We start from the raw sequence: 57671 nt of genomic DNA, 5'->3' as shown, positions 1-57671 counted from the left end.
CTCACCTCGCATGCACCAATCATCTCTTCGCTAGAGGATGGAACTGTTATGTATCAATTATCTGATGGAACAAAACAAGAGTTTGTTGTCCATGGGGGCTTTGTAGAGGTACAAAAGAATATGGTAAGTCTTTGTGTGGAGCTGTAAGTAGCTTATATATAAGAAAATATAGATGATGAATGTAGGAAAACTTTGCCACCGATATATACGACAGAGTACCTTCTTTATAATAGGATTATCATTACTAGGATTGCTTGTCATGCAGTTGTCCATGCTGGATGAGATATTATATCCTATACTTTACAGTGTGATATTCTCTTTTGTTGTAGAGGTGGTTGATGCTCTGATCTGGCGCCGTGTAGCTCTTCGTGTTCCCGAAAGTTTACCTACATTTTTCATAGGTGTTTCCGGTTTTAGGATGCTAGCAGCTTTAGCGTTCATGTTTATTTACTATTTGGCGACAGATAGTGATAACATGCTAGTCTTCCTATTGGTATTCATGATATATTATTTTGTACTGATGACGCATCATACTATCTTTTTTAGAAAGGTCATGCGTGGGTAAGTATTAAGAGAAATGAGATTAAGAAACAAGAAATGAGACAAATAAAGAATATCCTTTTGTTGTTGGCTATCATGCTAATACCATTGAATGTTCTTGCCAATGAGCAAAAAGGCGAGAAATTGGACATACCAACCATCGTGTTGGAGCACTTGTCTGATTCGTATGAATGGCATATAGTAACATATAAAGGTAAGCATATTGGATTCCAATTGCCGATTATTGTAAGGAGTGCGGCTACTGGTGAGTGGACTTTCTGTACTGCCAAGAGTCTGCCGAGTCCATTTTATTTTGATGAGACACATCATGGAAAGATTTATGAAAAGTTGCCTAATGGGGAGACGGTACGTCCGCTTGATTTGAGTATAACAAAGGTTGTAGCTCAGATTTGGATCGTTGTCTTTATTTTATTGGGCGTTTTCATCGCTTGTATGCAGTATTACAAGAAAGTCGATGTGAAGTCGGATGCTCCGAAAGGATTTATTGGTTTCATAGAAATGTTAGTGATGTATATCCATGACGATGTTATAAAACCAGCGGTAGGTGAAGCACATTGTAAACAATATGCACCTTATTTGTTGACCATATTCTTCTTTATATTTCTGTGTAATATTATAGGGTTGTTGCCAATTTTCCCCGGTGGAACCAATATTACTGGTAATATTAACATTACATTGTTCTTGGCTCTTTGCACAATGATAGCTATCAATGTGTTTGGAAGCAGGGAATATTGGAAAGATATATTTTGGCCTAATGTGCCAATCTTCCTCAAAGCACCGGTGCCATTGATGCCGGTTATTGAGTTATTTGGTGTCTTCACTAAACCATTTGCTTTGATGATTCGTCTCTTTGCCAATATGATGGCAGGGCATGCTGTGATATTAAGCTTCACTTGTGTTATCTTCTTAGGATGGTCTATGGGGGTGGGCTATGGTATAGGTCTGAATATTTTCAGTATTATCATGTTACTCTTTATGAACCTTTTGGAGGTTTTGGTAGCATTTATTCAGGCATATGTCTTTACCATGTTGAGTGCAGTATTCATCGGGTTGGCTCATCCTGAACATCATCCTGCAGAATAGAAGAGCAGAATTTAGAAGAAAAGAACATATTAACATTAAATTAAAACATAAAATTATGATGATTACAACATTATTAGCAGCAGAAGGTTTGGCACAGATGGGTTGTGCAGTAGGTGCAGGACTCGCTACAATTGGTGCCGGTTTAGGTATTGGTAAGATTGGTGGTAGTGCTATGGATGCTATCGCTCGCCAGCCTGAAGCTAACGGAAAGATTACTTCTGGCATGATTTTGACAGCTGCATTTGTTGAGGGTTGTGCTCTGTTTGCCATTGCAGCTTGCTCATTCCTTATCAAGTAATAATTAAAGAATGGATAATTTACCATCAATATTAACTCCTGATTTAGGACTCCTGTTTTGGATGTTCTTGGCCTTTTTGGTTGTCTTTGTTGTGCTTGCACTTGTCGCATTCCCCCTTATTATTAAGATGGTGAATGGTCGTAAGAATTATATTGACGAGAGTTTACGCAAAGCACATGAGGCTTCTGAGCGCTTATTGAATATCAAACAGGAGGGTGAATCCATTCTGCAAGAAGCGCGAGAGAAACAAGCAATTATCTTAAAGGAAGCTGGTAACACACGTGATACAATCGTTGAAAAAGCTCAAGAAAAGGCTAGAGAAGAGAGTACACGGCTGCTGAATGATGCAAAAGTGCAGATAGAGGCAGAAAAACAGAATGCAATCCGTGAGATACGTTCACAAGTTGCAGAGCTTTCTGTGAAGATTGCGGAGAAGATTTTGCGCGAAAAATTGTCTACAGGTGATCAGCAGATGGAATTGATTGATAAGTTGATGGGTGATATTTCTGTGAATAAAGGGAAAGAATAGTATTTATGGAACTAGGTGTAATATCGGTAAGATATGCTCGTGCTTTCCTGAAATATGCCACGAATATATCTGTTGAAACTCTCGTTTACCAAGAGATGCAGTTGCTGTATGACTGTTATCTTCAGGTGTCAGAGTTGCGTTCGACGATAGATAATCCTATGCTCTCAAAGGATAAGAAGGAACAATTGCTTGTCACAGCTTGTGGAACGAATGTTACAGAAGCTACTCAATCGTTTATTCGACTCATTTTAAAAGAGGGCAGGGAGAAGGCCTTGCAATTCATGGCTGCTTCATATATTACTTTATATAGGAAACAAAAGAATATCACTTGTGGAAAGTTGTCTACTGCTACAGTCGTAGCTCCTGCCGTAGAGCAGAAGATGAGACTGTTGGTAGAGAGTAGAACTCTCGGAACTGTGGAATTCAATACAGAGGTGAATCCCGAAATTATCGGTGGATTCATTCTTGAATATGACACTTATCGTATGGATGCCAGTGTCAAGACACGGCTCAGTTCGATATTGTCGCAGTTGAAACAATAGGATTCAAGTGTTTATATTTTAATACACTTAATCTTAGATTATAATTAAGGAGATTAATAATGTCAGATAAAATAAAACCAAGCGAAGTGTCGGCTGTTCTTTTACAACAGCTTCAAGACATCAATAGCAATGGTCAATTTGATGAAGTTGGTACTGTTCTTACCGTTAGTGATGGTGTTGCACGCATCTATGGATTGCGCAACGCAGAAGCTAATGAGCTCCTAGAGTTTGAGAATGGAACAATGGCTATTGTGATGAACTTGGAGGAAGATAACGTTGGTTGTATTCTCTTAGGTCCTACATCAGGCATCAAGGAAGGCCAAGTTGTCAAGCGCACACACCGTATTGCATCCATTCGCGTGAATGATAACATGTTAGGTCGCGTCATTAATCCATTGGGAGAAGCTATTGATGGCAATGGCGACATTGACTTAACAGATGCTTTTGAGATGCCTCTTGACCGCAAAGCTCCCGGTGTGATATATCGTCAACCGGTAAAAGAACCATTGCAGACAGGATTGAAGGCGGTTGATTCCATGATTCCTATAGGCCGTGGACAGCGTGAGTTGATTATTGGAGACCGCCAAACCGGTAAGACTGCTATTGCTGTTGATACGATTATCAATCAGAAGAGTTTCTATGATGCAGGCAAACCTGTATATTGTATCTATGTAGCTATTGGGCAAAAAGCGTCTACTGTAGCTAACTTAGTGCAGACCTTAAAAGAGCATGGTGCCTTGCCTTATTCTATTATAGTGAGTGCTACGGCTGCCGATCCCGCCGCTATGCAATATTATGCACCGTTTGCTGGTGCTGCTATAGGAGAATATTTCCGCGATAGGGGACATTCTGCATTGGTGGTATATGATGATTTGTCAAAACAGGCAGTGGCTTATCGTGAGGTCTCATTGATTCTCCGTCGTCCTTCTGGTCGTGAAGCATACCCCGGTGATGTATTCTACTTGCACTCACGTTTATTGGAGCGTGCCGCACGTATCAATGATCAGCAAGAAATCGCAGAGCAGATGAACGACCTTCCTGAAAGTATGAAAGGGCATGTCAAAGGAGGTGGCTCGTTGACAGCTTTGCCAATCATTGAGACACAGGCGGGTGACGTGTCGGCTTATATCCCTACCAATGTGATTTCTATTACCGATGGTCAGATATATTTGGAGTCCAACCTTTTCAACCAAGGTTTCCGTCCTGCTATCAACGTTGGTATCTCGGTATCTCGTGTAGGTGGTAGTGCTCAAATCAAGAGTATGAAGAAAGTGGCTGGAACTTTGAAAATAGATCAGGCTCAATATCGTGAGTTGGAAAGTTTCTCTAAATTTTCTTCCGATATGGATGCAGTGACAGCCATGACGCTAGATAGAGGACGTAAGAATAACCAACTTCTTATCCAGCCTCAATATAGTCCAATGCCTGTAGGCGAACAAATTGCGATTTTGTATTGCGGTGTACATGGATTGATGCACGATGTTCCTGTAGAAAAGGTGCGTGAATGCCAAGATGCTTTCTTGGATAAGCTGCGTGCTCAGCATGGTACGACTATAGAATCACTAGCCAAAGGTCTATTGACCGATGAGGATACCTCGGTTATAGAAAGTGTAATGGCTGATATCTCCGGACAATATAAAGCATAATAGTCTATGCCTTCATTAAAAGAGATAAAAACCAGAATTGCTTCTGTCAATAGCACTCGTAAGATTACGAGTGCTATGAAGATGGTTGCGTCTAGCAAACTTCATCATGCGCAGGTTGCTATTCAGAATATGCTGCCCTACGAGACGATGTTAGAGCACATTCTGAAGACTTTTTTGGTTTCCTTACCCGATGCTCAAAGCGAATATGACAGAGTACATGCTGATATGAAGCGTGTTGCTTTGGTGGTATTTAGTTCCAATACATCGTTGTGTGGTGGATTTAATGCTAATGTCATCAAGATGATGCAGCAGGTGGTAAGCGATTATAAGGCTCAGGGAATTACGGATATTACAGTTTATCCTATTGGGCGTAAGGTGGCTGAGAAGGCTCAAAAGTTAGGTCTTCAAGTTGCCGGTGATTTTACAGAACTTGCTGATAAACCCTCAGCAAATGGCTGTGCTAATATAGCTACAACGCTTGCCCGGTTGTACCAAGCTGGTGAAATAGACAAGGTAGATATGATTTATCATCACTTTAAGAGTGCCGGTTCTCAGATTCTTACGCATAAAGTTTTTTTACCAATAGACTTGTCTACAGAGACAATTGGCGCAGAAAACGATAGAGATTTAAGTAGTAACATGGTTACAGCTAAAGCTCAAGAGTATCTACGTAAGAAGAAAGAGTCTGAAAAGAAAAGCCAAGAGCATGTTGCAAAGTTGAATGATGATTATATTGTAGAACCGGATTTAGCAACAGTATTGGGTGTCTTGATTCCGAAGCAGCTGAATTTGATGATGTATACAGCATTGTTGGATAGTCAAGCTAGTGAACATGCAGCTCGTATGGTTGCTATGCAGACGGCAACGGACAATGCAGACGAATTGCTCAAGACATTGAATCTACAGTATAATAAGAGCCGTCAACAAGCTATCACCAATGAGTTGCTTGATATTGTAGGAGGTTCAGTAAACAACTAATATCTCCGTAACAATCATATTAATAAGGGAATATGCCGTATAGGCGTGTTCCCTTTTTTGATTTTAGTCAGTAATTATTCAGTCAAAAATCGTATCTTTGCAGAAAAATATATAGTATGGGAATCTTTGGTCTATTCAATAAGAAAAAGAAAGATACGCTGGAACAGGGTCTAGAGAAAACCAAACAGAGCGTTTTCTCCAAGCTTACGCGTGCCGTGGCAGGAAAATCTAAGGTCGATGACGACGTTTTAGATAATCTGGAAGAAGTATTAATCACTTCCGATGTTGGTGTTGATACTACTTTGAAGATAATCGAACGTATCGAAGAGCGAGTGGCACGTGATAAATACGTGTCTACTTCCGAGTTGAATGGTATCCTAAAGAGTGAGATAGCTTCATTGTTGGCTGAAAATAATACAGCTGATGGGGATGACTGGGATTTACCGGTTACGCACAAGCCTTATGTCATATTGGTTGTTGGGGTCAATGGAGTAGGAAAGACAACGACTATTGGCAAGTTGGCTCATCAGTTCAAACAAGCCGGTAAGAAGGTGTATCTCGGAGCTGCCGATACGTTCAGGGCTGCAGCCGTAGAGCAAATCCAAATATGGGGAGATAGGGTTGGTGTACCTGTCGTTAAGCAGCAAATGGGTGCCGACCCCGCATCTGTAGCCTTTGATACCCTTCAGAGTGCAAAGGCTAATAATGCCGATGTGGTATTGATAGATACGGCCGGGCGTCTGCATAATAAGGTGGGTCTTATGAACGAGTTGAAGAAAATCAAGGACGTGATGAAGAAGGTTCTTCCCGAAGCACCCGATGAAGTGCTGTTGGTATTGGACGGTAGTACGGGGCAGAATGCCTTTGAACAAGCCAAGCAATTCTCTTCTGTTACCCAGATTACAAGCCTCGCCATCACTAAGTTAGATGGAACGGCAAAGGGAGGAGTCGTTATTGGCATCTCAGACCAGTTGAAAGTTCCTGTTAAGTATATCGGTTTGGGAGAGAAGATTGAAGACCTCCAGCTCTTTAATCGTACAGAATTTGTTGAATCTCTGTTTGGAGAAGAACAGTAAATTCTAATACTCCAAGTGTAATGAAGAAGAATCAGATAGATATAGTTACAATGGGTTGCTCTAAGAATCTCGTTGATAGCGAGCTTCTGATGAAGCAATTTGAAGCCAATGGCTATCATTGTGTTCACGATAGTCAACATCCACAAGGTGAAATAGCAGTCATCAATACTTGCGGTTTTATCGAGTCGGCCAAAGAGGAGAGCATCAATACCATCTTAGGATTTATAGAAGCAAAGAAAGAAGGACGCTTGAATAAACTCTTTGTGATGGGCTGTTTGAGTCAGCGCTATAAGGATGAACTGGAGAAAGAACTCCCTGAAGTAGACAAATTCTATGGGAAGTTCAACTATAAAACTTTACTTCAGGATTTGGGTAAGGCCGATATACCGTCTTGCGATGGTCATCGCCATCTCACGACACCGCATCATTATGCGTATGTGAAAATATCAGAAGGATGTGATAGGCATTGTGCTTACTGTGCCATTCCACTCATAACAGGAAAGCATGTAAGCCGTCCGCAAGAAGAAATTATCCAAGAAGTAAAAGAACTTGTTGCTTCCGGTGTAAAAGAATTCCAAATCATAGCCCAAGAACTTACCTATTATGGAGTCGATGTTGATGGCAAGCGTCATATTGCGGAGCTTATTTCTGCAATAGCAGAGATACCGGGGGTGAAATGGATACGCTTGCACTATGCATATCCCAATCAGTTCCCCTTAGAACTATTGGATGTCATTCGTGAACACGATAACGTTTGTAATTATCTTGATATAGCCTTACAACATATCTCTAATCACGTGCTTGATGCTATGCATCGCCATGTCTCGAAAGAAGAAACAATAAACTTGGTAAGGCAAATCAGAGAGAAAGTTCCCGGTATATGTCTGCGAACAACCTTATTGGTGGGATTTCCCGGTGAGACGGAAGAAGATTTCGAAGAACTATTAGAGTTTGTAAAACAAGCGCGTTTTGAACGTCTAGGTGCATTCATGTATTCAGAAGAGGAAGGCACTTATGGTACCAAACATTATGCCGATGATGTTCCTACAGATGTAAAGCAGGAACGTTTGGATCGCTTGATGAAGTTACAAGAAGAAATCAGTACCGACTTAACCGCTCAACAAGTAGGCAAGACGCTTCGTGTTATCATTGACCGAAAGGAAGGCGAATATTATATTGGCCGGTCGGAGTTTAGTTCTCCTGAGGTAGACCCGGAAGTGTTAATCCCTGTTGCCAACCGAAAGTTGCGAGTAGGAAATTTCTATTATGTTCGAATTGTAGATAGTGATGAGTTTGATCTTTACGGAGAAGTAGATGAATAATAAGGAATACATTGCAGAATTAGCACAAAAGACCGGCTATACACAGGCCGATACGCAAAAGATGGTTAAAGCTGTTGTTGATAAGATGTTAGATGTTCTTATTGAAGAAGAGGCGGTCTCTGTAGCAGGATTTGGTACGTTTGAGGTAAAGAAACGGCTAGAAAGAGTCGTTATTAATCCTTCTACCGGGCAAAAAATGCTTGTTCCTCCAAAGTTGGTTTTAAACTTTAAGCCTAATGCGCAGATCAAAGAAATACTAAAAGAAGGAGGGAATGACAATGAATAGTAATGTATTTCTTTCAGAACTATATAGTTCTTTGGAGCAGAAGTTCAACCTTGATAAAGAGGCGGCACAGGCATTTGTAGAGCAAATGTTTGCGGTTTTGGGCGATGGTATACGTCATGATAAGCAAGTCAAGGTTAAAGGACTTGGTACTTTTAAGACTGTTTATGTGAGTGCTCGTGAGAGTGTGGATGTTAATACCGGTGAGCGCATTCTCATAGAAGGACGGGATAAACTTTCTTTCTCGCCAGAGTCTGGTGTCAAGGAATTGGTCAATAGACCATTCGCTCAGTTTGAAACTGTCGTAGTAAACGATGGAGTAGATGCAGATATGTTATCTTATGTAGAGTCGGAGGAAGTTAAAGACGAGCCAGAGAAAGTTTCGGAACCAGTCGTGTTACAAAAAGAACAATCTCAGACTGTTGTAGAAGAACCTATTATACAATCTGTTGTTGAATCCCCGAATCCTGTAGAGGAAACTGAGAGAAGTGCGCCTCAAGAAGAACCTCTACCTGAGATAGAAAAAGTGTTAGAGGATTCCGGTGAAAGACTTGTAGAGCAAACGAAAATAGAAGAGGAACAGGAAGAACGTTCTGAGCAGCGAAATTCTAAACTCCCTATTATTCTCTTGTCGGCATTGAGTGGATTATTCTTCTTACTATGTTGTTTTGGTGGTTATTTCTTGATGCGTGAATTAAATCGACGCGATGCTCTCATTAAGCAGTTGGTAACAGAACTTCGGGCAGAAAAGAAGACTGCAATGGAAATAAAACATCAGCCATCTTCAAAGATGGTGGAACCCATTAAAGTCGTTCCCCCTATTCAGGAAAAACCACAAGTGAAAGAGGTTGTTGCCCCAGAAAAGCCTGTGGTTCCATCTAATGGATATGCTTCGTTAGCTCAAAAAGATGCTAGAGTGCGCACAGGTGCCTATCAAATTGTTGGGATTAAAGAGGTTGTAACCGTCAAGAATGGACAAAATCTAAAGTCGATTAGTCGTACTTATCTAGGCCCGGATATGGAGTGCTACGTAGAAGTACTTAATGGAGTGAAGGAAGTTAAACCGGGAGATAAGGTAAAAATCCCTGAATTGAAATTAAAGAAGCGCAAGTAGGCCTTCTTCATAAATAATATGTACATCATTGCAAAGCCTTTTCAGTGTTGCTGAAAAGGCTTTGCTGTAATATTGAACGGACTATGCAAGATTGCTGTATAGCCATTGCAGTAATTGAATACTTGTTTTGTTGGAAATCTTATGAACCTTTATTGCATTGCGAAATATGGATGTTTGCAATCTAAGATGATTTCTAAAATACAACTAATTGGAAATAAAGAAGTTAGCTTGTTTGTTAAACTGAATAGGTAACAATTTGGAAACGAGCGAACTACTTGGTGTCGCTGTTTTCTGCCTAACAAAGAACGCTTGTTATTCTGTTTGCAAAGATAATACTTTGTTACCGAATAACAAGCGTTTTCAAAGAAATATTCACTCAGACCACATTCCAAACAAGAGGAACACGACTTAGCCAACAAGCTCGTCAACACCATCTGCTTTCACTAAAAGTAGTTATGCCCGTAAAAAGAAGCAACAAGAAAATACCTATTTTTGGGTATGTACATTCTTTTTCTGTATCGAGAAGTTGAAATACCTTTGCAACTCGAAAGTTTTTTAGTATAATAACAATTATTAAGATAGTAAAATGTCGAAAAAAGAACAACGAACGCAAAAGATTCTATCGGCTCGAGACTCCCTTTTCAAGGGATGCTTGCTAATGCTGACGATGCTGTTTCTAAGCATCTCTGCCACAAAGGCACACAACGGCACGAACGCAAGCACAGATAAAGCCGAGGAAGGTAGCGTGACGCTTCAAGTTACAGATACGCTAACGGGCGAACCCATATTAGGAGCCGTTGTAAAAGATAGCAACGGTAAGACATACGTCACCAACGAGTCGGGTACCTGCGCTATAAAGTTAGGCAACAGCGGCAAGAAGGTGAAAATCACTGTCACATTCGTAGGTTACAAGAGTTACACTTCCTATGTGTCAGCACAAACACGCACACTGAACATCAAACTAAAGGAAGATGCTCAGCTGTTAAGTGGAGTAACGGTGACATCTAAAAAGAGACACACCGACATCATGCAGCAAGCCAAGACTTTGGATCAAAGTATACTCGAAAAAGGTGGTGCCACCTCGTTGGCAAAAATGTTAGAGACCATTCCTGGCGTGAGCTCTATCAGTGCCGGTAGTACGGTGGCTAAACCTGTTATTCAAGGTATGCACAGCAGCCGTATTCTATTGATGAACAATGGAGTGAAATTGGAGAGCCAGAGTTGGGGTAACGACCATGCGCCAGAAATTGACTATACAGGTGCCAGCATGGTAGAGGTAGTAAAGGGTGCCGAATGTATTCGTTACGGTTTTGGTGCCATGGGTGGTGTGGTATTGCTCAACGATGCGCCCCTATCCTATGGGCATAACAAGCCTATCGTGAAAGGAGTTACCAACATCGGCTATGATACCAATGCCCGAGGAATAAGCGGTTCGGGAAGCATTGAAGCAGGTTGGAAGAATTTCGGTATGCGCCTGCACGGCAACTATACTCGTGGTGGTGATTACCATACGCCCGAATACATCATGAACAACACGGGCTACAATAACATCAGCATGTCTGCCATGGGTGGTTTTGAGAACAAGCGCATCACGGCAACCGTGCTTACGAGTTTGTTCTACCAACGCTCTGGTATCTATTTTGGCAGCCAAATATCCGACTTGGTACAACTACAAGAACGATTCCGCATTGGTCGTCCAACAGAGTCGTCATTGCAACCATTCAGTTATGAAATTGGCATACCCTTCCAGCAATCACAACACTTCACGCTGAAAGGTGAGGTGAAATATCATATCAACCCAAAGCAATCGCTGGATTTGACTTTGTCGTTCCAAGAAAATTTGCGACAGGAGTATGAGAACCGTATGAAAAAGGAATGGAGCGTCATCCCGATGCAAGACCTTATATTGAAAACATACAAAGGCGACTTGTCATATCGTGCTTCATGGAAGCCTTACAAAATGTCCACCTTTGCAGGTGTATCAAACACATACCAAATAAACTACAACTTCCCAGGCACCAAGAATCCTGCCTTTGTACCAAACTTTGCCGCTCTCACCATGGGTGGTTTCCTGTTGCAAAAGGCTACTTTCTTTGAAAAATTGCAATGCGAATTGGGCTTGCGTTACGACTTTAGAGTAATGAGCGTGAGCGGTTACACCACGCTGAACAAGTACGACTATTACGATGACTTCAAGGTTTACAGCAACTTCACCTCGAGCTTTGCTACTCACTATCAGTTTAACGACAACTGGGACATGCGTGCAAACATCGGTTGGTCGTGGCGTCCACCAGACATCAACGAGCTTTACGCCGTCGGACTTCAAGAAGGGTCTTACTGGGTAGTGGGCAATAGAAACCTAAAGAGTGAGCGTGGTTGGAAGTCTATCTTAGGCGCAAGGTATCGCAACACATGGGTATCTGTAGAGCCAAGCATGTTCTACCAACACATTAACAGTTATATATACGACCATATCGGCTATGGTGCTAATCGTTTTCATAACAGCCCAAGCGGAAAATATGCCAAGTTTATGTATGATCAGGACGATGTGAGACTGTATGGTGGCGATATAGAAGCCACGGTGAACCCCATCAAAGGACTCAGTATCGTAGCAAAGGGCGAATGGATATTTGCACGCAACATAACACGAGACGACTGGTTGCCTTTCATGCCATCAGACAAGTATGGACTGTCAGCCAACTACGAACATGTCTTCGGTGCAGAGAAAAAGATAAAGGCATCGTTCTCTCTTTCTGGCAACTATGTCACAAAACAGGAACGTTTCGACCCCAACAAGGATTTAGTGGCAGTATCGCCCGATCCTTACTTCCTGCTTGGCACCACAGCAGACGTTGCTTTCAAGCTGCCCAGCAACAGGGAAATAAAGGTAATGTTGGTAGGCGATAACATTCTCAACACATTATATAAGGAATATACAGACCGATTTAGATATTATGCGCACGAACGTGGCATGAACTACTCTTTGCGCACAATCATTAGATTTTAAGAAAATGAAGTTACAATATAAGACAATAATGCGTTCAACTATTTTAGCTGTAGGATGTTGCTGCATGCTTGCCGCATGTTCTACCAATGATGTTGATGATTTCTTGAAAACAGTAGTAAAAGCTCCTCCTGCTTCTATCGAGTACAATGGCAAGGGACACTCACAGATATATGCAGTGAGTGCCGTACTTAGAATGGGGTTCAAAGGTGGTAACATAAAAGTTGGAAACTTTGGTGCCGACAACAGTATAGACAACACATACGAACAAGACTCGTACAACATGATAAGCGTGAACACGGATAAACCGACAGACTATCCGCTCATGCAACAAATTGAGATAAGTAAGGGCGACAATGGACAAATGCAAATTACCAGTCAGCGCGACCATTTTGATGTAGTTGCGTCAGATGACGTTTATTACGGACTTGAGCTTACATATTATGGAGCCAACCACCAACAAATAAACGGTGAGTTCATACAGTTCTATTACAAGAAAAACGGAGACCCAGACCTCGACAATTCTACATTGGTACAACACCAACACTTCTTTACCATTGGCAACGAAGTATTGGAACACAGCTACACTGTAGATGGTAAAACCATATCCAAGAACAGTAAGCAAGGTTTTTATCCACACACGCTGGACAAGAAACCAACATACTACCCAGAGCTTACCTTTGAGATGGAGGGCGACAAACTAAAGACTTGTGACATCACCACGACCGGCGCACTGCTTGCACCTGAAAGTGGGAACAAATCAGATATCATGCCGTTTGACAGCACGCTGATAGACAAAGCGATAAATATATTCCCTACGCTGAAAAGAAATCAAGCCACATGGACAGAAAATGGCTTTAAATTCTTTCAAACACTCACCATGCCACATGCGGCAGAACTTGCTAAAAATTTGTTTAAATACAAATACCGAGATACCGACCCATTTGAAAAACAATTGGGATATGAATATCAAGAAGGTAGCGGTGACGGTGGCGTTGTAACAGATGGTACAAACGCACTGAGACAAAGACAAGGCGATTTCGTAGAATTGCTGCACCAATGCAGGAAAATAGGTAAAGGTCCAGAAAAGGATGGAACAAACAATTTGGATAGAATGGGATTCAAGGGAGTTCTACAGTTTAGCCAAGCCAACACCGAATTTGCTATGCAAATAAGCCTATGCAACATCGTATCGCAAATGGATGAATCAAAGAAAGCCATTTGGCCCAAATATGGAAATGATAACCAAAAAGATGCTGACTCAAAGACTTGTTCTGAAATTCCAACATTAGGAAATGGAGAAGGTAGAGGACTTTATAATTTTAATGAAATAAAATCAGAATGGAGCAATCACGACATTGACATTCCTTTAACATTCCGTGTCATTGCAAATATGAATGATAGAGAAGAGAAGTTCGTGGAAGATTTCAAAAAGTTCTATCCTCACATGGATCCGAATGAAATCAAGAATTATTTCTTCAATCCTCAATATTTGCTGTCAAGGAATCGTAAGAATATATTCGTTATGTAGACTTCAGCTAAAAGGAAGGCATTTGCGCATCATCATTCCTCACATGGCTGACACGTTCTCCTAACTAAGGAAAATTTACATACACGGCTAAAAGGAGTAAGAGTATTTAGCAAAATGCCAATTATACTGGACTATCTAATCAAGATATTTACATAAAATAATAAAATGAAAAAATATAGTTTTTGTTTCATTCTTATATTGATGCTATGTACATCATGTGATGATTTCATCTTTGGTAACATGAACATCAATTACAACGAAAACCCACTTGAACACAAAGAAGTACCACACAGCGGTGCGGATGCCATGGTTGACAGCTTGAAGAAAAAAGCTCCCTTTGGTGATGCCATGAATAATCCCGACCAAGATGGCGCATTCAACAACTGGGCTCGCTGCTTAGTCATGTTCAAAGAGGGACACTCACACGGAGATGAAAAATTTCATGGCAATTATGTTTACCCAGCAGCGCCATGGAGACAAGAAGAATTTGTCATAGTAGAAAACAACTCACAAAAGTTTCCTACTGTAAAGGTGGAATGGGAAAAGAGTATTCAAACTGTTTTTGAAAAGAAGTTAGGCACGCCTACTCCCCAGCAGCCTTACATTCGCCTTATAGGTGGAGATAAAAACCTTTGGGGTATATGCTTGTACTTCTTGGATAAAGACGGGAAGTTGCTTAACGATGAGATATACAAGCACTCTGATGAGTATCAAATATTCTTTACCATCAGTGACGTGGACGATAAGGGCAACCCCTATAAGGTAATGGATTGTAGAGGTATATGGGAATCTGGCAAGAATGGAAAGGATGGTAAAGTAAGCGAACAGCCTGTCGTATCTCCTTATTTTAAAGAAATGGATAATAAAGACAGCTTAGGACATGACACCTTCACTCGCAGGCAAAACGTTACCAAGAATTTGTTTGAATATGCCTATCGTGACACATGGCATCAGAATGCCATGGCTGACGGTATGCGCGAGTTTTACAACATTCGTCTGTTACCTCCACTCGATGCTACAGATGCTAATACCTGTGCCACATACGATAAGGACTGTGTTGGTCTGAAGGGGCATATCAACTTCTATTATGAAGCAAACGAACCAACATCAAATAAGCGTAATGAAATAGACGGACGATACGGGGCTGGAGTAAATAATGATACATGGCCATTTATGGTAAGAGGTTTTTCTGGTGACCCTGTACCATACAGCCGTCCTTCATACATATTGCCCTACTTCTATCTTTCCGTAAGAGTTATGAAATGTCAAAAGGGAAAGAAAGCATATATTCCTAAGGCTACCATTGCCAAAGACAAGGAGCTGGACTATGCTGGATATTGGGATTGGATGAAGAGCGAAAAAGCCTGCGCACCATTCTATAATCCTTTTTGGCAATCGAAGAATACGACCCTTGAGGTTCCTGAATGGAAAGAGCTTATACGCTTTAATATACCTATCAAGGTGTATTGCAATAGGTTCGATTCCGATCCGACAAACGTATCACCAGCAGAACCATATTATTTCTACTTAGGCAGAGAGATTGGATTAACAGGAAAACAGGCATACGAAGCGAGCCAAAATGTTAAGACGCATGGCTTTGGCGCTTTTGGCAACTGGTTCCTCTAATTCATACAACAATTATAAATAACTATCATTAATATTATAAAGAAGACAAACAAATGAAGAAGATGATTCTATGCGCATTGGCAACAATTGCGCTTTTCGCAAACTGTACACGTGACGGACAACCAGAAGGAAAGAAACATACCGCTGAGACAGAAAGTACGGACCTGATTATAAAAGACATTTACTATGCTGGAGACTTCGTGGAGACACCTTACAGCAATAAATCTGAATACACGGATGACAAGTTTATTTCCGTCTATAACCCTACCGACCATGACATAAGTCTTGAGAACATGGCTTTGGCACTATGTCAGTACAACGCCGTAGACAAAGTCAACTTTGAAAAGCCTAATAGCGATTATAGACAGAAAGCATTTGGCGTTTCCAACATGATTGGTTTCCCAAAAGATAAAAGTGGCATGCCATACATCGTAAAAGCAGGCAAAACTATTGTTATTGCCATGAGAGCCATCAATCATGCGGAAGGATACAAGAAGTATTTGAAAGAGTATGGAGAAGTTCCAGATAAATACAAAGGTATCGAAAAACTGATCGACCTTTCCAAAGCCGACTTTGAATGGGGACAGAATGGTAACGAAAACGTTCCACACATGACGTTCCTCTATTGTAAGGAAAACGACAAAGAACAGGAAAAACGAATGAAAGAGGACAAATCGAAAGTCGGAGTATGGGATGAAGACGACGATGAGTATGTATCTTTCGGATTTCAGCGAGACTTCACCATAGCGCTGATACGTTTGGCAGAACCTATCGAGAAGATAAAAGAAAATATGAACAATGCCAAAGTAAATGAAGCGTTGCTAAGAGAAATCGAAGAGCCGATGGCAAAATATGGACGCTATGTTATGTGGAGCGAGAGTGGACATCACTCACATTCACAAATTCTCATGTTCTTACCGAACCAATGGGTTGTTGACGCCGTAAATGTAAGGTTTAACGGAGCTTCTACTGAAAAAGAATTCCCGATATCGGGTACTCTGGACAAAGGTTGGAATGGCGTTTACAAAAATGCTGATGATAAGATAGACGTTGGTGCAGGCAAGATGATTACTCGACGTTTTAATGGAAAAAGATTTTCCGATACAAACGACTCATCGGTTGACTTTGAGGTCAAGAAAGTAGTTGTACCTACGAAATAAGAAGGCATGAGCATTATAAATGCCTGCCTTCTCTTACTAAACTTCATAAAATAACCTGAGTTCGGTATAAGAAATTCTTCAAAAAAGTTGTAGGAGTGGAATGTTTTTCGTATCTTTATAGTTGATAATCAAAGTATTAACGAAAAATATCCACTCCTATGAATAGTACAAATTTAATAGAAATATTCTGTATTCTTGATGAATTCTGCAAGCTTTTTGCTCCTCAACTCAAAAACGTCTGTTAGACGAGTCTAGTAAGCATCGCCGAAACCGTCCGTGTGTAATGAGCGATAGTGAAATAATGACTATCCTCATCATGTATCATCAGTCTCATTACATAGATCTCAAAACGTTCTATCTTCATGAGATTTGTGAACATCATCGTTCCGAATTTCCCCATATACTATCCTATAACCGATTTGTCGAGCGTCAGCAAAAGGTAAATATGCTCTTGTTGATATTTCTACAGACATGTGCCCTCCCTTAGTCTTTTGTCTGTTGATATAAAGCAGTGTTTTGAATGTACTTCTCATCATGATTTTAGTTTTAATGCTACTATTGCTAAATGCTCATCTGCATATCCTCTGTGAAAGAAAGGAAACGCTCAAACTCCACAAACAGCTTCTGTGGCGTAACCTTTGCGTACCGCTCGGTCATACTCACGTTACTATGCCCCAACATCTTGCTTACCGTTTCTATCGGTACTCCTTGTTCAAGGGTAATGAGCGTGGCAAAGGTATGCCTTGCCGTATGAGTGGTAAAGGGAAAGGCTATGCCTGCTCTTAGGCGCAATGCTTTAAGATACGATTGATAGGTGGCATATTTCATCTGTGGCAATAGGCTTTCCCTTTCATCGCTCTTGTACTTCTCTATTATCCTGATGGCTTCGGGCTACAACTTGATACGACAAAGTACGCCTGTCTTCTGCCTGTTGAACTTCAGCCAAAGACTTCCCTCATCATCACGGACAAGATACGACCTGTTTAACTCCATTTTTCACTCATTATCAGATAGTTTTCGCATTATACGATAATTCTTCATTTTCCTTGATTAGTTGCACGCAAATGAGAGAAATACTACCGGGTGAGCGGGGACTCTTGGAGGACGAAAGTGAGTGATTTCGGGAGCTTGACCCATTTCCGATTGACTACAATCTTGATGTTACTGCCACTTTTCTGGGTTAATATATAGTTGCCATCCTTACTTTTTGACAACGTTGCAGTAAGATCTTCGCTTCCATAATCATTTGATATTTCTAGATTTGCAGTGTTTGGAGAAACTAAATCTGCGCTGATAATTAGCCATTTTCTAGTGTCTCTTATCGCTCCGAGATAACCGGGGAGTTCTCCGAAAACCTCTTGATCTTTAACCAAAACATTGTTATCATAGAAGTTCATGTATATATATACTTGATATTCTTGATTGTATAAATATCCTTGAAAGTTCTTGTCTCTTTGAGCAAAAACGATGAGCGAAAAAGTGAGACAAAGCCAAATAGAAAATATTCTTTTCATCGTGTGTAACTAATTGATTATTGCAAAGATAATTGTTTACATCAAGAAAAGAGCCTGTTTAATCAAATATTAGGATTTAAAGTTGTCAAATTAGATAATTTATATTAAATTTGAAGCGATATTAGACTTATCATGAGTAAAGAAAAAAGATTTCCCGATTATATATTTGAATCGAGTTGGGAAGTATGTAACAAAATTGGTGGTATATACGCAGTACTTTCTACGCGTGCCAAAACATTGCAAGCGCTGCTAGGTGATCAACTCATATTTATCGGCCCGGATTGTTGGAAGGATACAGAAAGTCCTTTTTTTGAAGAAGATGATGCCATTTATGCCGATTGGCTTGTACAGGCTAGGCAAGAAGGGCTTCACGTTCGTATTGGACGCTGGATGATTCCCGGTCGTCCGGTTGCCGTCTTGGTGGATTTTACCCCATATTATCAGCAGAAGAATTATATATATAGTCAAATGTGGGAAGATTTCCAAGTGGATAGTCTCCATGCTTATGGCGATTACGATGAGGCATCAATGTTCTCGTATGCTGCTGCTAAAGTAGTGGAAAGTTTCTACCATTTCTATTTAAATGAGCAGTCGCAAGTGATTTATCACGGTAACGAGTGGATGACTTGTTTAGGCCTTTTATATGTTCAGAAGCATCTGCCACAGGTTGGTACCATTTTCACGACCCACGCAACAAGTATCGGTCGCAGTATAGCCGGTAATAACAAACCTCTATATGAATATCTATCAGCATATCAGGGTGATCAGATGGCTGCGGAATTGAATATGCAAAGTAAACATTCGGTAGAGAAACAAGCAGCCATGAATGTAGACTGTTTTACGACTGTGAGTGACATTACTGCTGCCGAATGTCGAGAACTGCTGGACAGACCAGTAGATTGTGTGTTGCCTAATGGATTTGAAGACAATTTTGTTCCTAAGGGTGCTGCCTTTACGAAGAAGCGTAAAGAGGTTCGAACCAAAATGTTGAGAATTGCCAATGCTTTGTTGGGAACAGATTTGGGAGATGATACTTTACTTGTAGCTACGAGTGGGCGCTATGAATTTAGAAACAAAGGCATAGATGTTTTCATCGAAGCTATGAATAGGTTGCGATTTGATACGAATCTTCAGAAGAATGTCATAGCGTTTATAGAGGTGCCCGGCTGGGTAGGAGATGTACGTCAAGATCTGAAAGAACGATTGGACTCTGGCAAGAAATACGATACTCCGTTACCGGAACCGATGCTGACTCACTGGTTACATAATTCTCAAGAAGATTGTGTCTTGGGAATGGCTAGATATCTTGATATACAAAATAGGGTAGAAGATAAGGTGAAGTTGATTTTTATACCTTGTTATCTGAATGGCGATGATGGTATTGTCAATATGCCTTATTATGATGTAGTGTCTGGTAATGATCTTTCGGTATTCCCATCATATTATGAACCTTGGGGATATACGCCATTAGAGTCGATAGCCTTTAAGGTGCCTTGTATCACGACAGATTTAGCTGGGTTTGGCCTGTGGGCAAATGCAGAAAAAGGTAAACCATGTAAGTTAATTGATGGAGTAGAGGTGATTCACCGAACCGATTATAATTATTCGGAGGTGGCTGATGATATTAAGAATGCGATAGTTACTTATGCCTCTTTTGATGATGCGACCGTGAGAAAGGCTCGTATGCATGCAAGTAACCTGTCGAAGAGAGCGCTTTGGGATAAGTTTATTGCTTATTATAAGGTCGCTTATGATATAGCTTTGTCAAAAGCGGCATCTCGAAAGAATAGATAAAAGATAGTATAAAATTATTATAATAAAATATTTTATGAAAATTAAAGCTGATTATACGAATGCTCCGCAGTGGAAAGAGCTGACTATTAAATCAAGGCTTCCAGAACAGCTACAGTGTCTAAATGAGCTTGCTCAGAATATGTGGTGGGCTTGGAATTATGAGGCACGCGATCTCTTTAAGAGTCTTGATGCAAAACTTTATGAAGAAGTGGGTCATAATCCAGTGTTATTGTTGGAACGTTTGAGTTACGACCGTAAGGAACAGATTGTGAAAGACAAGGCTACGATGAAGAAGGTGAAAGACATTTATGCAAAGTTCCGTGCTTACATGGATGTGAAACCTAATGCAGAGCGCCCATCGGTAGCGTACTTCAGTATGGAGTATGGCATCAATCAGGTAGTTAAAATTTATTCAGGCGGTCTTGGTATGTTGGCTGGTGACTATCTGAAGGAAGCTTCGGATAGTAATGTCGATATGTGTGCCGTGGGCTTCTTGTATCGTTATGGCTACTTCACTCAGTCGTTAAGTATGGACGGTCAGCAGATTGCCAAGTATGAAGCGCAGAACTTTAATTCGCTTCCAATCGAGCGTGTCTATAATGAGGATGGGAATCCGATGGTTGTTGATGTACCTTATTTGAACTATCAAGTCCATGCAAGTCTTTGGTGCATGAATGTGGGACGTATCAAATTGTATCTCTTGGATACAGATAATGAGATGAACTCTGAATTTGATAAGCCTATTACACATGCTCTCTATGGTGGTGACTGGGAAAACCGTTTGAAGCAAGAAATTCTCTTGGGTATTGGTGGTATGCTGGCTTTGAAGAAGCTTGGCATCAAGAAAGATGTATATCATTGCAATGAAGGTCATGCTGCTTTGTGTAATTTGCAGCGCTTGTGTGATTATGTAGACGAGGGACTTAGCTTCAATCAAGCAATGGAGTTGGTTCGTGCTTCTTCACTTTATACCGTTCATACACCGGTACCTGCAGGGCATGACTATTTTGACGAGGCTTTATTTGGAAAATATATGGGTGGATATCCATCTCGTCTAGGTATTTCATGGGATGAGTTTATTGGTATGGGACGTGAGAATCCGGATAACCATGAAGAGCGTTTCTGCATGTCTATCTTTGCATGTAACACTTGCCAAGAGGTTAATGGCGTAAGTAAGTTGCATGGATGGGTAAGTCAAAAGATGTTTGCTCCTATCTGGAATGGTTATTTCCCAGAAGAGAATCATGTCGGATATGTAACCAATGGTGTCCATCTTCCAACTTGGACAGCGACAGAATGGCGTAAGGTATACGACAAATACTTTGATGCCTCATTTATGAGCGACCAGAGTAATGAGAATATTTGGCATGCTATCAACGATGTTCCTAATGATGAGATATGGAACACACGTATGACTTTGAAGAAAAAGTTGGTAGATTATATACGTGAAAAGTTCACAGAGTCTTGGCTGAAGAACCAAGGCGATCCTTCAAGAGTGGTGTCATTATTGGAGCGCATTAACCCTAATGCGTTGATGATAGGTTTCTGTCGTCGCTTCGCAACTTATAAACGTGCTCACTTGTTGTTCACCGACCTTGATAGATTGGCTAAAATTGTAAATGATCCAGAGCATCCTGTACTGTTCTTCTTCTCTGGTAAGGCTCACCCTGCAGACGGTGCTGGACAAGGATTGATAAAGAAAATCTTTGAAATTAGCCAACGTCCGGAATTCCTCGGTAAGATTATCTTCCTAGAAGATTATGATATGCAGTTGGCTCGTCGACTTGTTTCGGGTGTTGATATTTGGATGAATACGCCGACACGCCCTCTTGAAGCTTCTGGTACATCTGGTGAAAAGGCAGAGATGAACGGTGTTGTAAACCTCTCTGTGCTTGATGGCTGGTGGGTAGAAGGTTATCGTGAGGGTGCTGGTTGGGCTCTGCCACAGAAACGTACCTATGATAATCAAGGCTATCAGGACCAGTTGGATGCAGCAACTATCTATAGCTTGTTGGAGAATGAGATTATACCTCTTTATTATAATAAGAATAAGAAGGGGTATAGCGAAGCTTGGTTGAAGGTGGTGAAGAACTCCATTGCGACCATTGCACCTCATTATACTATGAAGCGACAGCTAGATGATTACTATGAGAAGTTCTATCAGAAGGAAGCAGAACGCTCTAAGAAATTGCTGGCAAATGGATATCAACTAGCTAAGGAAATCGCAGCATGGAAGGAAACTGTGGCAGAACGCTGGGATTCAATTCATGTTGTATCTAAAGACACACAGTTTATAGAGAATGGAGGAGAGACTGGCGTTGAGACGACTATTAAATATGTTATCGATGAACAAGGTCTAAATGATGCTGTAGGATTGGAACTCGTTATTCTAAAGAATAGCCAAAGTGACGATGAACATGAGATTTATAGTGTTCGCGAATTTAAGATGGTAGGGCATGAAGGTAATCTTTATACTTTCGAAGCTACTATTGAACCTAGCGACGCTGGTGCATTCCGTACTTGTGTTCGTATGTATCCTAAAAATGAGAAGCTGCCACATCGTCAAGACTTCTGCTATGTGAAGTGGCTTGACTAATATTGTTGTAGGCAAATACATATATAATAATGAGCTCGGTGATTACCGGGCTCATTTTATTGATGCCTCTATATACTTATATGGTAAGAAAGTGGAAAGAATGAAATAGTCAATAAAAAACTATAGAATAATTTTGGTGATATTGAATATTTGCATTACCTTTGCACCGCATTTAAGAACAATGCTTGGTAAGTTCGGTTTAAAACCAATCTTTGGAAGGATGGGTGAGTGGCTGAAACCACCAGTTTGCTAAACTGACGTACGGGTTCCGTACCGGGGGTTCGAATCCCCCTCCTTCCGCAAGTGCCGTTCTTAATGCAAACCGGTCGGTTCATCTAACGGTTAGGATACAAGATTCTCAATCTTGGCATACGAGTTCGATTCTCGTACCGACTACGAAAGCTGCTTTATAAGCAGCTTTTTTTATGCCTATCTGTGTAGGTTGGTAACATTTGTTACTACATTCTCCTTTTTTACTTCATGGCATTTAATTTGTTGGATTAGATGTATAGAAACCAATAAATGATAGAGTTATGGCAAAGGTAGAAAAAGGAAAAGTTTTCATTGTAGGTGACCTTATAGCATATACGGAAGGTGGTGTGGTGTCGAAAGAGCTGATTCATAATGATATGGGGAGTATTACATTGTTCTCATTTGATGAAGGACAAGGACTTTCTGAACATATTGCACCCTATGATGCGTTTATTCAAGTAATTGAAGGGGAAATGGAATTGACTGTCGAAGATAGTTTACATATTATAAAAAAAGGTGACTCTTTTATTATTCCTTGTGGGGCGCGACACGCTGTTCATGCCGCTAAGCCATTTAAGATGTTATTGACCATGATTAGAGGATAGAGAAATGGTTTTGTATAGAATTACTTTGTAAGATAGCAATAATTCTCTACCTTTGTGCACTATCAGGATTAGGGCACGAAGAAGAATACTAGAGGCGTGGCTATTATTGGTGGCTTTTGCACCGATATTAGTCATGTCTTCTGTTCATGTGCATTCTTCTCTACCTGCAACAGAAAAGGAGTGTGCAGCTTGTTTACATCATATCAAGCATGCAAGTCATTTAGATTCTCAAGCAAGAAATCTAGATTTTTGCGCACTTTGTCAATTTCATAGTTTCTTATTTATACCAGTGATTATCCTATTTAGTGCATTTTCCACCAATAAGTATTTGGGAAAATGCATTGATAGATGTAGTAATAGAGTTGCCGGTTATACAATTTTCTTTTCAAGGCGTGCTCCTCCTAGGTTTGTAATCTATTGAAATGATAGTTTTTATAAACAAAAGTATACATGCATTATGAAGAAGAATTTATTAGTGTTATTGTTATCCTATATCTGCATGATGACAGTAGCTGCCCCTGTAGTAGGGAAAGCCACCCTCTCAGGACAAGTGTCGGATGCCATTGATGGTAGTCCGTTGACAGGTGTTGTTGTTACCTTTCCGGAATTAAATATAGGAGCAACCACAAATGAAAAAGGATATTATTTATTTGACAATCTGCCACAACGTAAGTTAACAGTACAAGTTACTTACATTGGACATCGAGTTATAGTGGAAAATATAGACCTTACAACTACCCACGTTAGAAATTTCTTGATGGAAGAAACGAATGCTATGATCAACGAAGTTGTTGTGACAGGTATTACTGGTAAGGCATTATTGAAGGAGATGCCGACTCCTGTAACGCTTGTTAGTCTGCGTGAATTGCAGATGACTCAGTCTAGTAATATCATCAATGCCTTGGCACATCAGTCCGGTATTGCAGAGATTACAACTGGAAATGGAATATCTAAGCCTGTGGTTCGGGGACTTGGTTTCAATCGTGTAGTTGTAGTTAACGATGGAGTAAGACAGGAAGGACAGCAATGGGGAGATGAACATGGTATCGAAATAGATGGGCAAACCGTATCTTCTGTAGAGATATTGAAAGGGTCCGGCGAGCTTAATGTATGGTTCTGATGCGATGGCCGGAGTGTTAATATTTCATGATGCTCCTGCATTGGCAAAGGGAGAAATGAGAGCTAATGTGTCCGGTGAATACCAATCCAATAATTCTTTGCGTGATTATTCGCTTGATTTTGCTGGTAATCAAAATGATTTTGTTTGGAATTTCCGATTCTCAGACAAGTATGCAGGCGAATATCAAAATAAGTATGATGGTAAGGTGAAGAATTCGCAATATACGGAAAAGGGGATAAATACCATGCTCGGAATTAATCGTAGTTGGGGATATTCACATTTAAATATAGATTATTATTATCTTAAACCGGGCATTGTAGAAGGTGAGCATGATGAGACTACCGGAGAATTTGAGGATGAGATGCCATTCCAACACGTAAAACCCTAAAAGCAGTCATTGATAATACGGTGTATCTTGGCTCTGGTTCTCTGAAATTCATTGTGGGATACCAACACAATAGAAGGCAGGAATTCGAGGAATCTCCAACTACTCCGGGATTGGATTTCATGCTTCATACCATCAACTATGATGTACATTACGAGGTACCACAACTCGGTGGCTAGCGATGGAACTTTGGTACGAATGGTATGTATCAGCGTTCGTTGAATAAAGGTGATGATTTTTTTTTTTTGATATTGGAGCCTTTGCTACGGTAGGACTAAAGATAGATAATTGGAATATCAGCGCAGGTCTACGATATGATAATCGAAATCTGCATAGCTTTAAACTTGGTGATGTTTTTGAGAAAATATCGCGTAATTTCTCTGGTTTAACCGGAAGTGTAGGAGCTACTTCGGTAGGTGATGTTGCTATTAAATTGAATTTAGCGCGTGGTTTCCGTACTCCTACAGTGGGTGAACTGGCTTCTAATGGTGTTCATGAAGGAACTATTCAGTACGTGATTGGAAACAAAGAATTGGATCCTGAGTATAGTTGGCAAATTGATTTAGGCCTTGATTATACCTCAAAGCTTCTTTCTACCCAGTTAAGTTTGTTTGCAAACTTCATAGACAGCTTTATTTTTAATCATAAATTAAATGGAGTTAAGACAGAAGGATACGATACTTACCAGTACACCCAAGGCAATGCAAGGCTTCTTGGCGGAGAGTTTAGCATTGATTTCCACCCTGTTCGGAAGTTGCATTTCGAGAATACATTCTCCTATGTTAATGCTGTTCAAGCCCATCAACCCAAGGATTCTAAGTATTTACCCTATACTCCTGCACCTCGATGGACATATGAATTGAACTATACTTTTATCAATGATGGAAAGGTTTGGGATAATACTTATGCAGCAGTATCTATGGAGTGTAATCTCCGACAAAATCATTTTATGCGGCAGATGAGACAGAGACGGCAACACCTTCGTATACTTTACTGAACTTATCGGCTGGTACAGATTTTAAAGTGAAAGGTAAAAAGGTTGCCACTTTAATCTTAACACTGAACAATGTGTTTGACCGCGCTTATCAGAATCATCTAAATCGCCTAAAATATGTAGCTATCAACAATGTAACTGGGAGACGCGGAGTATTTAATATGGGGCGTAATTTTGGAATAAAATTGATAGTTCCACTATCGCTATAGGAATGATGACGAGCGAAAGTAACTTTGCTTGTTTCTGCTGTAGTATCATATTAATTTCTTATATTTGCATCATCAAATAGAAAAAATATATGAAGTGTAAATTGATAAAGATGTTGACGGCTCTCTTGGGATTGACAGGGGCCGCCTGCGTACAGAAGAATATCCCTGCAAATGCCATTGTAACGGTGGATGCAGTTAGTTTCGAGAAGGCTCTATCAGATGTGAATGCTCAAATAATAGACGTTAGAACATCAGAAGAATTTGCCGAAGGACATATTGAAAAAGCTCTGAATATAGATGTTACTCAGTCTGATTTTATCGAAAAAGCAAAAAAACAATTAGATAAAAGTAAAACGAGTTATGTTTATTGCAGAAGTGGCAGGCGCAGTATGATGTCTGCAGATCTTCTTTCTAAAGAAGGTTTTAAGGTGATCAATCTAAAAGGTGGCTATTTGGAATGGCAGAGTTACAAAGGTAAATAAAGATATTATCTTATAAAACAAATAAAGGGATGTCAATTGACATCCCTTTATTTGTTTAGTAACTTCTTGCGATGATCACTCGATATTTTGCCGGTTTACCACTTACCATGTCTGTTCCGGGCGTTTGTTCAAATGCAAATGGAACGCATCGAATGGTAGCTTGTGTCTCTTCTTTAATCTTAGCCTCAGTCTCTTCTGTTCCATCCCAGTGGCACAAGAAGAATCCACCATCTTTAACTTTTTCCTTGAAGACCTCGTAGTCATCGCACTCTGTGATTCTACTATCACGATAAGTCTTTGCTTTCTCCAAGAGGTTTGACTGAATATCTTCGAGCAATTTTGTTACACGTTCAACGATACCATCAAAAGAAACATTCTCTTTGTCAAGTGTATCTCTTCTCATGATTTCGATGGTATTATTCTCTAGATCTCGTCCACCCATCACAAGTCTTACCGGAACACCCTTTAGTTCGTAGTCAGCAAATTTGAATCCGGGACGTTTGTTGTCTGCATCATCAAACTTAACGGTAACACCTAATGCTTTAAGTTGGCTGATAACAGGATTTAATTTCTCTGTAATGGCAGCCAATTGTTCCTGATTTCTAGAAATAGGAATGATGACAACTTGAATCGGCGCAAGCTTTGGAGGTAGCACAAGTCCATTGTCATCAGAGTGGACCATGATGAGGGCACCCATCAAACGAGTTGAAACTCCCCACGAAGTGGCCCATACATATTCCGGCTTGTTTTCTTTATTTAAGAATGTAACATCAAAACTTTTTGCGAAATTCTGCCCAAGGAAATGGCTTGTTCCGCTTTGAAGAGCTTTACCATCCTGCATCATTGCTTCGATAGTGTAGGTATCTAGTGCTCCCGCAAATCTTTCAGTTTCGCTCTTTACACCCTGAATTACAGGGACAGCCATCCAATTCTCAGCAAAATCAGCATATACATGGAGCATCTTCTTTGCTTCTTCTTCAGCTTCTTCTCTTGTCGCGTGGGCTGTATGACCTTCCTGCCAAAGGAACTCACTCGTACGGAGGAATGGACGAGTTCTCATTTCCCAGCGCATCACGTTGCACCATTGATTACACATCAAAGGCAGATCGCGATAAGAGTGAATCCAATTTCTATATGTATTCCAAATGATAGTCTCTGATGTTGGACGAATGATTAACTCCTCGTCCAACCTAGCTGAAGGGTCAACTTCAACGCTACTACCATCTTCGCTTGATTTTAGACGATAATGGGTGACGACCGCACACTCCTTAGCGAAACCTTTTACATGTTCTGCTTCTTTCGATAGGAATGATTTAGGAATAAGAAGTGGGAAATAAGCATTCTGTGCACCAGTTTCTTTGAACATCTTATCCAGTTGCTCTTTCATTTTTTCCCAGATTGCAAATCCGTATGGTTTAATAATCATACAACCGCGTACTGGAGCTTGTTCAGCCAAATCTGCCTTGATTACCAAATCATTATACCATTGACTATAATTGTCAGCGCGTTTGGTTAAATCTTTTAGTTCTGTCGCCATCGTTTATTTGTTTTATTATGTTTTAGGGAAAACTATACTATCGAATAGGTGTTTCCCTTATTTTCTAATGTAAATATCTAATTATATTTGTAGCGCAAAAGTACGAAAAAAAGTTGGTTATCGCATGAGGTTGAGCGAAAAACTACTATCTTTGCATTGTGAAATATAATGATATAAATAACTTACAAGATAAGAGATTATGAGAAAAATGAAAGTTATGACACTTAGTTTGTGTCTTTTAACAGTATTTGGTTGTGCAACTAAGCAAGGTACAGGAGCTCTGATTGGAGCCGGTGGTGGTACGGTATTAGGTGCTATCATTGGTAAAATTGCAGGAAATACAGCTGTTGGTGCAGCTATTGGCGGTGCTGTAGGTTCAGGTGCCGGTGCAATCATTGGCCGTCACATGGATAAGGTTGCAGAAGAAGCTAGAGCCCAAGTAGAGAATGCTAAGGTGGAAGAAGTGACCGATGCTAATGGCTTAAAGGCTGTTAAGATTACATTTGATAGCGGTATCTTGTTTGCAACAGGCAAAGCAACTCTGAATCAAACTTCCAAAAATGAATTGGCAAAGTTCTCAACCGTACTGAAAAACAATACTGATTGTTATGTAGATATCTATGGTCATACCGACTCTACTGGTAGTGATGGTATTAATATTCCACTGAGTAATAATCGTGCTAGCAGTGTTGTCTCTTACCTGAAGAGTTGTGGTGTAGCTGCTAATCAGTTCCAGAATGTAACAGGTAAGGGTAGTTCTGAACCTGTGGCAGATAACTCAACAGCAAGCGGACGTCAACAAAATCGTCGTGTAGAGGTATATATGTATGCTTCTCAAGCTATGGTTCAGTCTGCAAATAACGGAACCTTGTCACATTAATATAGAGTTGATAAGAGTAAACATACTATAACATAAAAAGGAAAGGTTGCCACATATTTCGGTTTGTGGTAACCTTTTTCGTATTGTCAATAGCAATCGATTATTTGTTTTTGAATAAATATTTGTAATGAGTCTGATTTGGAAAGTCATCCGTTGGGGCATCGCAGCCTTTCTTGCTTCAACAATATTGGCAGTTGTCGTCTATCGTTTCTTGCCAATATATTTTACCCCTCTCATGTTCATTCGCTGTTTCCAACAAGTTGGGAATGGCGATTCCATAGAGTTACACCACCATTGGGTTTCATTAGATAAGATTTCTCCGCATCTTCCTGTTGCCGTAATGGCTAGTGAAGATCAGCGATTCTTGCTGCACCATGGCTTTGATTACGATGCTATAGAAAAGGCTGCAAGGCGTAATCTACAAGGTGGTAAGCGGAAGTTGGGAGCTAGCACAATCAGTCAGCAAACCGCTAAAAATGTATTTCTATGGCCCGGTCGCTCTTGGGTTCGCAAAGGATTTGAAGTTTATTTCACCGCTCTCATTGAGTTAATGTGGAGTAAACAGAGAATTATGGAGGTTTATTTGAACTCTATAGAGATGGGCAATGGTATCTATGGAGCCGATGCGGTAGCGGAATATCATTTTGGAAAGACTGCTATAGGCCTTAGTCGTGGCGAGTGTGCATTGATTGCTGCCACATTACCCAATCCCCGTAAGTTCAGCAGTAAGTCTCCTAGTGAATATATGAGGAAGCGTCAGCGACAGATAGAGAACAACATGCGTTTCATTCCGGCATTCCCTTCCGAGGGTAAAGATTATAATCCACGCACTGTAGTCGGTGGTGTGTATTCTCGATAATATGATGATAGAAAATGAATTTTTAACGGCATTAAACCCTTCTCAGCGTGATGCTGTAGAATATTGTGATGGTCCAGAACTTGTCATTGCCGGTGCCGGCTCTGGTAAGACACGCGTGCTGACATATAAAATAGCATACTTACTTAGCCAAGGCTACCAGCCTTGGAGTATTTTGGCACTCACGTTTACCAATAGGGCGGCCGATGAGATGAAGGAGCGTATTGCTAAAATCGTGGGTAGAGAGCAGGCTTCGCGGCTCAATATGGGTACTTTTCACAGCGTATTTTCCCGTATTCTGCGCATAGAATCTGATATTATAGGCTATCATTCCAATTTTACAATCTATGATGAAACCGACTCGCGTTCTTTACTCAAAGCGATTATCAAGGAATTAGGATTGGATGATAAAATCTATAAGCCGGGTTCGGTGCATGCTAGAATCAGCATGGCGAAGAATAAACTGATATTGGCACAACAGTATGCAGCAAATCGCACTTTAATAGAGCGCGACCGCGATGCACGTATGCCTGAAATTAGTCGAATATTCAGTATCTACGAGCAGCGATGTTTGCAGGCTAATGCCATGGATTTTGACGATTTATTGGTCATCACCTATCGGTTATTCGCTGAACATCCCGATATCTGTACCAAATACGCGACCCGTTTTCAGTATGTCTTAGTCGATGAGTATCAAGATACCAACTATGTTCAACAGTGTATTGTCTTCCAGTTGACCCAAGCTAATAGGCGAGTTTGTGTTGTCGGAGACGATGCGCAGAGCATTTATGGATTTCGTGGAGCCAATATCGATAACATCTTAGAATACAATAAGATATACCCTGATTCTAAACTCTTCAAATTGGAACAGAATTATAGATCTACTCAACGAATAGTCCAAGCGGCCAATAGCTTGATTAAACACAATGAACGTCAAATTCCTAAAGATGTATTTAGCGAAAATGATACGGGTGAGAAATTGTTGTTAAAACCTCTATATAGCGACAAGGAAGAGGCTGCTGTAGTCTGTAAAGATATTATGCGTATTCGTCGGCAAGATAGATGTGCGTATAGTGATTTTGCTATACTTTATCGTACCAATTCACAAAGTCGAAGTTTTGAAGAGGAACTGTTGAAATACAATATACCTTATCGTATCTATGGAGGCATGAGTTTCTATCAGCGGAAGGAAATTAAAGATATTATTGCTTATTTCCGGTTGATAGTCAATCATGATGATGAAGAGGCTTTTAAACGTATTATCAACTACCCAACAAGGGGCATTGGTAACATTACATTACAGAAAGTTATCGCAGCTTCGCAGCAATCAGGAGTGAGCTTGTGGACGGCTATTACCCAACCAAATGCGTGTGGTTTGGAATTGAGTCGGTCTGTATTTACCAAGTTGGAAGCCTTTTCACAGATGATAGAACGTTTTACTTCCAAATTAAATACAGTTGATGCAATGATGCTTGGTGAGGAAATCGTCAAGGAAAGTGGTATCAGTGCAGATATTTATGCTAGTAAAGATACTGAAAATTTATCTAAACAAGAGAACCTAACAGAATTCTTCAATGGACTTCAGGAGTTTGTTGAAGGCAATCGTGAAGAGGGGCTTGAGGAACGAGTATATCTGCCTGACTTCTTACAGACGGTGGCTCTCTATCAGGATAAAGAAACTGAAGATGGAAGTAAGGTTAACTTGATGACGGTGCATGCGGCTAAAGGATTGGAATTTCCTACGGTGTTTATCGTTGGATTAGAAGAAAACATCTTTCCAAGTCCGATGTCTACAAACAGTCTGAGAGAACTGGAGGAAGAGCGTCGATTACTATATGTTGCTATCACTCGTGCCGAGAAGCGTTGCATTCTCACATGTGCCAAGAATCGATGGCGTTACGGTAAGTTGGAGACAGATGTTCCTAGCAGATTCTTGCGTGACATAGATCCCCGTTTCATCGTTATAGATGAGGGAATGGGACGTATTTCTGAAGCACCTCGTCGGGTGGTTCCTCAAAGACAAATCGAACCAATAGAGAAGCCACGCTCGGCTTATACTCCTTCGTTTCGTCCTGTTCGTACGGTGCAACAGCCTGTAGAACACACTCAGCCTATGGCGCATAATTTGCAAGTCGGAAGCCGAATCGAGCATCAGAGATTTGGTGTCGGTGTCGTCCAAAAAATTGAAGGAGAAGGTGAAAATACCAAGGCTACAGTTGAATTTGCCAATACTGGCACGAAACTACTGCTATTGAAGTTTGCCAGATATAAAGTCTTGTAATCCAGATATAAAGTCTTGTAATGCAGATAACCTTTTTATTGGTGTAACTAAAAGCAAAAACGAGGATATAGCGGTTTACTATATCCTCGTTTTTTATTTTGTATTATTTAAATGTAAGTTCCTCTTTATTCGGATTTTTACCTACGCTTATCGTATCACCATGTTGTAGTTCTCCGCTCAGTATGCGTTCGCACACACCATCTTCAATGTAGTTTTGTATAGCTCTTTTTAGTGGGCGGGCTCCAAACTGTACATCGTAACCTTTTGTAGCAACAAATTCTTTGGCTTTATCAGTGATTTGTAAATGATAGCCAAGAGCTTCTATTCTGCTATACAAGCCTTTCAACTCAATATTGATAATCTTTTTGATGGCATCAAGATCCAGCTGGTCGAAGGTGATAATCTCATCTAGACGATTCAAGAATTCCGGGGCAAATTGCTTGCTTAAGCTCTTTTGGATGATAGAGCGTGCATACTCTTTATCCTTTTCGTCAACACTCAGGTTGTTGGTGCCCATGGCATTGAAACCTACACCCCGTCCAAACTCTTTCAGTTGCCTTGTTCCGGCATTTGATGTCATGATGATGACCGTATTACGGAAATCTACCAATCGACCGTTTCCATCGGTCAATCGTCCTTCGTCTAGTACCTGAAGCAGTAGATTGAAGACATTGCCGTGTGCTTTCTCTATCTCGTCAAGCAATACGATGGAGTAGGGATGACGCCGAACTTGCTCTGTCAGTTGGCCGCCTTCTTCATAGCCAACATATCCCGGAGGTGCACCGACGAGTCTGGAAACGTTGAAACTCTCAGTGTATTCGCTCATGTCAATGCGGATAAGGGCATCGGTAGAACCGAACATATATTCAGCTAACTTCTTGGCTAGATAGGTTTTGCCAACTCCGGTAGGACCTAAGAACATGAAAACACCAATCGGATGATTGGGTTCTTTGAGTCCCACACGGTTTCGTTGAATAGCTTTCACCATCTTATTGATGGCAGAATCTTGAGCTACGACAGCTGTTCTGAGTTCTTCGCCCATATTCTTGAGCCTGATACCTTCTGCTTCTGCCATCTTCTGAACGGGGATGCCGGTCATCAATGACACCACTCCGGCAATCTCTGTTTCCGTAACGGTTTGTCTATCGGCATTTTCTCCGCTAGCCCATTGGTTATTTAGTTTGTCTAGCTCTGCCTCTAATTCGGTCTGTTTGTCGCGATAGCTGGCAGCAAGTTCGAAATTTTGATTCTTGACTGCATTCTGTTTCTTTTGCTTGATAAGTGCAATTTCCTTTTCTTTGGCAGTAATCTCAGGTGGCACTACAGCATGTTGCAGATGGATACGAGCCCCTGCTTCGTCGAGAGCATCAATGGCTTTGTCTGGGAAAAATCTGTCAGTAATATATCGTTCTGTCAATTTGACACACGCTTGTAGCGCATCTTCTGTATAGTTTACTTGATGATGCTGTTCGTAACGATCCTTGATATTTTGTAGAATCTGCAGTGTTTGTTCTTCGTTTGTAGGCTCTACAAGTATTTTTTGGAAACGTCTTTCGAGCGCACCGTCCTTCTCTATGCTGTTACGATACTCGTCAAGAGTAGTCGCACCGATACATTGGATGACACCACGAGCCAATGCCGGTTTCATGATATTGGCGGCATCCATACTTCCCGGAGTACTTCCTGCGCCAATGAGTGTGTGTATTTCGTCAATAAACACGATGATGTCGGGATTCTGCTCCAATTCTTTGAGCAGCGCACGTATGCGCTCTTCAAATTGTCCTCTGTACTTCGTGCCTGCTACGATGGCTGTCATATCAAGACTGACAACACGACGATTAAACAGCATCGGACTTGTGCGACGGTTCGTGATGAGTTGGGCTAGCCCCTCAACGATAGCACTCTTACCCACACCGGGTTCTCCGATAAGAATAGGATTGTTCTTCTTACGACGGCACAATATCTCTGTGACACGTTGAATTTCTGTCTCTCTACCGACTACCGGATCTAACTTTCCTTCGGCTGCAGCTAGGGTGAGGTCGGTGGAAAAATTATCCAAGACGGGAGTCTTTGCGCCCGAAGCCTTTTGCTGTATGGTAGAGGTATTCTGCTTATGATGAGATGATAAAGTACGCTCGCTTTCATCTTCTTCCTCATCCTCCGAAAGGCCGATTCCATTTCTTACATTTGGTGTACCGGTCTTTTGTGTTTGAAGAAGTTCCAAGGTTTCGGCATAGTTCATATTGTAGAATTCCAATACTTCTTTGGCACCGTTGTTTACTTGGTCGTGCAGAATTGCTAACAGCAGATGCTGTACATCTACATTTTGCGTATGTTGCAGACGTGCCTCTAAAACAGCAAGTTTAAGAATGTTACTGGCTTTCTCGTTCAATACCAACTCGCTTGTAATAATAGGCGTTCCAACCTCTTCTTCACGTACCCTTTGCTCTAATTCAATCTTGATAGACTGAATGTTGATTTGCAAGCGTTGGAATATATTGATGAGTGGACTATCTTTTTCGCGCAACATGCCTAGCAATAGGTGTTCAGGTCCTACTGACCTACTGGCCAAACGAGAAGCTTCCTCGCGGCTGAATGCCAGTATTTCTGATACCCTTGGTGTAAACTGACTAGTCATATAATTGTCTCCTTTTACCTTAAAGTCTATATAGTGAAATCTTTATGGACAGGATTCTTTTGTACATAGTGCACTCTTCCTGTCTTTATTTTTATTACAAATGTTATGCCAAAATGATGATAATGATTTATTGCAAAGGCTCCGCAGCATCGCTGTCACCACCTTTCAGCAAGCCTGCCAAGCCTTTTCAGTAGTGTTGTTCCGCCCTTGCAGCAATTGGCTTATATGACAAATTGACCGTAATAGATGTCTTTTTCCTGCAATATATCGTATCTTTGTAAAATAAACAATATTGATAGAAATAAAGAATCGTACATGTTTTATAGTGTCAATCACTATTCTTTGCAATAACATTTGCTTATGGGAATCTAGCTGCTATTGCCAACAAGCAGTGATGAAATTCTATGGTTATTGCGGATGCTAAACCGGAAGTTTTATTTAACTTTGCAAATCAATCATATAATAAAGAATGAAAAAGGTCACAATACAAGATAGTAAGCTGCGTGAAGCTGCCGAGAACGGCATGGATACATTTGTATCTGTTTTTGTCAATGCGATCAGTGAAGTTATTGGAGGAGAGTTAACTGCAGAGAATATTGGGGAGCTGAATAGCGATCAAATCACATTGCTTGCTTACCATTATTTACACGAGGAAGTGATGGATGGCGGTTTTGTGCAATTGATTCATAATGGATATGGAAATTTCATGTATCATAATCCGACTGCTAAAGCATTTCGCGAATGGGGAATTGTAGACCTATATAGGATCTTAAATAAGAGTCATAAACTGTATCAGAAGTATCATGAGAAGTTAGAAGCCGATTGTACAGACGATGAATTTATGGCTTTGTTTGAGCAATTTGATGAGTTTGACCAGTTCGATGATGCTTTCGTGGAAAACGAAGAGCAATTTACGGCCATGGTAGCAGCTTATATAGATGACCATATAGATAATTTTGCCACGATAGTACAAGAATAATTCGAAAGAATGGGGAACGATAATAAGGATTCTAAGAAAAAGAATTCCATACAAATACGAAATAAGAAGGCTTCCTTTGAATATTTTTTCATGGAGACCTATACGGCAGGAATCGTACTGACAGGAACAGAAATCAAGTCAATACGATTGGGCAAGGCATCGCTTGTTGATGCTTTCTGCTATATTCATAATGGAGAAATGTGGGTCAAAGGAATGAATATAAGCACTTATTTCTATGGCTCGTATAGCAACCATGAGGCCAAGCGCGACCGTAAGCTGTTGCTCAACAAAAGAGAAATATATAGATTGACCGAGGCTACAAAACAAGTGGGATATACCATTGTACCTACTTTGATGTTCATAGATGAACATGGCAGAGCGAAAGTCAATATAGCTTTGGCTAAAGGAAAGAAGGAGTTTGACAAGCGGCAGACTTTGAAAGAGAAGGAAGACCGACGAGAAATGGATAGAGCCATCAAACGTTTCTAAAATGGATATACATGAGATTGTAAAGCAACGAGTCTTAATAATGGATGGGGCTATGGGCACCATGATTCAAAGCTACAATCTCAAAGAGGGTAATTTTAGAAACCATGAATTGCCAGATACGTCGTGTTCGTTGTTAGGTAACTATGATGTGTTGAATTTAGTGCGTCCGGATATTATAGAAGATATTCACTGTCGATATCTGAAAGTGGGTACCGATATAATAACAACGAACACATTTAATTCGCAATGTATCTCACAGAGTGATTATCAGATAGCTGATAAAAGTCGTGATATGACTTTAGCAGGTGCTAGAATCGCACGTAAATGTGCGGATCGTTTTTCTGCACCTGATAGCCCAAGGTTTGTTGCCGGGAGTATAGGGCCTACAAATAAAAGAAGTTCTTGCTATGGTTTGTCCAACCATATTTCTGTTAATGAATTACAAGATGCCTATCAAGAGCAGATAGGAGCATTATTGGAGGGCGGGGTAGACTTGCTTCTCATAGAGACGATTACAGACTTAGAAAATGTGAAAGTAGCCATTGAGGCGGCAGAAGTGGAGATGAAGAATTTTGGTAAGTGCATCCCATTGATGTTAAGTGTTACGTTGGATGAGGGGACTGGGCGCATTTTGGCTGGCCAATCATTACAAGAGTTTTTGCAAGGGGTGGCTTCGTATAATATATTTTCTGTCGGCTTGAATTGTTTTCGAGCCCAAAGTATGACACCGTTTTTATACGAATTAGCAACAAAAACTTCTTACTATATCAGTGTGTGTCCTAGTGCGGGAACTCCTAATAGACAAGGAATATTTGAAGAGGCAGTAGAAACGATAACTTCACAACTAGTGGATTTCATGGACAAAAGACTGGTTAACATCGTTGGAGGATGCTGTGGAACTAGTGATAAGCATATCCTTGCATTTACCAATGCTTCATTAGGTAAAGTGCCGCATGTGCCTCTGAGGATATAAATACGATGCGTTGCAAAATTAAAAATATATCACATTTTGGATGAAATAACGAGGACTAATAAAAGGGTATTGATAGTTTTTTATTACCTTTGTCTCTGATTTAAATTTAGAAATGATGATGCTTAAAAGGAAAAAGCGATGGCATTGCATACCCGGTGAGCCTGTTACCGAACTGGATAAGCAAGTGATGTATTGGGAAAACAAAGGAAAGGAAGTGCCAACTCGTGAGTTGATAAAGACTCCTGAACAGATAGAAGGTATTCGTAAGAGCGGTGTTGTCAATACCGGTGTGCTGGATGAAGTTGCAAAGCAGATTCATGCAGGAATGAATACGCAAGAAATCGATGATATATGTATGGCATATTGCAAAGAGCACAATGCCATTCCTGCATGCCTGAATTATGAGGGCTACCCCAAAAGTGTTTGTACAAGTATCAATGAGGTGGTTTGTCATGGTATCCCGAAGACGACAGATGTGTTGCAAGAGGGCGATATTATCAATGTGGATATGACAACTATCTTGGATGGCTATTATGCAGATGCATCTCGAATGTTTATCATAGGTAAGACAACGCCGGAGAAAGAGCAATTGGTAAGAGTTGCCAAGGAATGTTTGGAAATTGGTGCTGAAGCAGCTAAACCGTATAGCTTTGTCGGAGATATAGGTCATGCTATCCAGAAACATGCAGAGAAATATCATTATGGAGTAGTGAGAGATCTTTGCGGTCATGGAGTTGGACTTGACTTTCATGAGCAACCTGATGTGGTACATTATGGGCATAAAGGAACCGGAATGCTATTAGTACCCGGTATGGTCTTCACGATTGAACCAATGATTAACATGGGAACGTGGAAAGTTTTCATAGATGCTGAGGATGAATATGGTTGGGAAGTTATCACAGGAGATGAGTTGCCATCAGCTCAATGGGAGCATACTTTCGTAATGACGGAGCATGGAGTTGAGATCTTAACTTACTAAGGGTAAAAAGATGGAGACAGATAAGGATATATATATATTAGGTATAGAAAGCAGTTGTGATGATACGTCGGCTGCTGTTCTACGAAATGATATTCTACTTAGTAATGTCACGGCATCGCAAGAGGTGCATAAGGCATACGGTGGGGTAGTACCGGAACTGGCTTCTAGGGCACACTTGCAGAATGTAGTGCCTGTTATTCAACAAGCTATAGCCAGAGCTGGTATCAAAAAAGAACAGTTGAATGCGATAGCGTTTACCAGAGGACCGGGGTTGATGGGCTCATTATTGGTAGGAGTGAGCTTCGCCAAGGGGCTCGCTCGTTCCTTGAATATTCCATTGGTTGATGTAAACCACTTGCAAGGACATGTATTGGCTCATTTTATTCGTGAAGATGAGAATGACCATAATCAGCCACCTTACCCATATTTGTGCTTGTTGGTATCAGGCGGAAATTCACAGATTGTGAGAGTAAATGCCTATAATGATATGGAAGTATTGGGACAGACTATTGATGATGCTGCCGGTGAGGCGATTGATAAGTGTTCTAAAGTGATGGGATTAGGTTATCCCGGTGGACCGATTATAGATAGGTTGGCTAGGCAGGGTAATCCTCATGCATATCGTTTTGCTGAACCTAACATTCCGGGAATGGATTATAGCTTTTCCGGCTTAAAGACTTCGTTCTTGTATAATTTGAGAAAATGGGTTGAGGAAGAACCTAACTTCGTTGAGAATCACAAGGAAGATATTGCAGCCAGTCTAGAATATACAATTGTAGATATTCTGATGAAGAAGCTGAGAATGGCAGTTAAAGAAACCCATATTACACATGTTGCCGTTGCAGGTGGTGTAAGTGCTAATAATGGATTGCGGAATGCATTCCGTGAGCATGCTGAAAAATATGGTTGGACGATTTATATTCCTAAATTCAGTTATACGACCGATAATGCTGCGATGATAGGTATTACAGGCTATTACAAGTATCTTGATAAGGAATTCTGCTCTATAGACAAGCCTGCCTTCTCCAAAGTAACATTTAAATAAATAAAGGTAAAATAGAATTTAACCCATGGAATTAGAAAGCAAAGTTTTAAGTAAAGAGATACAGCAGTATTTATATGATAATGGCAAAACCCTTTGTACGGCAGAAAGTTGTACCGGAGGGCGAATTGCAGAGGCTATTATTGCCGTACCCGGTGCAAGCAATTATTTTAAAGGTGGTATTATTAGTTATACCAACGAGGTGAAAATAAATCTTCTACATGTAGATTCTAATGTGTTGGAAGAAAAGACTGCTGTCTGTGAAGAGGTTGCCATCCAAATGGTTAAAGGTGCATGTGAGGCCTTGGACTGCAATTATGCAATTTCAGCAACAGGTATTGCGGGGCCTAGTGGTGGTACACCGGAAATCCCTGTAGGTACTATTTGGATTGGTTATGGTGCTAAGGATGATGTACGCACATTCAAATTGGAAGATGATTTTGGTAGAGACATCAATTTAGCGATTGCAACTAATAAGGCATTACACCTTTTCTTAGATTACTGTAAAGAACATATTGATAAAGAGTTTTCGAGAGATTAAACTGCTCAGAGAGCGAGTTGGAAACTATGATAATAAAGCTAAATTAAATAAAAAAGCTTAAATGGATAGATTCTTTACTCGAATACTTTGGATATTCGCGAAATATTTGTAATTTTGCACCCTGTTTGGAATAAGTATCAAAAAACGAAATCAAAATTAAAAGATAGCAATGTCTAAGATTTGTCAGATTACAGGAAAGAAGGCACAGTTAGGTTGTAATGTGTCTCACTCAAAGCATCGTACAAAGAGAAGCTTTGATGTTAACCTTTTCAGCAAAAAATTCTACTATGTAGAAGAGGATTGTTGGATTAGTCTTAAAATCAGTGCTGCAGGTCTTCGCCTCATTAATAAAGTAGGTTTGGACTCTGCTTTGAAAATGGCTGTATCTAAAGGATACTGCGACTGGAAAGACATTAAAGTTATAGGAGAATAATTATCATGGCAAAGAAAGCTAAAGGCAATAGAGTTCAGGTAGTTCTTGAATGCACTGAAATGAAAAATAGCGGCCTTCCCGGAACAAGCCGTTATGTAACAACCAAGAATCGCAAGAATACCCCTGAGCGTCTTGAATTGATGAAGTATAATCCTATCATGAAGAAGATGACTCTTCATAAGGAAATTAAGTAACATTTAATCAGCTAAGATAATATGGCAAAGAAAGCGGTCGCTACCCTCCATGAAGGTTCTACGGATGGTCGTGCATATTCTAAAGTTATCAAAATGGTAAGAAGCCCGAAGACTGGTGCTTACATGTTTGATGAACGTATGGTTCCTAATGAGGCCGTTAAAGACTTCTTTAAGAAATAATTAAATAGAATTTCTATAAGACATATAGAGGTTGTCATGAAGATGGCAACCTCTATTTTTTTGAAAGTTATTTTGGAATTATTGTACTCTTAACGCGTAATTCATCTATTTCTTTGTACCTTTGCATCTATCCAAAAAAGCATTATGAGTAGAAGATCAAAACCCTTACCAAAGTTTGAGAAGATTAAAATAGAATCTGTTGCAGCAGAAGGGAAATGTATTGCCCATATAGATGATATGGTTGTATTTGTTCCTTTCTGTGTGCCGGGTGACGTTGTGGACATACAGATTGTTAAGAAGAAACATCATTACTGTGAAGGTAGGGTAGAGCGTTTTGTTGAATTGAGTGAGGTTAGAACTTCACCCAAATGTCCTCATTTTGGCATTTGCGGAGGATGTAAGTGGCAGATATTACCATACGAAAAGCAATTGGAAGCAAAACAACAGCAGGTTTATGACCAGTTGTCACGTATTGGCAAAGTTGAATTGCCTGAATTTAATCCAATTTTGGGATCCGTAGAGATATTCGAATATCGTAATAAATTGGAATTTGGATGTTCTAATAAGCGCTATTTGACTAGGGAAGAGATTGCTTGTGGTACTGTGTATGATAACATGAATGCGATAGGCTTTCATGTAAACGGTGCGTTTGATAAGATTTATCCTATAGAAAGATGCGTATTGATGGATGATTTCCACAACACTATAAGAAATGAGATTTATTCTTATAGTATCGACCATCATATTTCCTTTTATGATATCAAGGCACAGACAGGGCTTTTGCGTGATATTATGATTAGAAATTCTAATCTTCAGGAATGGATGGTATTGGTTCAATTCCACTTTGATAATGAAGGGGATGAAGCTATTGCTTTGGATTTGATGGAGCATATAAAGCTGCGCTTCCCAGAAATCACGTCTTTATTATACGTTGATAATCAGAAGGGTAATGATACTTTTGGTGATTTGGATTTGACATTGTATAGTGGGAGAGACTATATTTACGAACAGATGGAAGACTTAAAATTTAAAGTAGGTCCCAAGAGTTTCTATCAGACTAATACGGAACAAGCCCTTCATCTGTATACGGTAGCTCGTAATTTTGCAGGCTTGACAGGCAATGAACTTGTATATGACTTGTATACGGGGACGGGAACTATAGCTAATTTTGTTGCAAGAAAGGCGAGAAAAGTGGTTGGTATAGAATATGTTCCAGAGGCAATTGAGGACGCTAAGAACAATAGTCATATCAATCAAATACATAATACTGTATTTTATGCAGGAGATATGAAGAACCTGTTAACGACTGATTTTGTGAGTGAAAATGGTAAACCTGATGTGATTATTACAGATCCACCAAGAGCCGGTATGCATGAAGATGTAGTTAAGGTTATTTTAGATACCGCTCCAAATCGGATAGTATATGTGAGTTGTAATCCAGCAACGCAAGCTCGTGATTTAGCTTTATTGGATGTAGATTATCGTGTAAAATCCGTTCAACCTGTTGATATGTTCCCACATACGCCACATGTAGAGAACGTTGTTCTTTTGGAACGCCGATAGCATATATTCAATTAATATTTTTAAGTAAAATAAGAATAATATTCTATTTTCCGGTAAAGCCCTTTTTGTAATATAATCTGTATTATGATAAATTAATATAGATGACTAATGCTCTACCACTCATCATTACCAATGGTTAGTTTTTTAAGATCATAGAATGAGCCATTATAAATATTAAAGTCTACATACCCTTTAATTCCCGGTAATCTACCAGCATCTGTATGCTGCCAGAATTTCCATGCTCCTTTATATTCTACCTTATCTACATAATAATGTGCAATCCAATATGGATAATCCTCAAACACCGGAGCATTCAGATAAGCCTCTTTGAACTTATAATATGTATATATGATGGGTTTTACATGGTATCTGTCTTCAACAATATGTAACCATGTAAGGATGTCCTGTTGGAAATCTTCAGTGCTTTGATTCTTGGGTTTCTTCTCAACATCTAGTACTGGCGGTAAATCACCATCCAGTAAGTTCACTTTTTTAAGGAAAAAGTTTGCTTGTTCGCGAGCTGTAGATTTGACACTCCAAAAATGATATGCCCCACGCAAGAAGCCATACTCACGAGCTCGACTGAAATTTTCTTCAAAGTTTTCATCGATTTCAGAAGCGCCTTCTGTCGATTTAATTATGATAAATCGAAGTGGACATCCTTCAATCATTGCATTTTGGAGTTTGTCCCAATTAATATATCCTTGATAATGAGAAATATCTATTCCATGTATTTCATAGCCAGAGGGATAACGTGTATCTCCATATAATGCCCTCCATCTAAAGCCTGTTGGTCCTACGAAGAAGTAATAGAAAATCCATACATAAACAAGTACAATCCCTATTCCACCAAACCAATAAGCACGTTTAGGTAAATTATGAAGAAAAGAAAAGATGTGTTTCTTTTTTCTCTTTATTCCCTTATTTCGTTTACGATTTGGGCGTATAGCAGATGGTTTCCTTTGTGTAGAGACTCTCTTGTTCATAAAAAGATTGGGTAGAGACACACTGCTCTACCCAATGATTTCATATATAATTTTTATTTCTGTTCTAAGGCAAGTGTCTTAGTCGTTTGATCACATACATCAGATGGACCCCAATACTGGATAGGACCGGGATAGATATAGCAAGTTTCCTTAGCCCATTTGTCGCGTCTAGCTGTAAAGAATTTGAAAGGCTCGCCCTCCAACTCTACCAAAGCTTTACGAATAACAGGCTTCATCTCGCCATTACGTCTTTCCATATTCATCATCATGGTAATAGGAACGCCACCAGCTTTCCAGTTATCAGTCTTATCTGTGGTGTTCTTCACAATTGCCATGTAACCAGTCTTACCATTTGCAATCAAGAGAGCTGCACTTGTACCCAATGCATAGCAATAGTCTGCATCGAAATTAGAAGGAGCTGCGCAACGTCCTTCGTATCCAAAGAAGTGGTGCAATGGAGAGAACTTGCCTTCATACTTGCCTTCTTTCTTCCATTGATTTAGTTTATCACCAATCATTTCAGAAATCAATTTCTCTGTTTCAATCAATGATACCTGTACATTTCCGTGCGGGTCACGATCCAAACTCAATTGTCTTGCAACGCCTTCTGGTAGGGTCTCAAATGTAGCTTTGTTAGCTTCACTCAAATGAGACAGGATATATTCTCTTTGAGCAGCTTTGTCTAAGTCTTTATAATCATCACCGTGAGCAGCTAAGAGATCGTTTAATTCTTGGATCAAACGTCCAATTGCAGGGATAAACTCAATAAGACCTTCTGGTATAAGAACAACACCAAAGTTCTGACCTTGAGCAGCTCTAGAGGCAACAGCAGAAGCAATTTGCTCAACGATGTCGTTTAGAGTCTGATCTTTTGCTTCCACTTCTTCAGAAATTAAGCAAATGTTTGGTTGTGTCTGTAAAGCGCATTCAAGAGCAATATGAGATGCAGAGCGACCCATTAATTTGATGAAGTGCCAATATTTACGTGCAGAATTGCAATCGCGTTCGATATTGCCAATCAGCTCGCTGTAGGTCTTTGTTGCTGTATCGAAACCGAAAGAAGTTTCAATTTGGTCATTTTTTAAGTCACCGTCAATTGTTTTGGGGCAGCCAATCACTTGAACACCATACTTCTTTGCTGCGTAATATTCTGCGAGAACGCATGCGTTTGTGTTAGAGTCATCACCACCGATGATTACGATAGCTTTGATATTCAACTCACGAATGATCTCAAGTCCTTTTTCAAATTGTTCTTCTTTTTCAAGCTTTGTACGGCCGGAACCAATCATATCAAATCCACCCGTATTTCTATATTCATCAAGGAATTCCGGAGTAATCTCAATATAATTATGGTCAACCAAGCCACCGGGGCCCATCAAGAAACCATATAAGCGATTATTTGGATTCAAATTCTTTACAGCATCAAACAAGCCACTAATCACATTGTGACCACCGGGAGCCTGACCACCACTAAGAATAATACCAACATTCATTTCCAAAGAATTCTTCTCATCACCCGGAATAAACTCTACGAGAGGCATTCCGTAAGTGTTAGGGAATAATTTCTTGATTTCTTCCTGATTGTCTACACTTTGTGTAGGTTCTCCTTCCTTAATTTTAACTGCACCTTGAAGAGCTTTAGGCAACTTTGGCTGGTAACCAGCTCTTTCTTTCTGCAATGCACTAATTTCCATAGTTAACAATAAAATAATTATTTAAGTGATATGATATATCGTTTATCAGTGCAAAAATAGCGTTTTTAATTGAGATGATAAAGGATTTTATAGACAAATCATACATTTAGAATATTTTGTGGACTATATAACTTGACGTTTCCATTTTTTTTCCTACCTTTGGCATATAACAAAACATGATACGGATTTCTAACAAGAAAAATTATGGCAAACAAACGAGTTCTTAAGCGTACAATCAACTACATTTGCAGTGAATTATTCTCAGAGTGCATTGCTGCTTCTTTGTATAATGGGCATCATGTCAATCGGGACAATATGGATGCTTTGCTATCGTCGATTATAGTCATTCATAGTAACTATATTCGAAGAGTTTCCCATGTAGAGCCCGGAATGAAGAGTAAGGTTTACTTCAAGTCTTTAATTAAAGATTTCAATCAACAAATTGATGAGGTAATAGACCAAATTAATAATCTCGCTTAATTTACTCTGCAACATTTCAAATGCTTAGAAAATTTTGTAATTGGTATTTATACTCATATCTGGGATGGAAGAAGAACATAACTATTGCGCATCCTGATAAGTATATACTCTGTTTAGCTCCCCATACAAGTAACTGGGATTTCTTTTTAGGGCAAATATATTCTCGTGCAGAAGGCTTCAAAATCAATTTCTTAATGAAGAAAGAGTGGTTCTTTTGGCCATTGGGTAATCTGTTTAAAGCAATGGGAGGTATTCCAGTATGGCGCGATAAGCATTCCAGTATGACGGATAACCTTGCCAATACGGCAATCAAATCCAGTCAATTCAAACTCTGCATCACACCGGAAGGTACGCGCTCTTACAATCCGGATTGGAAAAAGGGGTTCTATTTCATAGCCTTGAAAGCCGGTATTCCTATATTGCTTTATGGTGTGGATTATCAGAAGAAAATAATAGAGTGTACGAAAGTATTTATTCCTACGGGAGATTTTGACAAGGATATTGTTGAAATTAAGCAATATTACTCTTCTTTTGTAGGGAAATACCCGCAGAAGTTTGGTTATTGATGAATAAAAAGATTATATTATTGATAGCTTCTTGTATATTGTCTTTTGAGGGATTCTCTCAAGAGACAATTAAGTTAAATGCGTCTATCAATAATAGATTGTATGGATATTTTGGAGATATACCAACTCTCGACAATAATAAGAATTACGTGTCGAATATATCTGTGGATAACCGGGCAAAGTCGGTAATAGTTTCCTTGAGGAATATCTATGCCCAACTAAATGTTACTCCGAAGCAAGTTGGCAAGACCTATAAAATTATTAGGAAGGAGCTTCCACGTACATTTAAAGATTATACCCTCAAGGTTCTTGTTAATAATTTACCTATAGAATATTTACCAAAAGACAGCAAGATTTCGAGTGTGGAGTCTAGAAACCTTTGGGGAAGCATCGAATATGATGGTACTCCATGGGTGTCGGAAGTGACGAAGCCCTGTGAACCATATCATGGACTTTATAATAAGCACATCTCTGTTTGGGCCAGTCATGGTAGGTATTTCAATAACAACAAGCAAATATGGGAATGGCAACGCCCTAATTTGTTTGGAACTACAGAGGATTTGTTTACTCAAACAATCGTAGTTCCTTATCTTATTCCTATGTTGCAAAATGCTGGTGCTGTGATATTTACTCCTAGGGAGCGTGATTGGCAAAAGCAAGAATATATTGTAGATAATGATGATGTAAATCCCGGTGTCCGTTATCTTGAAGTGAATGTTAAGCATGACTGGAAGACTAGCAAAGAAAAAGGATTTGCATGGCATGCCGGTTCTTATGCTGATGGTGAGAATCCGTTTGTAGCCGGAACTGCCAAAATGGCTAAGTCTACAAAAAGTAATAAACACTTCTCTCTATTGTCATATCAACCTCAGATTCAAGAAGCGGGCAAATATGCTGTATATGTTTCTTACCAGACATTACCGAATAGCGTTCCTGATGCTCATTACACTGTGTATCACCAAGGTGAGAAGACTGTGTTCCGCGTCAACCAAACGATGGGTGGAGGTACTTGGGTATATTTAGGTACGTTTAATTTCGATGCTGGATGTAGTGAAGAAAATCGTGTTGTGCTTACCAATCAATCCGGAAAACGTGGGGTAGTAACGTCCGATGCAGTCCGATTTGGCGGCGGTATGGGAAACATTCGCCGAGGAACTACTGTCAGTGGACTTCCGAGAGCTTTAGAAGGGGCTAGGTATTATGCACAATGGGCAGGTGCCCCCTACTCTATTTATAGTAGCAAGAACGGACAAGACGACTATAGTGATGATATTAATGCCCGTTCATATATGACCAATTGGTTGGCTGGAGGCTCTTGTTTTGTACCAACAAAAGAAGGGCTGAAGGTTCCAATGGAATTAAGTTTGGCAGTTCACAGCGATGCAGGTTTTGAATCTGATGGCAAATCTCTTACTGGTTCGCTTGCAATTTACACTACCAATTTTAATGATGGGAAACTCTCGTCGGGTGTCAGTAGACTGCTTTCTAGAGATTTTGCAAAGTCCTTACTTGATGGATTAAATAGAGATTTGTCTGCTACGATTGGAAAACAGTGGGCTATTCGTTATTTATGGGATCGTAATTATTCCGAGACCCGTAATCCGGAGATGCCCTCTGCCATCCTAGAGATGCTATCTCATCAAAATTTTCCCGATATGGTATTGGCGCAAGACCCTAATTTTAAGTTTACTTTAGCGCGTTCTGTATACAAGACAATACTTCGGTTTATTAATACTAATCATGGGCGCCCAAGCATTGTGCAGCCCCTATCTCCGCAGAATTTTAGTATTCAGATATTAGATGCAACTCATGTCAAGCTATCATGGTTGCCAACTTTCGATCCATTAGAACCTACTGCTGCGCCTACATCTTTTAATATTTATCAAGCTATCGGGAAGCATGGATTCGATAATGGTATGAATATTAAGACGAATTCTTGTGTAATAAACGTTGTGCCCGGCAGGCAATATCGTTTTAAAGTAACTGCTGTCAATAGCGGTGGAGAAAGTTTTCCGACACCGGTCTTGTCTAGCATATCAGTTGGTTCGGATAAGAAGACAGTTTTGGTTGTTGATCATTTCGATCGGTTATCGGCTCCGGCAGTTATTGACGATGGTGTTCGACAAGGATTTGATTTGCAAGAAGACCCCGGAACCCAAAGAGGACTATATGCCGGTTGGAATGGATTACAACAAGATTTTGACCGTTCAAAGATGGGAAAAGAGGGGCCGGGAGGACTTGGGTATGGCAGTGATGAACTTGCAGGGCACCTTATTGCTGGTAACAACTTTGACAATGTATCAGCCCATGTTGCAGCTATATCTACAGCGCATCAATATAATGTCGTGAGTACTACGGCTTCTGCTGTAGAAACTGGCATGGTAAATCTAGCAGAATATGATATTGTAGACTTGGTAAATGGCCTGCAGAAATATGTACCTCATGCCTTGAAGAATTATAAGGTGTTCTCTTCTAAGTGGCAACAATTGTTAACAGTATTTACTCAAAAACCGCATGTGGGCTTGATTGTCAGTGGCAGTTATAATGGTAGTGACAGTCAATCTCTAGCCGATAGTGCATTTTTGGCACGTGTATTAAAGCTCCAATACGCACGTTCCAATACGGAAACAAATGATTCAATCGTATCGGGACTTAACAATCGCATGGAGATTTATAGAACACTTAATCCTATACATTATGCTGCAACATCTACCGATGTATTGCAACCTGCATCTACCGATGCTTTTTCCGCAATGCTATATGGCGATGGAAGTAGTGCAAGTGTTGCATATAATGGACAAGATTACAATTGTATAACGTTAGGATTCCCATTTGAATGCATTAAGTCTAAATCACAACAAGGACTCATCATGCAGGGACTTCTCCAATTTGTTGATAAAACCGAAAATAAATAGTATATGTATAAGATTCAAGCAAATCAATCAGGTACAAGGAGTATTGAGATTAGCGAAGCTCATTTAGAGACGCTTGATAAGTATCAGCTCCTTCGCAATTTAGTAGATAGCAATGGAATTATAGATGAAACCGTGCTAGATAAACTAAAGTTTAATACCAGAGCAATTTTAGAAACAGAGGCCGGACAAGACAAACTGTTACTCGATTTGTGTCTTGATGTCATTTATAATAGCAATATGAAAGCTATCGGACTGCATAATTTGGTCTTGTTGTATGTAGATTGGAAAGACAAGAAGAGTGAATCAGAGCTCGATGTAGATCCTCTGACAGTAACTGATTAATAGTAAATACCTTGATAGATAAGAGTACTATTTTTAGTAAACAGGGCTATACACAGCCAAATTTAACCGACTTTCTACCCACGACAAAGAAAGAGTGTCTTCTACGTGGATGGGACGAATTAGACGTTATCTTATTCTCCGGAGATGCCTATGTAGACCATCCCTCGTTTGGTGTTGCAGTGATTGGCCGGAGTTTAGAAGCTGCGGGATATCGTGTGGCTGTCGTTCCTCAACCTGACTGGCATGGGGATTATCGAGATTTTAAGAAGTTAGGACGCCCTCGCCTCTTCTTTGGAGTCTCCCCGGGATGTATGGATTCGATGGTTAATAAGTATACTGCCAATAGGCGTTTACGCTCCGTTGATGAATATAGTCCTGATGGCCGTCATGATTGTAGGCCCGAATACCCGACAATAGTCTATACACAGATACTAAAACAGTTATTCCCTGACGTGCCGGTAGTGTTGGGTGGGATTGAGGCTTCCATGCGAAGGCTCACACATTATGATTATTGGCAAGACCGATTGCGTAAGTGTATTCTCTGCGATAGTGGTGCAGATTTGTTGTTGTATGGTGCTGGTGTCAAGTCTATTCTGCAACTTAGTGAGAATTTGAATAACGGATTGGCTATCAAACAAATCCGCTCTATACCTCAAACTGTATATTTAACTAAAGAAAAAGATATTCCCGATGGTATCTCCGAGGACGATATTGTGTTGCATTCCCATGAAGAATGTTTGAGCAATAAGAAGGCTGAAGCCGAGAATTATAGACACATAGAAGAAGAGTCTAATCGTATTCATGCCAAACGACTATTACAAGGGGTTGACAATCAATATGTAGTTGTGAATCCTCCGTATCCCACATTGACGACAGAGGAACTTGATGCTACATTTGATTTGCCGTACACGCGACTTCCACATCCCAAATATAAAGGCAAGAAGATTCCTGCATATGAGATGATAAAATTCTCTGTGAATATGCATCAGGGATGTTTTGGCGGTTGCTCGTTCTGTACAATCTCTGCCCATCAAGGTAAATTTGTTGTATGTCGATCGAAGGAAAGTATCATCAATGAAGTGAAACACATCACGCAAATGCCCGATTTCAAAGGGTATTTGTCCGATTTGGGCGGTCCTTCGGCTAATATGTATGGTATGAGAGGACGCAATAAGAAGGCTTGCGAGCATTGCGCCCGTCCCTCGTGTATCCATCCTCAGGTCTGCCCTAATCTGAATACAGACCATGGTAAAGTACTAGAAATCTATCGAGCTGTAGATGCTTTGCCCGGCATCAAAAAGAGTTTCATTGGTAGCGGAGTACGCTACGATCTTCTTCTGCATCGTAGTAAAGATGAACAAATCAATGAGACGGCCAAGGAATATACGCGTGAGCTGATAACGAAACATGTCAGTGGCCGATTGAAAGTAGCCCCGGAGCATACAAGTGATAATGTGCTTAAGTTGATGCGAAAGCCTTCCTTTACTCAATTTTATGAGTTTAAGAAGATATTTGATCGTATTAATCGAGAAGAAAATCTGCGACAACAGATTATACCATACTTTATCAGTAGCCATCCCAGATGCGAGGAAGAAGATATGGCTGATCTTGCTATTAAGACGAAAGATTTGGATTTTCACTTAGAGCAAGTGCAAGACTTCACCCCTACCCCAATGACTATTTCTACCGAAACTTGGTATACTGGATATGATCCATATACGCTCGAACCGGTCTTTAGCGCCAAGACTCCTAAGGAAAAGTTGGCTCAACGCCAATTCTTCTTCTGGTATAAACCGGAAGAGAGGCGGAATATCGAGAAAGAATTGGTACGTATTGGGCGTCCGGAATTAATCAAGCGACTGTATCCCAACGGTAGTTCTGCATCGAATAGCGGTTATAAAAAGAATGTAAGATATAGCGACCGACCGGGTGGTAGTAGCTATGAGGAACGTGCGGTAGATAAAGCCACTGGACGAAAGAAGAAATCTTCTTATCCTACAGAACATATAAAGAGAGGTGATATTCCGCAAGCTTGGAAACCAAAAACAGGCAGGCGGCATCGTTAATTCTTTACTATGACTTTGCTGCAAAGGATAGGCAGCATCGTTGAACAGGCTCCGCAGTAATACTGTTATTTCCATGCAGTAATGTTGCGGAGTTTTTGCAAATATATCATATATATACTATGATGGTTTTGAACCAATCTTTGAGCATGCCTTTATAGCGATGTTGGGAGTCGGTGACCAATAGCAATACCTGTCCCCCATCAACTAGTTTAGGGCCTAGGCACATTCCTTCGTAGTTGGCAAAAGAATGGTTTGTAATGTTCATTTTAGTCTTCCACTTAGTTAGTAGATGCTTTTCCAACTGTCTATTGATGGGGCGTGCCTCATAGAGTTTACATTCTGCCCATGCTCCGATCTTCTTTTCCGGAATCATGACTTCTCGTTCTAACACTAGCAAACGGCCATCGTTTAAAGCACATATTTCGCTAACACCATTTACATAGTTCTTTGCTGATGTGGCTTGATCAACTTTGTACTTCCATACATTGATAAGCCTTAAGTTGCTATCATATTCTATCATTCGGCAATCTTCAGCTTCAGTTGCAGTCCAAAGGCGTTGTGTATTTTCATTCCATGATAGAGATTCCAGCCCTCTATTGCTATCTAATCTTTGCTTTATAGAATCTGGTATAAATACATTATTACCAGAGAGTTGTCCATTTAAATCATATTCTTTAATGACATTATCTTTTTCACCGGATATAAAAATCGAGTTACGAATTTTACAGTAGGCTATGCCCTCTCCATCTCTATTCGGTCGCCCACTTGTTTTGATAGCTTCTAATTCTATGTTTTGAATGGTTCCGGAGATAGAATCAATATTTATATGAAAGATACTGAAACCATCGGGGCTTGCCTTATCGTCTACGATGGCATATCTATTATTGCCTAAATAGCTGATTCCACTGTAATCTCCTGCGGGTATTTGCTTGGAAAATACTTGTTGAGAGTTTTCTTTGACTTTGATTTTCGTGTATGTTGGGTGATTCGCTTCCTCGTCTTTCCAATAATTTTTCGCTTTTAGGAAGATGCGTTTAGCGTGTCCATTCTTTCCTCTTAGTTCAATTTCTTGAGTTGGTGTGTCGTCTATCTCCCATTCCTCGTCCCATGTGAGGCGTTTTACTGGTTTGTGATTAATGGCAACGATGGTATCTCCGATTTCTATACCACTCTTACGTGCATCCCCATCTCTTACCAATGAGGAAACTATCCAACCATCGCAAATGTCTGTACGATTTCGAAATCCGTAATCATAGCCTTTGACATCACTGTTCTCTTCTTTATTGAATCGTTTTAAATAAAGGTATCCTCTTTCTTCATCTACTATGATATTATAGTCGCTCCATATCCCATTGCCTACTACTCCTAGCCATTCCTGTTTGCTAAAAGCCCCTACTCCTTCGGGGAGATAAGACACTGTACAATTCTTGATGGTGTCGTTTCCTAATAAAAGAATTTGATCTGCTTTTATATCAACAAAGTATTCCTGTTCCTTGCTGCCCACACCAAAATTAGTAATATCGGTTATACGTTTCTTTCGTGGGATGGAATCTAAATGATAAGTGGAAGTTGTATGGGCTGTAAAATCAATGGTACCACCGCTTCCAGTATCCATCAAGTACCATCCTTTAATCGTCTTATCTCCTATTTTAACGGAAAGATAGAGAAATATTCTCTGTTTATGGCAGCGCACCAAAACGCGTTGCCACGAGGATAAGTCTTTTGGTAATTCAGTGTTGAATTTAAAATATTGATACTCAAAATTGATTTCATAGGGACGATGATGAAGCCCTTGAATACCAACAAGACCATCTGCATGGCAGTCAAGAATATCTCTTAACCGTATTACCGGAATATAAGGATATGGCACATTGGATGCTCCTTGTTTTATTTGGGTGTCTTCGTAAATGAGAGGAACGGTTAGCCTTCCGGCTCCTCCCCCAATATTTGCTTTTTGAATATTACGAGTATGCCACTTGGAGTGTGCGAAGAACACTGAGTCTATGCAACAAAGATTGTTACCACCTGTGTCGAAAATGAGTTGACAGGGAATGGTGTCGTTGATAGCGGATTGAAAATATATATGCCCATAGTACTTAAATGGAATACTGTCGTCGGCTGTAATCTCATTTGGGAATGCCACGATCAGGAGGAAAAACCATATATATTGTAGCTTTAGTTTCATGTTTCTTTTAAATTTACGTAATAATAGATATTGCAAATATACGCAATTGCAGCTAGATGTCTATACCTATAAATAGGTATTTTATATAAAAAATGGAATTATAAGAAAACAAAAGCAAAGTTTATTGTTTACTTTTGCATGTTATAGATATTGGAATATGAAGTTATCAGATCTGAAGACCGGCGAATACGGTATCATTATAAAAGTAACAGGACACGGCGGTTTCCGAAAACGCATCGTAGAGATGGGCTTTATCAAAGGGCAAAAAGTAGAGGTCTTACTCAATGCTCCCCTACAAGATCCCGTCAAATATAAGGTCATGGGATATGAAGTTTCATTGCGTAGGAGTGAAGCCTCCATGATAGAAGTGATGAGTGAGAAGGAGGCTAAAGTTTTTAGTTCTGATAAAGATTATACAACTTCTATTGTTCCGGAAAACGAATTACATGTTTCTGATGACGAATTAGAGTTGGCAGCAATAGCCAAAAGGCGAGTTATCAATGTGGCTTTGGTGGGCAATCCGAATTGTGGTAAGACTTCTCTATTCAATTTTGCTTCGGGCGCACATGAACGTGTCGGTAATTATAGCGGTGTAACTGTTGATGCTAAAGTGGGCCATACCGAACATCGAGGATACCATTTCAATTTGGTAGATTTACCGGGAACTTATAGTCTATCTGCTTATAGTCCGGAAGAATTGTATGTAAGGAAGCAGATTATAGAGCAGATGCCAGATGTTATTATCAATGTCATAGATACCAGTAATTTAGAACGCAATCTTTATCTTACAACCCAATTGATAGATATGCACTTACGTATGGTATGTGCACTCAATATGTATGATGAGGTAGAGAAGCGGGGCGATCATGTTGATGAAGACAAATTGGGCACTCTCTTCGGGATACCTATGATACCGACATCGTTTACGAATGGTCGTGGACTCAATCAGCTCCTAGATGCGGTAGTTGATATGTATGAGGGAAATGAAGGAGATAATCTACATTTTCGCCATATCCATATCAATCATGGACACGAGATAGAGGCAGGTATATTGCATATTCAGCATTATCTAAAAAGCAATATAGATCTTCGTCAGAAGTATTCTACTCGTTATTTGGCTATCAAACTATTAGAACATGATCAGGATGTAGAATCGTATATTAAAACACTAGATAAAGATGAGGAAATCTTTGCAGAACGCAAAAAGGCTGAAGATAGAGTGAGAGAAGAAACTGGAGTAGACAGTGAAACGGCTATTATGGATGCTAAATATGGTTTTATCCATGGTGCATTGCAAGAAGCCCTCTATTCAACAGGTAATAAGAAAGACACTTACCAGACTACTCACCTGCTCGATCGTATCATAACCAATCGATATTTAGGATTTCCTATATTCATATTGTTCTTATGGTTGATGTTTGAAGTAACATTCACCCTTGGACAGTATCCGATGGATTTGATTGAGGCGGGAGTTACTTGGCTTGGTCAAACTGTAAGTGAGGTGTTACCAGCCGGGCCTCTGAAAGCCATGATTTCCGATGGAATCATTGGTGGTGTTGGCGCTGTGATAGTCTTTCTACCGCAGATATTGATTCTCTACTTTTTTATCTCATACATGGAAGATTCGGGATATATGGCCAGAGCTGCTTTCATAATGGATAAACTTATGCACAAGATGGGATTGCATGGAAAGTCGTTTATTCCATTGATAATGGGATTTGGGTGTAATGTTCCTGCTGTCATGGCTACGCGAACCATTGAGAGTAGACGTTCTAGGCTTATTACCATGCTCGTTCTTCCGATGATGAGTTGCTCGGCCAGACTGCCTATTTATATTATGATTATAGGGACATTCTTTGCAGCCGAATACCGCTCTACCGTTATGATGTCACTTTATTTTATTGGAATTTTGATGGCAATAATTATCGGTCGGCTATATTCTCAAGTACTAGTGAAAGGAGAAGACACCCCCTTTGTGATGGAGCTTCCCCCCTATCGTTTCCCTACGTGGAAAGCAATTGGTCGACATACATGGGAAAAAGGTAAACAATATCTAAAAAAAATGGGTGGTATCATCTTGGTGGCAAGCATTATAGTATGGGCTTTAGGATATTTTCCGCATCATGATGAATTGTCTGCTAGTCAGCAACAAGAACAGAGCTATATTGGCAGGATAGGTAAAGCTATAGAACCTATATTCCGTCCTCAAGGTTTTGATTGGAAATTAGATGTTGGTTTGCTAGCAGGTGTTGGGGCAAAGGAAATCGTGGCCAGCACCATGGGAGTACTTTATAGTGATGACAGTAGTTTTGCTGATGATGATTCATATAACTCTGATGCAGCAAAATATACGCGTTTGAGAAGAATGATGGTAGCAGATGGGATTACCCCCTTAGCCGCTTATAGTTTTTTGTTGTTTGTGTTACTCTATTTCCCTTGCATTGCAACGATAGCTGCAATCAAAGGAGAGACTGGTAATTGGAAATGGGCTATTTTCACAGCGGTATATACAACAGGATTGGCATGGGTAGTCTCTGCACTCACATATCAGCTAGGAACTCTTTTGGGATTCTCGTAATTCAGGGATGGAAGTGCAATTTTGCAACATTAATTAGAACAAGGAATTTCCTGCAAAAAATAGCATGAATTTAAAAAAATGGTTACTTTTGCACTAATCACTAAACGAAAATAGAAAATCGTTAATCATTTATTTATGAAAAAGGAAATCCTTGCATCATTACTTGTATTGGCATCTTATGGTGCATCAGCGCAAGAAAGTAAAGCAACTTGGGTCAACAATTTAAAGTTGTCTGGGTATGGTATCACGCAATACCAGTATAGTGGACAGAGTGGTGCGAAAGCTAACTCCTTTAATATTCGATTGGTCAGGGTTTCTCTTGACGGTAGAATTCTTAATGATGTAGCATGGAAAGCGCAAATTCAGTTGAATGGTAACACTTCTACACTGGGCAGTAGTCCTCGTATTGTAGATTTGTTTGCAGAATGGCAAAAATATGGTTACTTTAAAGTGAAGTTGGGACAATTTAAACGACCATTTACCTTTGAGAACCCTATGCATCCGGTTGACCAAGGCTTTATGGGCTATGCACAGAATGTTACAAGCTTAGCTGGCTTTAATGATCGAGTTGGAGCACATAGTTCTAATGGTAGGGATATAGGTCTTCAGCTGCAAGGTGATTTCTTGAAGAGCTCAAATGGCCGTAATTTGCTACATTATCAAGTTGGTATCTTTAATGGACAGGGTATCAATGTAAAAGATGTAGACCAACGTAAGGATATCATTGGTGGTATATGGGTAATGCCAGTAGCCGGTATGAGACTAGGTGTATTCGGTTGGGAAGGCTCTTATGCCCGAAAAGGCGATTGGTCTGAGACAGATGCTGCTGGCAATACCGTAGAACATAAGGGAGCTATTAGAAGTTTGTCACAACACCGTTATGCCATCAGTGGGGAATATGTGGTGAATGATTGGACATTCCGTTCGGAGTATATCCATTCTACTGGTAATGCTTTTGCTAAGACTTATCAAGACTCCAAGACTGCTTCTGATTGCACTCTGAGCAGTAATGGCAATAAAGCTGACGGGGTTTACGTTTTAGCAATAGCTCCCATCATTAAAAAGCAGATGCATGTAAAAGCTCGTTATGACCTTTATAGAAAGACAGGAGAATGGGCTTCTGCAAAGACTTTTTATGAAATAGGTGCAGATTATGAATTTACTAAGAATTTAGAAATCTCGGCCGAGTACGCAAGAGTAAACGATAGAACGCTAGCAAAGCATGATTATGATATGGTAGATGTGCAGGTTAGTTTCAGATTTTAGTAATATCAAAAGAAAAGGAATAAATAATTATGGAAGATAACTATAGAAATTCGACAGAAAAGAATTATGTGCATCACCGTCATCACAGCAACGGAAAACATCGTCATAGCCATTACAATATGACGACAGAGGCTGCAAGAGCAAGGAGAAGAAGAAAGTTCTTGGCCAATGTACTTTTCGCTTGTCTAGTGATTTTGGCACTTATAATAATTTGTTTCGTAGCATGGTTATATACCGCATAATTTAGAGACATTGTTATCTAGGGCACAAATATAGTCTTATGTTTGTACCCTATTTTATTCTATTTATACGCGAGTTCGGGAT

The 57671-nt window shown here is 40.1% G+C and carries 50 protein-coding genes, 2 tRNA genes and 1 pseudogene (1 of these 53 running past the window's edge); 45 read left to right on the top strand and 8 right to left on the bottom strand.

Translation table 11 applies throughout. The annotated features are described in order from the left end of the window. The 15 genes from atpC to HMPREF0671_RS05285 all read left to right on the top strand — a co-directional run. Positions 1-147: the 3' portion of an ATP synthase F1 subunit epsilon gene (gene atpC, locus HMPREF0671_RS05360; RefSeq protein ID WP_036897627.1), read on the top strand. It extends 96 nt beyond the left edge of the window; 147 of the gene's 243 nt are visible here — the last part of the coding sequence; its start codon lies beyond the left edge, outside the window; its stop codon occupies positions 145-147. A gap of 450 nt (positions 148-597) precedes the next feature. Next, positions 598-1644, top strand: a complete 1047-nt coding sequence (gene atpB / locus HMPREF0671_RS05350) for a F0F1 ATP synthase subunit A (protein ID WP_036897622.1) — start codon at positions 598-600, stop codon at positions 1642-1644. Between the two features lie 55 nt (positions 1645-1699). Continuing rightward, positions 1700-1942, top strand: a complete 243-nt coding sequence (locus tag HMPREF0671_RS05345) for an ATP synthase F0 subunit C (RefSeq protein WP_036897619.1) — start codon at positions 1700-1702, stop codon at positions 1940-1942. 10 nt (positions 1943-1952) lie between these two features. Beyond that, a complete protein-coding gene (gene atpF / locus HMPREF0671_RS05340) occupies positions 1953-2471 on the top strand; it encodes a F0F1 ATP synthase subunit B (protein ID WP_036897616.1) in 519 nt (172 codons plus the stop codon). A 5-nt stretch (positions 2472-2476) separates the two neighbouring features. Further along, positions 2477-3013, top strand: a complete 537-nt coding sequence (locus HMPREF0671_RS05335) for a F0F1 ATP synthase subunit delta (protein WP_036897613.1) — start codon at positions 2477-2479, stop codon at positions 3011-3013. 59 nt (positions 3014-3072) lie between these two features. Next, positions 3073-4659, top strand: coding sequence for a F0F1 ATP synthase subunit alpha (gene atpA / locus HMPREF0671_RS05330; protein ID WP_036897609.1), 1587 nt, complete (start codon positions 3073-3075; stop codon positions 4657-4659). Between the two features lie 6 nt (positions 4660-4665). After that, positions 4666-5637: a F0F1 ATP synthase subunit gamma gene (locus HMPREF0671_RS05325; protein WP_036897607.1), complete on the top strand. Its 972-nt coding sequence runs from the start codon at positions 4666-4668 to the stop codon at positions 5635-5637. A 116-nt stretch (positions 5638-5753) separates the two neighbouring features. Beyond that, positions 5754-6713, top strand: a complete 960-nt coding sequence (ftsY, locus tag HMPREF0671_RS05320) for a signal recognition particle-docking protein FtsY (RefSeq protein ID WP_036897603.1) — start codon at positions 5754-5756, stop codon at positions 6711-6713. Between the two features lie 20 nt (positions 6714-6733). Continuing rightward, entirely contained in the window at positions 6734-8035 is a 1302-nt protein-coding gene (gene rimO, locus HMPREF0671_RS05315) for a 30S ribosomal protein S12 methylthiotransferase RimO (protein ID WP_036897600.1), read from the top strand. After that, a complete protein-coding gene (locus tag HMPREF0671_RS05310; RefSeq protein ID WP_036897598.1) occupies positions 8028-8321 on the top strand; it encodes an HU family DNA-binding protein in 294 nt (97 codons plus the stop codon). Before rimO ends, HMPREF0671_RS05310 begins: the two co-directional genes overlap by 8 nt. Continuing rightward, positions 8308-9432: an HU family DNA-binding protein gene (locus HMPREF0671_RS05305; RefSeq protein ID WP_052052858.1), complete on the top strand. Its 1125-nt coding sequence runs from the start codon at positions 8308-8310 to the stop codon at positions 9430-9432. The genes HMPREF0671_RS05310 and HMPREF0671_RS05305 overlap by 14 nt, the downstream gene beginning before the upstream one ends. A 586-nt stretch (positions 9433-10018) precedes the next feature. Beyond that, on the top strand, positions 10019-12439 hold the full coding sequence (locus HMPREF0671_RS05300) for a TonB-dependent receptor domain-containing protein (RefSeq protein WP_036897595.1): 2421 nt from the start codon (positions 10019-10021) through the stop codon (positions 12437-12439). A 64-nt stretch (positions 12440-12503) separates the two neighbouring features. After that, positions 12504-13967: a hypothetical protein gene (locus HMPREF0671_RS05295; protein WP_036897661.1), complete on the top strand. Its 1464-nt coding sequence runs from the start codon at positions 12504-12506 to the stop codon at positions 13965-13967. 165 nt (positions 13968-14132) lie between these two features. Beyond that, entirely contained in the window at positions 14133-15593 is a 1461-nt protein-coding gene (locus HMPREF0671_RS05290) for a hypothetical protein (protein WP_036897592.1), read from the top strand. A gap of 53 nt (positions 15594-15646) precedes the next feature. Next, complete coding sequence (locus HMPREF0671_RS05285; RefSeq protein WP_036897590.1) at positions 15647-16753, top strand: DUF4876 domain-containing protein; 1107 nt, start codon at positions 15647-15649, stop codon at positions 16751-16753. A 241-nt stretch (positions 16754-16994) separates the two neighbouring features. On the opposite strand, the gene HMPREF0671_RS12200 is transcribed toward HMPREF0671_RS05285, so the two are convergent. The 3 genes and pseudogenes from HMPREF0671_RS12200 to HMPREF0671_RS05275 form a co-directional block, all read right to left on the bottom strand. Continuing rightward, positions 16995-17153: a hypothetical protein gene (locus tag HMPREF0671_RS12200; protein ID WP_156958366.1), complete on the bottom strand. Its 159-nt coding sequence runs from the start codon at positions 17151-17153 to the stop codon at positions 16995-16997. A 161-nt stretch (positions 17154-17314) separates the two neighbouring features. Then, positions 17315-17746, bottom strand: a pseudogene (locus HMPREF0671_RS05280) (site-specific integrase); the annotation flags it as partial. Between the two features lie 83 nt (positions 17747-17829). Further along, positions 17830-18267, bottom strand: a complete 438-nt coding sequence (locus HMPREF0671_RS05275) for a hypothetical protein (RefSeq protein ID WP_036897587.1) — start codon at positions 18265-18267, stop codon at positions 17830-17832. Between the two features lie 132 nt (positions 18268-18399). On the opposite strand from HMPREF0671_RS05275, the gene HMPREF0671_RS05270 reads away from it, so the two are divergent. The 10 genes from HMPREF0671_RS05270 (at position 18400) to HMPREF0671_RS05240 (ending at position 26704) form a co-directional block, all read left to right on the top strand. Next, positions 18400-20061 carry a glycosyltransferase gene (locus HMPREF0671_RS05270; RefSeq protein WP_036897584.1) on the top strand — a complete coding sequence of 554 codons (1662 nt, stop codon included), beginning with the start codon at positions 18400-18402 and terminating at the stop codon, positions 20059-20061. A gap of 34 nt (positions 20062-20095) precedes the next feature. After that, complete coding sequence (gene glgP, locus HMPREF0671_RS05265; protein ID WP_036897582.1) at positions 20096-22657, top strand: alpha-glucan family phosphorylase; 2562 nt, start codon at positions 20096-20098, stop codon at positions 22655-22657. Between the two features lie 214 nt (positions 22658-22871). Next, positions 22872-22957: transfer RNA gene (locus HMPREF0671_RS05260), tRNA-Ser, on the top strand. 24 nt (positions 22958-22981) lie between these two features. Beyond that, positions 22982-23053, top strand: a tRNA-Glu gene (locus HMPREF0671_RS05255). A gap of 137 nt (positions 23054-23190) precedes the next feature. Beyond that, positions 23191-23514, top strand: coding sequence for a cupin domain-containing protein (locus HMPREF0671_RS05250; RefSeq protein WP_036897580.1), 324 nt, complete (start codon positions 23191-23193; stop codon positions 23512-23514). A gap of 457 nt (positions 23515-23971) precedes the next feature. Then, positions 23972-24634, top strand: a complete 663-nt coding sequence (locus HMPREF0671_RS12660; protein WP_369793927.1) for a carboxypeptidase-like regulatory domain-containing protein — start codon at positions 23972-23974, stop codon at positions 24632-24634. Positions 24635-24638: 4 nt separating this feature from the next. Further along, positions 24639-25022 (top strand): hypothetical protein, encoded by a 384-nt coding sequence (locus tag HMPREF0671_RS12655; protein ID WP_369793926.1) that lies wholly within the window; start codon positions 24639-24641, stop codon positions 25020-25022. A gap of 53 nt (positions 25023-25075) precedes the next feature. Continuing rightward, on the top strand, positions 25076-25198 hold the full coding sequence (locus HMPREF0671_RS12650; RefSeq protein WP_369793925.1) for a hypothetical protein: 123 nt from the start codon (positions 25076-25078) through the stop codon (positions 25196-25198). Between the two features lie 71 nt (positions 25199-25269). Then, positions 25270-26016: a TonB-dependent receptor domain-containing protein gene (locus tag HMPREF0671_RS12645; protein WP_369793928.1), complete on the top strand. Its 747-nt coding sequence runs from the start codon at positions 25270-25272 to the stop codon at positions 26014-26016. 295 nt (positions 26017-26311) lie between these two features. Then, a complete protein-coding gene (locus tag HMPREF0671_RS05240; RefSeq protein WP_036897578.1) occupies positions 26312-26704 on the top strand; it encodes a rhodanese-like domain-containing protein in 393 nt (130 codons plus the stop codon). Positions 26705-26759: 55 nt separating this feature from the next. On the opposite strand, the gene proS is transcribed toward HMPREF0671_RS05240, so the two are convergent. After that, complete coding sequence (gene proS, locus HMPREF0671_RS05235; protein WP_036897574.1) at positions 26760-28241, bottom strand: proline--tRNA ligase; 1482 nt, start codon at positions 28239-28241, stop codon at positions 26760-26762. Between the two features lie 199 nt (positions 28242-28440). Between proS and HMPREF0671_RS05230 the strand changes: the two genes are divergently transcribed. From HMPREF0671_RS05230 to HMPREF0671_RS05220, 3 genes are all read left to right on the top strand, one after another. Beyond that, positions 28441-29121, top strand: a complete 681-nt coding sequence (locus HMPREF0671_RS05230) for an OmpA family protein (protein WP_036897572.1) — start codon at positions 28441-28443, stop codon at positions 29119-29121. Positions 29122-29248: 127 nt separating this feature from the next. Next, the gene (mtgA, locus tag HMPREF0671_RS05225) at positions 29249-29980 is read left to right on the top strand and encodes a monofunctional biosynthetic peptidoglycan transglycosylase (RefSeq protein WP_036897569.1); all 732 of its coding nucleotides are present in this window, start codon (positions 29249-29251) and stop codon (positions 29978-29980) included. 4 nt (positions 29981-29984) lie between these two features. After that, complete coding sequence (locus tag HMPREF0671_RS05220; protein WP_036897659.1) at positions 29985-32258, top strand: ATP-dependent helicase; 2274 nt, start codon at positions 29985-29987, stop codon at positions 32256-32258. 103 nt (positions 32259-32361) lie between these two features. On the opposite strand, the gene HMPREF0671_RS05215 is transcribed toward HMPREF0671_RS05220, so the two are convergent. Beyond that, a complete protein-coding gene (locus tag HMPREF0671_RS05215) occupies positions 32362-34896 on the bottom strand; it encodes an ATP-dependent Clp protease ATP-binding subunit (RefSeq protein ID WP_036897566.1) in 2535 nt (844 codons plus the stop codon). Positions 34897-35365: 469 nt separating this feature from the next. Between HMPREF0671_RS05215 and HMPREF0671_RS05210 the strand changes: the two genes are divergently transcribed. The 10 genes from HMPREF0671_RS05210 (at position 35366) to rlmD (ending at position 42269) form a co-directional block, all read left to right on the top strand. Then, positions 35366-35875, top strand: coding sequence for a DMP19 family protein (locus HMPREF0671_RS05210; protein ID WP_036897563.1), 510 nt, complete (start codon positions 35366-35368; stop codon positions 35873-35875). 9 nt (positions 35876-35884) lie between these two features. Beyond that, positions 35885-36364 (top strand): SsrA-binding protein SmpB, encoded by a 480-nt coding sequence (gene smpB / locus HMPREF0671_RS05205; RefSeq protein ID WP_036897560.1) that lies wholly within the window; start codon positions 35885-35887, stop codon positions 36362-36364. A gap of 1 nt (position 36365) precedes the next feature. Then, positions 36366-37337, top strand: coding sequence for a homocysteine S-methyltransferase family protein (locus HMPREF0671_RS05200; RefSeq protein WP_052052857.1), 972 nt, complete (start codon positions 36366-36368; stop codon positions 37335-37337). 115 nt (positions 37338-37452) lie between these two features. Continuing rightward, a complete protein-coding gene (gene map, locus HMPREF0671_RS05195) occupies positions 37453-38316 on the top strand; it encodes a type I methionyl aminopeptidase (RefSeq protein ID WP_036897653.1) in 864 nt (287 codons plus the stop codon). Positions 38317-38326: 10 nt separating this feature from the next. Next, complete coding sequence (tsaD, locus tag HMPREF0671_RS05190) at positions 38327-39361, top strand: tRNA (adenosine(37)-N6)-threonylcarbamoyltransferase complex transferase subunit TsaD (RefSeq protein ID WP_036897557.1); 1035 nt, start codon at positions 38327-38329, stop codon at positions 39359-39361. A gap of 25 nt (positions 39362-39386) precedes the next feature. Further along, entirely contained in the window at positions 39387-39899 is a 513-nt protein-coding gene (locus tag HMPREF0671_RS05185) for a CinA family protein (RefSeq protein WP_036897554.1), read from the top strand. 169 nt (positions 39900-40068) lie between these two features. Beyond that, positions 40069-40332: a 50S ribosomal protein L28 gene (gene rpmB, locus HMPREF0671_RS05180; RefSeq protein WP_036897551.1), complete on the top strand. Its 264-nt coding sequence runs from the start codon at positions 40069-40071 to the stop codon at positions 40330-40332. Positions 40333-40337: 5 nt separating this feature from the next. Then, complete coding sequence (rpmG, locus tag HMPREF0671_RS05175) at positions 40338-40526, top strand: 50S ribosomal protein L33 (protein ID WP_036897549.1); 189 nt, start codon at positions 40338-40340, stop codon at positions 40524-40526. Positions 40527-40547: 21 nt separating this feature from the next. Then, positions 40548-40706, top strand: a complete 159-nt coding sequence (locus tag HMPREF0671_RS11955) for a DUF4295 domain-containing protein (protein WP_082721645.1) — start codon at positions 40548-40550, stop codon at positions 40704-40706. A 144-nt stretch (positions 40707-40850) separates the two neighbouring features. Further along, positions 40851-42269, top strand: coding sequence for a 23S rRNA (uracil(1939)-C(5))-methyltransferase RlmD (gene rlmD, locus HMPREF0671_RS05170; protein ID WP_036897545.1), 1419 nt, complete (start codon positions 40851-40853; stop codon positions 42267-42269). Between the two features lie 113 nt (positions 42270-42382). On the opposite strand, the gene HMPREF0671_RS05165 is transcribed toward rlmD, so the two are convergent. Beyond that, on the bottom strand, positions 42383-43255 hold the full coding sequence (locus HMPREF0671_RS05165; protein WP_052052856.1) for a glycoside hydrolase family 25 protein: 873 nt from the start codon (positions 43253-43255) through the stop codon (positions 42383-42385). 53 nt (positions 43256-43308) lie between these two features. After that, a complete protein-coding gene (locus tag HMPREF0671_RS05160; RefSeq protein ID WP_036897542.1) occupies positions 43309-44949 on the bottom strand; it encodes a diphosphate--fructose-6-phosphate 1-phosphotransferase in 1641 nt (546 codons plus the stop codon). Between the two features lie 204 nt (positions 44950-45153). On the opposite strand from HMPREF0671_RS05160, the gene HMPREF0671_RS12465 reads away from it, so the two are divergent. Genes HMPREF0671_RS12465 through HMPREF0671_RS05135 form a run of 5 tightly spaced genes read left to right on the top strand, consistent with a single transcriptional unit; the run spans position 45154 to position 51318 of the window. Then, the gene (locus HMPREF0671_RS12465) at positions 45154-45429 is read left to right on the top strand and encodes a hypothetical protein (protein ID WP_036897540.1); all 276 of its coding nucleotides are present in this window, start codon (positions 45154-45156) and stop codon (positions 45427-45429) included. A 20-nt stretch (positions 45430-45449) separates the two neighbouring features. Further along, entirely contained in the window at positions 45450-45995 is a 546-nt protein-coding gene (locus tag HMPREF0671_RS05150; protein ID WP_036897537.1) for a 1-acyl-sn-glycerol-3-phosphate acyltransferase, read from the top strand. Further along, entirely contained in the window at positions 45995-48910 is a 2916-nt protein-coding gene (locus HMPREF0671_RS05145; RefSeq protein ID WP_036897535.1) for a xanthan lyase, read from the top strand. Before HMPREF0671_RS05150 ends, HMPREF0671_RS05145 begins: the two co-directional genes overlap by 1 nt. A 3-nt stretch (positions 48911-48913) precedes the next feature. Further along, on the top strand, positions 48914-49252 hold the full coding sequence (locus tag HMPREF0671_RS05140; protein ID WP_036897533.1) for a hypothetical protein: 339 nt from the start codon (positions 48914-48916) through the stop codon (positions 49250-49252). Positions 49253-49263: 11 nt separating this feature from the next. Further along, positions 49264-51318, top strand: a complete 2055-nt coding sequence (locus HMPREF0671_RS05135) for a YgiQ family radical SAM protein (protein ID WP_231725574.1) — start codon at positions 49264-49266, stop codon at positions 51316-51318. Between the two features lie 106 nt (positions 51319-51424). On the opposite strand, the gene HMPREF0671_RS11760 is transcribed toward HMPREF0671_RS05135, so the two are convergent. Next, positions 51425-53503 (bottom strand): esterase-like activity of phytase family protein, encoded by a 2079-nt coding sequence (locus tag HMPREF0671_RS11760; RefSeq protein WP_052052854.1) that lies wholly within the window; start codon positions 53501-53503, stop codon positions 51425-51427. A 157-nt stretch (positions 53504-53660) separates the two neighbouring features. Between HMPREF0671_RS11760 and feoB the strand changes: the two genes are divergently transcribed. Beyond that, positions 53661-56081 carry a ferrous iron transport protein B gene (gene feoB, locus HMPREF0671_RS05125; protein WP_036897530.1) on the top strand — a complete coding sequence of 807 codons (2421 nt, stop codon included), beginning with the start codon at positions 53661-53663 and terminating at the stop codon, positions 56079-56081. A 135-nt stretch (positions 56082-56216) separates the two neighbouring features. Then, positions 56217-57347 carry a porin gene (locus tag HMPREF0671_RS05120; protein WP_036897527.1) on the top strand — a complete coding sequence of 377 codons (1131 nt, stop codon included), beginning with the start codon at positions 56217-56219 and terminating at the stop codon, positions 57345-57347. Positions 57348-57671: the final 324 nt, after the last annotated feature.

This window comes from Prevotella sp. S7 MS 2, from assembly GCF_000762865.1.
In the GTDB taxonomy this organism is placed as follows: domain Bacteria; phylum Bacteroidota; class Bacteroidia; order Bacteroidales; family Bacteroidaceae; genus Prevotella.
Note: the sequence above shows the minus strand (reverse complement) of the source record. Positions and strands in the feature narration are given on the sequence as shown.

What these genes read in the sequence shown, in the direction of transcription:
- atpA (WP_036897609.1), top strand. Translation starts at nt 3,073, where the DNA reads ATGTCAGATAAAATAAAACCAAGCGAAGTGTCGGCTGTTCTTTTACAA.
- HMPREF0671_RS05200 (WP_052052857.1), top strand. Translation starts at nt 36,366, where the DNA reads ATGGATATACATGAGATTGTAAAGCAACGAGTCTTAATAATGGATGGG.
- mtgA (WP_036897569.1), top strand. Translation starts at nt 29,249, where the DNA reads ATGAGTCTGATTTGGAAAGTCATCCGTTGGGGCATCGCAGCCTTTCTT.
- atpF (WP_036897616.1), top strand. Translation starts at nt 1,953, where the DNA reads ATGGATAATTTACCATCAATATTAACTCCTGATTTAGGACTCCTGTTT.
- HMPREF0671_RS05185 (WP_036897554.1), top strand. Translation starts at nt 39,387, where the DNA reads ATGGAATTAGAAAGCAAAGTTTTAAGTAAAGAGATACAGCAGTATTTA.
- HMPREF0671_RS05220 (WP_036897659.1), top strand. Translation starts at nt 29,985, where the DNA reads ATGATAGAAAATGAATTTTTAACGGCATTAAACCCTTCTCAGCGTGAT.
- HMPREF0671_RS05345 (WP_036897619.1), top strand. Translation starts at nt 1,700, where the DNA reads ATGATGATTACAACATTATTAGCAGCAGAAGGTTTGGCACAGATGGGT.
- HMPREF0671_RS05250 (WP_036897580.1), top strand. Translation starts at nt 23,191, where the DNA reads ATGGCAAAGGTAGAAAAAGGAAAAGTTTTCATTGTAGGTGACCTTATA.
- smpB (WP_036897560.1), top strand. Translation starts at nt 35,885, where the DNA reads ATGGGGAACGATAATAAGGATTCTAAGAAAAAGAATTCCATACAAATA.
- HMPREF0671_RS12660 (WP_369793927.1), top strand. Translation starts at nt 23,972, where the DNA reads ATGAAGAAGAATTTATTAGTGTTATTGTTATCCTATATCTGCATGATG.
- HMPREF0671_RS05215 (WP_036897566.1), bottom strand. Translation starts at nt 34,896, where the DNA reads ATGACTAGTCAGTTTACACCAAGGGTATCAGAAATACTGGCATTCAGC.
- map (WP_036897653.1), top strand. Translation starts at nt 37,453, where the DNA reads ATGATGCTTAAAAGGAAAAAGCGATGGCATTGCATACCCGGTGAGCCT.
- feoB (WP_036897530.1), top strand. Translation starts at nt 53,661, where the DNA reads ATGAAGTTATCAGATCTGAAGACCGGCGAATACGGTATCATTATAAAA.
- rlmD (WP_036897545.1), top strand. Translation starts at nt 40,851, where the DNA reads ATGAGTAGAAGATCAAAACCCTTACCAAAGTTTGAGAAGATTAAAATA.
- HMPREF0671_RS05240 (WP_036897578.1), top strand. Translation starts at nt 26,312, where the DNA reads ATGAAGTGTAAATTGATAAAGATGTTGACGGCTCTCTTGGGATTGACA.
- HMPREF0671_RS11955 (WP_082721645.1), top strand. Translation starts at nt 40,548, where the DNA reads ATGGCAAAGAAAGCGGTCGCTACCCTCCATGAAGGTTCTACGGATGGT.
- HMPREF0671_RS11760 (WP_052052854.1), bottom strand. Translation starts at nt 53,503, where the DNA reads ATGAAACTAAAGCTACAATATATATGGTTTTTCCTCCTGATCGTGGCA.
- HMPREF0671_RS05305 (WP_052052858.1), top strand. Translation starts at nt 8,308, where the DNA reads ATGACAATGAATAGTAATGTATTTCTTTCAGAACTATATAGTTCTTTG.
- HMPREF0671_RS05335 (WP_036897613.1), top strand. Translation starts at nt 2,477, where the DNA reads ATGGAACTAGGTGTAATATCGGTAAGATATGCTCGTGCTTTCCTGAAA.
- HMPREF0671_RS12655 (WP_369793926.1), top strand. Translation starts at nt 24,639, where the DNA reads ATGGCCGGAGTGTTAATATTTCATGATGCTCCTGCATTGGCAAAGGGA.
- HMPREF0671_RS12200 (WP_156958366.1), bottom strand. Translation starts at nt 17,153, where the DNA reads ATGGGGAAATTCGGAACGATGATGTTCACAAATCTCATGAAGATAGAA.
- rimO (WP_036897600.1), top strand. Translation starts at nt 6,734, where the DNA reads ATGAAGAAGAATCAGATAGATATAGTTACAATGGGTTGCTCTAAGAAT.
- HMPREF0671_RS05275 (WP_036897587.1), bottom strand. Translation starts at nt 18,267, where the DNA reads ATGAAAAGAATATTTTCTATTTGGCTTTGTCTCACTTTTTCGCTCATC.
- HMPREF0671_RS05145 (WP_036897535.1), top strand. Translation starts at nt 45,995, where the DNA reads ATGAATAAAAAGATTATATTATTGATAGCTTCTTGTATATTGTCTTTT.
- proS (WP_036897574.1), bottom strand. Translation starts at nt 28,241, where the DNA reads ATGGCGACAGAACTAAAAGATTTAACCAAACGCGCTGACAATTATAGT.
- HMPREF0671_RS05300 (WP_036897595.1), top strand. Translation starts at nt 10,019, where the DNA reads ATGTCGAAAAAAGAACAACGAACGCAAAAGATTCTATCGGCTCGAGAC.
- HMPREF0671_RS05325 (WP_036897607.1), top strand. Translation starts at nt 4,666, where the DNA reads ATGCCTTCATTAAAAGAGATAAAAACCAGAATTGCTTCTGTCAATAGC.
- HMPREF0671_RS12465 (WP_036897540.1), top strand. Translation starts at nt 45,154, where the DNA reads ATGGCAAACAAACGAGTTCTTAAGCGTACAATCAACTACATTTGCAGT.
- HMPREF0671_RS05285 (WP_036897590.1), top strand. Translation starts at nt 15,647, where the DNA reads ATGAAGAAGATGATTCTATGCGCATTGGCAACAATTGCGCTTTTCGCA.
- rpmG (WP_036897549.1), top strand. Translation starts at nt 40,338, where the DNA reads ATGGCAAAGAAAGCTAAAGGCAATAGAGTTCAGGTAGTTCTTGAATGC.
- HMPREF0671_RS05210 (WP_036897563.1), top strand. Translation starts at nt 35,366, where the DNA reads ATGAAAAAGGTCACAATACAAGATAGTAAGCTGCGTGAAGCTGCCGAG.
- HMPREF0671_RS05230 (WP_036897572.1), top strand. Translation starts at nt 28,441, where the DNA reads ATGAGAAAAATGAAAGTTATGACACTTAGTTTGTGTCTTTTAACAGTA.
- glgP (WP_036897582.1), top strand. Translation starts at nt 20,096, where the DNA reads ATGAAAATTAAAGCTGATTATACGAATGCTCCGCAGTGGAAAGAGCTG.
- HMPREF0671_RS05270 (WP_036897584.1), top strand. Translation starts at nt 18,400, where the DNA reads ATGAGTAAAGAAAAAAGATTTCCCGATTATATATTTGAATCGAGTTGG.
- HMPREF0671_RS05290 (WP_036897592.1), top strand. Translation starts at nt 14,133, where the DNA reads ATGAAAAAATATAGTTTTTGTTTCATTCTTATATTGATGCTATGTACA.
- atpB (WP_036897622.1), top strand. Translation starts at nt 598, where the DNA reads ATGAGACAAATAAAGAATATCCTTTTGTTGTTGGCTATCATGCTAATA.
- HMPREF0671_RS05120 (WP_036897527.1), top strand. Translation starts at nt 56,217, where the DNA reads ATGAAAAAGGAAATCCTTGCATCATTACTTGTATTGGCATCTTATGGT.
- HMPREF0671_RS05310 (WP_036897598.1), top strand. Translation starts at nt 8,028, where the DNA reads ATGAATAATAAGGAATACATTGCAGAATTAGCACAAAAGACCGGCTAT.
- tsaD (WP_036897557.1), top strand. Translation starts at nt 38,327, where the DNA reads ATGGAGACAGATAAGGATATATATATATTAGGTATAGAAAGCAGTTGT.
- HMPREF0671_RS05150 (WP_036897537.1), top strand. Translation starts at nt 45,450, where the DNA reads ATGCTTAGAAAATTTTGTAATTGGTATTTATACTCATATCTGGGATGG.
- HMPREF0671_RS05160 (WP_036897542.1), bottom strand. Translation starts at nt 44,949, where the DNA reads ATGGAAATTAGTGCATTGCAGAAAGAAAGAGCTGGTTACCAGCCAAAG.
- HMPREF0671_RS05165 (WP_052052856.1), bottom strand. Translation starts at nt 43,255, where the DNA reads ATGAACAAGAGAGTCTCTACACAAAGGAAACCATCTGCTATACGCCCA.
- ftsY (WP_036897603.1), top strand. Translation starts at nt 5,754, where the DNA reads ATGGGAATCTTTGGTCTATTCAATAAGAAAAAGAAAGATACGCTGGAA.
- HMPREF0671_RS05140 (WP_036897533.1), top strand. Translation starts at nt 48,914, where the DNA reads ATGTATAAGATTCAAGCAAATCAATCAGGTACAAGGAGTATTGAGATT.
- HMPREF0671_RS05295 (WP_036897661.1), top strand. Translation starts at nt 12,504, where the DNA reads ATGCTTGCCGCATGTTCTACCAATGATGTTGATGATTTCTTGAAAACA.
- rpmB (WP_036897551.1), top strand. Translation starts at nt 40,069, where the DNA reads ATGTCTAAGATTTGTCAGATTACAGGAAAGAAGGCACAGTTAGGTTGT.